General features: G+C 62.6%; 52 protein-coding genes, 1 tRNA gene and 2 pseudogenes (2 of these 55 only partly in view). 18 read left to right on the top strand and 37 right to left on the bottom strand.

Annotated elements, in window-relative coordinates; genetic code table 11:
- From MST27_RS17375 to MST27_RS17355, 5 genes and pseudogenes are all read right to left on the bottom strand, one after another.
- A pseudogene (locus MST27_RS17375) lies at window positions 1-525 on the bottom strand (IS30 family transposase); it reaches 490 nt to the left of the window's first position.
- A 99-nt stretch (window positions 526-624) separates the two neighbouring features.
- Window positions 625-1,671, bottom strand: a complete 1,047-nt coding sequence (recA, locus tag MST27_RS17370) for a recombinase RecA (RefSeq protein ID WP_243607189.1) — start codon at window positions 1,669-1,671, stop codon at window positions 625-627.
- 113 nt (window positions 1,672-1,784) lie between these two features.
- A pseudogene (locus tag MST27_RS17365) lies at window positions 1,785-1,976 on the bottom strand (recombinase RecA); the annotation flags it as partial.
- 84 nt (window positions 1,977-2,060) lie between these two features.
- A complete protein-coding gene (locus MST27_RS17360; RefSeq protein WP_243607188.1) occupies window positions 2,061-2,561 on the bottom strand; it encodes a CinA family protein in 501 nt (166 codons plus the stop codon).
- A gap of 76 nt (window positions 2,562-2,637) precedes the next feature.
- Window positions 2,638-3,063 carry a potassium channel family protein gene (locus tag MST27_RS17355; protein ID WP_243607202.1) on the bottom strand — a complete coding sequence of 142 codons (426 nt, stop codon included), beginning with the start codon at window positions 3,061-3,063 and terminating at the stop codon, window positions 2,638-2,640.
- A 240-nt stretch (window positions 3,064-3,303) separates the two neighbouring features.
- Between MST27_RS17355 and mutS the strand changes: the two genes are divergently transcribed.
- Both mutS and fdxA read left to right on the top strand, forming a co-directional pair.
- Complete coding sequence (gene mutS, locus MST27_RS17350) at window positions 3,304-5,874, top strand: DNA mismatch repair protein MutS (RefSeq protein ID WP_243607187.1); 2,571 nt, start codon at window positions 3,304-3,306, stop codon at window positions 5,872-5,874.
- 131 nt (window positions 5,875-6,005) lie between these two features.
- A complete protein-coding gene (gene fdxA / locus MST27_RS17345) occupies window positions 6,006-6,329 on the top strand; it encodes a ferredoxin FdxA (protein ID WP_243607186.1) in 324 nt (107 codons plus the stop codon).
- 57 nt (window positions 6,330-6,386) lie between these two features.
- Here fdxA and MST27_RS17340 read toward each other — a convergent pair whose 3' ends face one another.
- The 5 genes from MST27_RS17340 to MST27_RS17320 all read right to left on the bottom strand — a co-directional run bounded on the left by MST27_RS17340 (window position 6,387) and on the right by MST27_RS17320 (window position 10,565).
- Complete coding sequence (locus tag MST27_RS17340; protein ID WP_243607185.1) at window positions 6,387-6,578, bottom strand: CsbD family protein; 192 nt, start codon at window positions 6,576-6,578, stop codon at window positions 6,387-6,389.
- Between the two features lie 88 nt (window positions 6,579-6,666).
- Complete coding sequence (locus MST27_RS17335; protein ID WP_243607184.1) at window positions 6,667-7,659, bottom strand: glucosaminyl phosphatidylglycerol flippase; 993 nt, start codon at window positions 7,657-7,659, stop codon at window positions 6,667-6,669.
- Window positions 7,656-8,420 (bottom strand): N-acetylglucosaminyl phosphatidylglycerol deacetylase, encoded by a 765-nt coding sequence (locus MST27_RS17330; protein WP_243607183.1) that lies wholly within the window; start codon window positions 8,418-8,420, stop codon window positions 7,656-7,658. Before MST27_RS17330 ends, MST27_RS17335 begins: the two co-directional genes overlap by 4 nt.
- Window positions 8,413-9,528, bottom strand: a complete 1,116-nt coding sequence (locus tag MST27_RS17325; RefSeq protein ID WP_243607182.1) for an N-acetylglucosaminyl phosphatidylglycerol synthase — start codon at window positions 9,526-9,528, stop codon at window positions 8,413-8,415. The genes MST27_RS17330 and MST27_RS17325 overlap by 8 nt, the downstream gene beginning before the upstream one ends.
- 161 nt (window positions 9,529-9,689) lie before the next feature.
- Entirely contained in the window at window positions 9,690-10,565 is an 876-nt protein-coding gene (locus MST27_RS17320) for a YihY/virulence factor BrkB family protein (RefSeq protein ID WP_243607181.1), read from the bottom strand.
- Window positions 10,566-10,880: 315 nt separating this feature from the next.
- On the opposite strand from MST27_RS17320, the gene MST27_RS17315 reads away from it, so the two are divergent.
- The 3 genes from MST27_RS17315 to MST27_RS17305 all read left to right on the top strand — a co-directional run bounded on the left by MST27_RS17315 (window position 10,881) and on the right by MST27_RS17305 (window position 13,987).
- Window positions 10,881-12,152 carry a lipopolysaccharide biosynthesis protein gene (locus MST27_RS17315; RefSeq protein ID WP_243607180.1) on the top strand — a complete coding sequence of 424 codons (1,272 nt, stop codon included), beginning with the start codon at window positions 10,881-10,883 and terminating at the stop codon, window positions 12,150-12,152.
- Complete coding sequence (locus MST27_RS17310) at window positions 12,149-13,390, top strand: polysaccharide pyruvyl transferase family protein (protein ID WP_243607179.1); 1,242 nt, start codon at window positions 12,149-12,151, stop codon at window positions 13,388-13,390. Before MST27_RS17315 ends, MST27_RS17310 begins: the two co-directional genes overlap by 4 nt.
- Window positions 13,391-13,666: 276 nt before the next feature.
- On the top strand, window positions 13,667-13,987 hold the full coding sequence (locus tag MST27_RS17305; protein WP_243607178.1) for a hypothetical protein: 321 nt from the start codon (window positions 13,667-13,669) through the stop codon (window positions 13,985-13,987).
- Window positions 13,988-14,064: 77 nt separating this feature from the next.
- Here MST27_RS17305 and MST27_RS17300 read toward each other — a convergent pair whose 3' ends face one another.
- A complete protein-coding gene (locus MST27_RS17300; RefSeq protein ID WP_243607177.1) occupies window positions 14,065-16,029 on the bottom strand; it encodes a methyl-accepting chemotaxis protein in 1,965 nt (654 codons plus the stop codon).
- A 279-nt stretch (window positions 16,030-16,308) separates the two neighbouring features.
- Window positions 16,309-17,142, bottom strand: coding sequence for an AraC family transcriptional regulator (locus MST27_RS17295; protein ID WP_243607176.1), 834 nt, complete (start codon window positions 17,140-17,142; stop codon window positions 16,309-16,311).
- Between the two features lie 117 nt (window positions 17,143-17,259).
- Here MST27_RS17295 and MST27_RS17290 point away from each other — a divergent pair, with 117 nt between their 5' ends.
- A complete protein-coding gene (locus MST27_RS17290; RefSeq protein WP_243607175.1) occupies window positions 17,260-18,213 on the top strand; it encodes an alpha/beta fold hydrolase in 954 nt (317 codons plus the stop codon).
- 138 nt (window positions 18,214-18,351) lie between these two features.
- Here the strand turns inward: MST27_RS17290 and MST27_RS17285 are convergent.
- The 5 genes from MST27_RS17285 to MST27_RS17265 all read right to left on the bottom strand — a co-directional run bounded on the left by MST27_RS17285 (window position 18,352) and on the right by MST27_RS17265 (window position 22,652).
- Window positions 18,352-18,427, bottom strand: a tRNA-Thr gene (locus tag MST27_RS17285).
- Between the two features lie 82 nt (window positions 18,428-18,509).
- Window positions 18,510-19,322: a DUF3618 domain-containing protein gene (locus tag MST27_RS17280; protein ID WP_243607174.1), complete on the bottom strand. Its 813-nt coding sequence runs from the start codon at window positions 19,320-19,322 to the stop codon at window positions 18,510-18,512.
- Window positions 19,319-19,759: a phage holin family protein gene (locus tag MST27_RS17275; protein WP_243607173.1), complete on the bottom strand. Its 441-nt coding sequence runs from the start codon at window positions 19,757-19,759 to the stop codon at window positions 19,319-19,321. Before MST27_RS17275 ends, MST27_RS17280 begins: the two co-directional genes overlap by 4 nt.
- Window positions 19,756-20,583: a hypothetical protein gene (locus MST27_RS17270; protein WP_243607172.1), complete on the bottom strand. Its 828-nt coding sequence runs from the start codon at window positions 20,581-20,583 to the stop codon at window positions 19,756-19,758. Before MST27_RS17270 ends, MST27_RS17275 begins: the two co-directional genes overlap by 4 nt.
- A 446-nt stretch (window positions 20,584-21,029) precedes the next feature.
- Window positions 21,030-22,652 (bottom strand): glycoside hydrolase family 5 protein, encoded by a 1,623-nt coding sequence (locus MST27_RS17265; protein WP_243607171.1) that lies wholly within the window; start codon window positions 22,650-22,652, stop codon window positions 21,030-21,032.
- A 22-nt stretch (window positions 22,653-22,674) separates the two neighbouring features.
- Between MST27_RS17265 and MST27_RS22525 the strand changes: the two genes are divergently transcribed.
- From MST27_RS22525 to MST27_RS17245, 4 genes are all read left to right on the top strand, one after another.
- Window positions 22,675-23,052: a hypothetical protein gene (locus tag MST27_RS22525; RefSeq protein WP_243607170.1), complete on the top strand. Its 378-nt coding sequence runs from the start codon at window positions 22,675-22,677 to the stop codon at window positions 23,050-23,052.
- Window positions 23,053-23,334: 282 nt separating this feature from the next.
- Window positions 23,335-23,550: a hypervirulence associated TUDOR domain-containing protein gene (locus tag MST27_RS17255; RefSeq protein ID WP_243607169.1), complete on the top strand. Its 216-nt coding sequence runs from the start codon at window positions 23,335-23,337 to the stop codon at window positions 23,548-23,550.
- Window positions 23,547-24,110: a DUF488 domain-containing protein gene (locus tag MST27_RS17250; protein ID WP_243607168.1), complete on the top strand. Its 564-nt coding sequence runs from the start codon at window positions 23,547-23,549 to the stop codon at window positions 24,108-24,110. The genes MST27_RS17255 and MST27_RS17250 overlap by 4 nt, the downstream gene beginning before the upstream one ends.
- 185 nt (window positions 24,111-24,295) lie before the next feature.
- Window positions 24,296-25,612, top strand: coding sequence for a lipopolysaccharide biosynthesis protein (locus MST27_RS17245; protein ID WP_243607167.1), 1,317 nt, complete (start codon window positions 24,296-24,298; stop codon window positions 25,610-25,612).
- A 58-nt stretch (window positions 25,613-25,670) separates the two neighbouring features.
- Here the strand turns inward: MST27_RS17245 and MST27_RS17240 are convergent, their stop codons facing one another.
- Window positions 25,671-26,465: a WecB/TagA/CpsF family glycosyltransferase gene (locus MST27_RS17240; protein ID WP_243607166.1), complete on the bottom strand. Its 795-nt coding sequence runs from the start codon at window positions 26,463-26,465 to the stop codon at window positions 25,671-25,673.
- Window positions 26,466-26,640: 175 nt separating this feature from the next.
- Here MST27_RS17240 and MST27_RS17235 point away from each other — a divergent pair, with 175 nt between their 5' ends.
- On the top strand, window positions 26,641-27,696 hold the full coding sequence (locus MST27_RS17235) for a glycoside hydrolase family 5 protein (RefSeq protein WP_243607165.1): 1,056 nt from the start codon (window positions 26,641-26,643) through the stop codon (window positions 27,694-27,696).
- Window positions 27,697-27,731: 35 nt separating this feature from the next.
- Here MST27_RS17235 and MST27_RS17230 read toward each other — a convergent pair whose 3' ends face one another.
- The 14 genes from MST27_RS17230 to MST27_RS17165 form a co-directional block, all read right to left on the bottom strand.
- Window positions 27,732-28,712: a phosphoribosyltransferase family protein gene (locus MST27_RS17230; RefSeq protein WP_243607164.1), complete on the bottom strand. Its 981-nt coding sequence runs from the start codon at window positions 28,710-28,712 to the stop codon at window positions 27,732-27,734.
- Window positions 28,713-28,773: 61 nt separating this feature from the next.
- Complete coding sequence (locus MST27_RS17225; RefSeq protein WP_243607163.1) at window positions 28,774-29,538, bottom strand: glycosyltransferase; 765 nt, start codon at window positions 29,536-29,538, stop codon at window positions 28,774-28,776.
- Entirely contained in the window at window positions 29,501-30,784 is a 1,284-nt protein-coding gene (locus tag MST27_RS17220) for a hypothetical protein (RefSeq protein WP_243607162.1), read from the bottom strand. The genes MST27_RS17225 and MST27_RS17220 overlap by 38 nt, the downstream gene beginning before the upstream one ends.
- 251 nt (window positions 30,785-31,035) lie before the next feature.
- The gene (gene fcl, locus MST27_RS17215) at window positions 31,036-32,004 is read right to left on the bottom strand and encodes a GDP-L-fucose synthase (protein WP_243607161.1); all 969 of its coding nucleotides are present in this window, start codon (window positions 32,002-32,004) and stop codon (window positions 31,036-31,038) included.
- A gap of 1 nt (window position 32,005) precedes the next feature.
- Window positions 32,006-33,130, bottom strand: a complete 1,125-nt coding sequence (gene gmd, locus MST27_RS17210; RefSeq protein ID WP_243607160.1) for a GDP-mannose 4,6-dehydratase — start codon at window positions 33,128-33,130, stop codon at window positions 32,006-32,008.
- A gap of 49 nt (window positions 33,131-33,179) precedes the next feature.
- The gene (locus MST27_RS17205; RefSeq protein ID WP_243607159.1) at window positions 33,180-34,340 is read right to left on the bottom strand and encodes a glycosyltransferase; all 1,161 of its coding nucleotides are present in this window, start codon (window positions 34,338-34,340) and stop codon (window positions 33,180-33,182) included.
- Window positions 34,341-34,362: 22 nt separating this feature from the next.
- Window positions 34,363-35,748 (bottom strand): lipopolysaccharide biosynthesis protein, encoded by a 1,386-nt coding sequence (locus tag MST27_RS17200; protein WP_243607158.1) that lies wholly within the window; start codon window positions 35,746-35,748, stop codon window positions 34,363-34,365.
- Window positions 35,749-35,765: 17 nt separating this feature from the next.
- On the bottom strand, window positions 35,766-37,112 hold the full coding sequence (locus tag MST27_RS17195) for a UDP-glucose dehydrogenase family protein (RefSeq protein WP_243607157.1): 1,347 nt from the start codon (window positions 37,110-37,112) through the stop codon (window positions 35,766-35,768).
- Window positions 37,113-37,260: 148 nt separating this feature from the next.
- On the bottom strand, window positions 37,261-39,459 hold the full coding sequence (locus tag MST27_RS17190) for a GumC family protein (RefSeq protein WP_243607156.1): 2,199 nt from the start codon (window positions 39,457-39,459) through the stop codon (window positions 37,261-37,263).
- The gene (locus MST27_RS17185) at window positions 39,459-39,992 is read right to left on the bottom strand and encodes a polysaccharide biosynthesis/export family protein (protein ID WP_243607155.1); all 534 of its coding nucleotides are present in this window, start codon (window positions 39,990-39,992) and stop codon (window positions 39,459-39,461) included. Before MST27_RS17185 ends, MST27_RS17190 begins: the two co-directional genes overlap by 1 nt.
- A gap of 40 nt (window positions 39,993-40,032) precedes the next feature.
- Window positions 40,033-41,190 carry an outer membrane beta-barrel protein gene (locus tag MST27_RS17180; RefSeq protein ID WP_243607154.1) on the bottom strand — a complete coding sequence of 386 codons (1,158 nt, stop codon included), beginning with the start codon at window positions 41,188-41,190 and terminating at the stop codon, window positions 40,033-40,035.
- A 314-nt stretch (window positions 41,191-41,504) separates the two neighbouring features.
- On the bottom strand, window positions 41,505-42,041 hold the full coding sequence (gene rfaH / locus MST27_RS17175) for a transcription/translation regulatory transformer protein RfaH (protein WP_243607153.1): 537 nt from the start codon (window positions 42,039-42,041) through the stop codon (window positions 41,505-41,507).
- Window positions 42,042-42,290: 249 nt separating this feature from the next.
- Window positions 42,291-43,127, bottom strand: a complete 837-nt coding sequence (locus MST27_RS17170; RefSeq protein WP_243607152.1) for a CvfB family protein — start codon at window positions 43,125-43,127, stop codon at window positions 42,291-42,293.
- A gap of 79 nt (window positions 43,128-43,206) precedes the next feature.
- Complete coding sequence (locus tag MST27_RS17165; protein WP_243607151.1) at window positions 43,207-45,537, bottom strand: membrane-bound PQQ-dependent dehydrogenase, glucose/quinate/shikimate family; 2,331 nt, start codon at window positions 45,535-45,537, stop codon at window positions 43,207-43,209.
- A 290-nt stretch (window positions 45,538-45,827) separates the two neighbouring features.
- On the opposite strand from MST27_RS17165, the gene MST27_RS17160 reads away from it, so the two are divergent.
- The 4 genes from MST27_RS17160 (at window position 45,828) to MST27_RS17145 (ending at window position 48,311) form a co-directional block, all read left to right on the top strand.
- Window positions 45,828-46,007, top strand: a complete 180-nt coding sequence (locus tag MST27_RS17160; protein ID WP_243607150.1) for a hypothetical protein — start codon at window positions 45,828-45,830, stop codon at window positions 46,005-46,007.
- Window positions 46,008-46,083: 76 nt separating this feature from the next.
- The gene (locus tag MST27_RS17155) at window positions 46,084-46,803 is read left to right on the top strand and encodes an RNA pseudouridine synthase (RefSeq protein WP_243607149.1); all 720 of its coding nucleotides are present in this window, start codon (window positions 46,084-46,086) and stop codon (window positions 46,801-46,803) included.
- A 127-nt stretch (window positions 46,804-46,930) separates the two neighbouring features.
- Window positions 46,931-47,692, top strand: coding sequence for a substrate-binding periplasmic protein (locus MST27_RS17150; RefSeq protein WP_243607148.1), 762 nt, complete (start codon window positions 46,931-46,933; stop codon window positions 47,690-47,692).
- A gap of 79 nt (window positions 47,693-47,771) precedes the next feature.
- Complete coding sequence (locus MST27_RS17145) at window positions 47,772-48,311, top strand: hypothetical protein (RefSeq protein WP_243607147.1); 540 nt, start codon at window positions 47,772-47,774, stop codon at window positions 48,309-48,311.
- 25 nt (window positions 48,312-48,336) lie between these two features.
- Here the strand turns inward: MST27_RS17145 and MST27_RS17140 are convergent, their stop codons facing one another.
- Window positions 48,337-48,528 carry a hypothetical protein gene (locus MST27_RS17140; protein WP_243607146.1) on the bottom strand — a complete coding sequence of 64 codons (192 nt, stop codon included), beginning with the start codon at window positions 48,526-48,528 and terminating at the stop codon, window positions 48,337-48,339.
- A gap of 199 nt (window positions 48,529-48,727) precedes the next feature.
- On the opposite strand from MST27_RS17140, the gene MST27_RS17135 reads away from it, so the two are divergent.
- A complete protein-coding gene (locus MST27_RS17135; protein WP_243607145.1) occupies window positions 48,728-49,597 on the top strand; it encodes a DUF6279 family lipoprotein in 870 nt (289 codons plus the stop codon).
- Window positions 49,598-49,604: 7 nt separating this feature from the next.
- Here the strand turns inward: MST27_RS17135 and MST27_RS17130 are convergent, their stop codons facing one another.
- The 3 genes from MST27_RS17130 to MST27_RS17120 all read right to left on the bottom strand — a co-directional run bounded on the left by MST27_RS17130 (window position 49,605) and on the right by MST27_RS17120 (window position 51,942).
- Window positions 49,605-50,576: an SDR family oxidoreductase gene (locus MST27_RS17130; protein ID WP_243607144.1), complete on the bottom strand. Its 972-nt coding sequence runs from the start codon at window positions 50,574-50,576 to the stop codon at window positions 49,605-49,607.
- Window positions 50,577-50,653: 77 nt separating this feature from the next.
- Window positions 50,654-51,478 carry an aldo/keto reductase gene (locus MST27_RS17125; RefSeq protein WP_243607143.1) on the bottom strand — a complete coding sequence of 275 codons (825 nt, stop codon included), beginning with the start codon at window positions 51,476-51,478 and terminating at the stop codon, window positions 50,654-50,656.
- A complete protein-coding gene (locus MST27_RS17120) occupies window positions 51,478-51,942 on the bottom strand; it encodes a VOC family protein (protein WP_243607142.1) in 465 nt (154 codons plus the stop codon). Before MST27_RS17120 ends, MST27_RS17125 begins: the two co-directional genes overlap by 1 nt.
- A 301-nt stretch (window positions 51,943-52,243) precedes the next feature.
- Here MST27_RS17120 and MST27_RS17115 point away from each other — a divergent pair, with 301 nt between their 5' ends.
- Complete coding sequence (locus tag MST27_RS17115) at window positions 52,244-55,417, top strand: hypothetical protein (RefSeq protein ID WP_243607141.1); 3,174 nt, start codon at window positions 52,244-52,246, stop codon at window positions 55,415-55,417.
- Between the two features lie 379 nt (window positions 55,418-55,796).
- Window positions 55,797-57,392 carry an ATP-binding protein gene (locus MST27_RS17110; RefSeq protein ID WP_243607140.1) on the top strand — a complete coding sequence of 532 codons (1,596 nt, stop codon included), beginning with the start codon at window positions 55,797-55,799 and terminating at the stop codon, window positions 57,390-57,392.
- Window positions 57,393-57,503: 111 nt separating this feature from the next.
- Here MST27_RS17110 and MST27_RS17105 read toward each other — a convergent pair whose 3' ends face one another.
- Window positions 57,504-57,671, bottom strand: partial view of an EscU/YscU/HrcU family type III secretion system export apparatus switch protein gene (locus MST27_RS17105; RefSeq protein WP_243607139.1) — the final stretch only. The gene runs 882 nt beyond the window's last position; 168 of the gene's 1,050 nt are visible here — the last part of the coding sequence; its start codon lies off the right edge, out of view; it ends in the stop codon at window positions 57,504-57,506.

Raw genomic sequence — 57,671 nt, 5'->3', positions numbered from 1 at the left:
GCGGTCTTTGATCTCCGTCGGGCGCACGTGGATGCTGACTATCTTGGGAATCAGGCCGCGCCGATCTACACCACCAGAACGCGGCCTGCATGTCGTCTCACCTTGACGCAGACAGATGATCAGCTCCTTGCGCCGCTCACCGACGGGCAGGGGATAGATCGCGTTGTAGATCGTCTCGCGACAGACGTAGGCATTTCTTAGGTTGGGTATGTTCATGCTGCGCAGCTTGCCGGCAATCTGCTCGGGAGACAAACGTTCACGCAGCATATGAGCGAACCGTTCGGAGCGCTCACAGCCTGGCAGCAATTTGCGTCTGGGGCGGTAGGCTTTGCGCCAGCGCTGCATCTGCTGCTGGGCTCCGAGGACCGATCAGGTGCCGCAAACCTCGCGTTTACGACGCAGCTCCCGGCAGATGGTCGAAGGGGAGCGGTTGATCAGGCAGGCAATCCTTCACTGACTGAAGCCTTGGGCAGGACCGATTTGGATAGTGGCGCGCTCTGCAACGCTGAGTTCGGAATAGGACATAGGGGCAGCACCGTACCGGAATGGTCAGGTGTTGCACTCAGCTTTTGCGGCCGCCCATACTATCTAGGCAGCACCAGATGGTGCTGCCTTAAACGTCGATCAATATTCGACTTCTGGAACTTCAGAAATAGGGCTGCCAGTTGGTTTGGCTGCTGGAGTGACACTAAGCAGCCTGTCCCGGATCTGCTTCTCAAGCTCTTGTGCGGCCTGCTCGTTATCTTTCAACCATTGCGCAGCGTTTGCCTTACCTTGGCCGATCTTGTTGCCTTGGTAGCTGTACCAAGCACCTGACTTTTCAATCAGTTTTTCTTGCACACCTAGATCGATAAGTTCGCCCATCTTGTAGATTCCAGCACCGTACATGATCTGGAACTCTGCCTGCCTAAACGGTGGGGCCACCTTGTTTTTTACGACCTTAACGCGGGTTTCGCTGCCAATCACGGTCTCGCCATCCTTAACGGCACCGGTGCGGCGAATATCAAGTCGCACAGAGGAATAAAACTTAAGTGCATTTCCCCCAGTTGTAGTTTCGGGGTTGCCGAACATCACACCGATCTTCATGCGAATCTGGTTAATAAATACCAGGATGGTATTGGTCTGTTTTACACTTGCAGTCAGTTTGCGCAGCGCTTGAGACATCAAGCGGGCTTGCAGGCCCACGTGCGAGTCACCCATTTCGCCTTCGATTTCAGCCTTCGGCACCAATGCAGCTACCGAGTCGACGATAATGACTCCGATAGAACCGGATCGCACGAGCATATCGGTAATTTCCAATGCCTGCTCGCCCGTATCCGGTTGCGATACCAACAAGCTATCAAGATCAACTCCAAGCTTTTCAGCATACAGTGGATCAAGCGCATGTTCGGCATCTATAAATGCACAGGCCTTTCCAAGTTTTTGTGCTTGTGCGACAATTTGCAAACACAAAGTGGACTTACCGGAACTTTCTGGACCGTAAATCTCAATTATACGCCCCTCGGGTACTCCACCAATACCAAGTGCAATATCAAGTCCGAGAGAGCCAGTTGAAACAGCCGGAATAGGTTCTTTTGGCTCCTCGCCCATACGCATCACTGCGCCTTTACCGAACTGCTTCTCGATTTGCGACAAAGCTGCATCCAGCGCCTTCTTCTTGTTGGCTTCCATCGTCTTGCCCTCGCTTAAGCTGATATATGAACTGGTTTTGGTTTTGCTACCGGCCTGGAGGCCAGTTAAAATCAGTCACTCACTCACATGAACCGTTTTTATGGGCGTGAATAGTAAATCTCGACGATCCGACCCTTGGGCAGACCGCCGATGCCCAGCGCGATGTCCAGCCCCAGCGAACCGGTGGAAATAGCGGGAATCGCCTGGCGATCATGATCGCCCATGCGCATGACTGCGCCTTTGCCGAACTGCTTTTCGATCTGGCCCAAGGCGGCAGCCAAGGCGCGCTTCTTGTTCTCGTCCATTACAATCCTCACTTGATCAAGAGGGCCAGAGGCCACAACAACTGTATAAGTAGACAGTATTAGAGCATAGGCAAAATCGAGCGCCTAGCCCTCGGCAGGATTTTCTCCATTCACCAGGCGGATCAATCCGACGAGCGCCGCTTCTACACTCTGCTCACGGACGACCTGGCGATCACCCGCGAAGTGGAAACACCGCGCGAATCGCGCCTCGTCCCGTCCCCAGGCCAACCAGACGGTTCCGACCGGTTTGCCGGGCGTGCCTCCGCCTGGTCCCGCCACGCCACTGACGGCTACGGCATACCGTGCTCCGCTGGCCTGCTGCGCCCCGCGAACCATCGCTTCGACGACCTCACGACTGACCGCGCCGACCGTCGCGAAGAGAGCGGCCGGCACCTGCAGCTGGCGGGTCTTCTGTTCATTGGAATAGGTGACGAAACCCGCCTCGAACCAGGCGGAACTGCCGGCGATACGGGTGATGGCCTCGGCAATCCCACCACCGGTACAGGACTCGGCGGTGGTCACCTGCGCCGCCTGTTGCTCAAGCGCGCGCCCCAGTTGGGCGGCAAGATCGGTCGAGCGGGACATGAAAGCTCCGCGTGTCGGGTCGAAGCCCTACCTTAACAGTCGGCCCGGGCTCGGTCAGCCTGGCGCCCGTCCGAGGTCATCGAACGGTCCAGTGGCGCTGCATCTCAAGAAACAGGAAAGAAGCAGTCCAGGTGATCAGGACCAGCCCCGTGAGCGCTTCCACTCCAGTCAAGAAGCGGATTGGCCCTACTGGGTGAATATCGCCGAAGCCCAGCGTCGTGAACGTGGTGAAGGAGAAATAGGCGCAGTCGAGCAGGCTGCCGGCAAACTCTCCGGACAGCTCACCCCAACCCGGTGCGCGGTGCATCAGGTAATAGGCGAAGGCGAACACCCAGACCTCGACCGCATGCGCTGTAAGGGCGCCACACACGCCGATCACGATGCCGAGGCGAGGATTCAGGCGCGGCCCCGATTTGCGCGACGACAGCCGCGAGAGAAACTCGTAGTGAACAGCGACCACGGCCGCGACGATAACGATGTTCACGACCGCCACCACCAACACGTTGGCCGATGCACTCCAGGAATCGTCAGGGCTGATCATTGGGTAACTCCTCTACCTACGCGAGGTGCACGGACCTGATCGATCCATGCGACACGACCGCAGCCTTCCCGCAATGGCCCATGGTAACCTTGCCGGTTTCGCTCACCCGGCCAGTGAACAGCCCGCCAAGGCGTCGTGGCGCTGGCCAGATGGCGCTGCCTTGCGTTCTTCCAGCACACCGTTTTCCAAGTATCGAGCCCTATGTCACAAGACCTGTCTCATCACACACCCATGATGCAGCAATACTGGAAACTCAAGCGCGAGCATCCGGACCAGCTGATGTTCTACCGCATGGGCGACTTCTATGAACTGTTCTATGACGACGCCAAAAAGGCGGCCAAGCTTCTGGACATTACCCTGACGGCACGGGGTCAGTCCGGCGGCAGCGCGATTCCGATGGCGGGCATTCCGTTTCATTCGGCCGAAGGCTACCTCAGTCGGTTGGTCAAGCTCGGGGAATCGGTAGTCATCTGCGAGCAGATCGGCGACCCGGCGACCAGCAAGGGCCCGGTGGAGCGTCAGGTGGTACGCATCATCACGCCGGGCACCGTCAGCGACGAGGCATTGCTCGACGAGCACCGTGACAACCTGCTGGCTGCCGTGGTGGGCGACGAGCGGCTGTTCGGGCTGTCAGTGCTGGATATCACCAGCGGGCGGTTCAGCGTGCAGGAATTCGGCGGCTGGGAAACCTTGCTGGCCGAAGTCGAGCGACTGAATCCCGCCGAGCTGATGATTCCCGACGACTGGCCCGCGGGCCTGCCGCTGGAAAAGCGGCGCGGTGTTCGCCGCCGTGCGCCCTGGGACTTCGACCGCGACAGCGCCTTCAAAGGCCTCTGTCAGCAGTTCGGCACCCAGGATCTCAAAGGCTTCGGCTGCGAAAAACTGACCCTGGCAATCGGCGCGGCGGGTTGCCTGCTCGCCTACGCCAAGGAAACCCAGCGCACAGCCCTGCACCATCTGCGCAGCCTGCGCCATGAGCGCCTCGACGAGACCGTGATTCTCGATGGCGCGACGCGGCGCAACCTCGAGCTGGACATCAACCTCGGCGGTGGGCGGGATAACACGTTGCAATCGGTGGTGGACCGCTGCCAGACCGCCATGGGTAGCCGCCTGCTCAGCCGCTGGCTGAACCGCCCGCTGCGTGATCGCACCTTGCTCGAGGCACGCCAGGATTCGATCACCTGCCTGCTCGAGCACTACCGCTTCGAGCAGATCCAGCCTCAGCTCAAGGAAATCGGCGATCTCGAACGGATCCTCGCGCGCATCGGCCTGCGCAACGCTCGCCCGCGTGATCTGGCCCGGCTGCGTGATGCCCTCGCTGCGCTGCCGCTGCTGCAAGACGGCATGCGCGAACTCGTCGCACCGCACCTGATCGAGCTGGCTGCGACCATCCGCACTTATCCTGAGCTGGCCGAACTGCTGGCTCGCGCGATCATCGACAACCCACCGGCGGTGATCCGCGATGGCGGCGTCCTGAAAACCGGTTACGACGCCGAGCTGGACGAACTGCAGTCGTTGTCGGAGAACGCCGGCCAGTACCTGATGGACCTGGAAAGCCGGGAGAAGGCCCGCACCGGCCTGGCCAACCTCAAGGTCGGCTACAACCGGGTGCATGGCTATTTCATCGAATTGCCGAGCAAGCAGGCCGAGTCGGCGCCGGCCGACTATATTCGCCGGCAGACCCTAAAAGGCGCCGAACGCTTCATCACGCCGGAACTCAAGGCGTTCGAGGACAAGGCCATCTCGGCGAAAAGCCGCGCGCTGGCCCGCGAAAAGCAGCTCTACGAAGAGCTTCTGGAGCGGCTGATCGAGCACCTCGCGCCCTTGCAGGAAAGCGCCGCCGCCCTGGCCGAGCTGGACGTGCTGAGCAATCTGGCCGAGCGTGCCCTGAACCTGGACCTCAACCGCCCGCGCCTCGTCGACCACCCCTGCCTGCAGATCGAACAGGGCCGCCACCCCGTCGTCGAGCAGGTGCTGCAAACGCCCTTCGTCGCCAATGACCTCGCCCTGGACGACGACACCCGCATGTTGGTCATCACCGGCCCGAACATGGGCGGTAAATCGACCTACATGCGCCAGACCGCGCTGATCGTCCTGCTCGCGCAGATCGGCAGCTTCGTACCGGCCAAGGCGTGCCAGCTGTCACTGGTCGACCGCATCTTCACCCGCATCGGCTCGTCCGATGACCTGGCGGGCGGGCGTTCGACCTTCATGGTCGAGATGAGCGAAACCGCCAACATCCTGCATAACGCCAGTGACCGCAGCCTGGTGCTGATGGATGAAGTGGGTCGCGGCACCAGCACCTTCGACGGGCTGTCGCTGGCGTGGGCGGCAGCCGAACACCTGGCCGAGCTGCGCGCCTTCACCCTCTTCGCCACGCATTATTTCGAGCTGACCGTACTCCCGGAAAGCAAGCCGGTCGTGGCCAACGTCCACCTCTCGGCCACCGAGCACAACGAGCGCATCGTCTTTCTGCATCACGTCCTGCCCGGCCCGGCGAGCCAGAGCTACGGCCTGGCCGTGGCGCAACTGGCCGGCGTCCCCGCTCCGGTGATCCAGCGCGCGCGCGACCATCTGTCGCGGCTGGAAACCACCAGCCTGCCGCACGAAGCGCCGAAAATAGCCGCCGGACAGCCCGCGCCACCGATGCAGAACGACCTGTTCGCCAGCCTTCCGCACCCGGTCATCGAAGAACTCGGACGGGTCAACCCCGATGACCTGACACCGCGCCAGGCACTGGAGCTGTTATACAACCTGAAAACGCGCGTCTGACGGTCAAAAAAAGCTGCTAGAATCGCGCGCATTTTTTGGATATGAGCGGTATTTGCCTGGTACCGACATAGCCCTTGCCGAACAGGGGCGTCACCGTAACGCCACCTGACACGCCTGAGGAGATAGCTAGAATGACCTTCGTCGTCACCGACAACTGCATCAAATGCAAATACACCGACTGCGTGGAAGTCTGTCCGGTGGACTGCTTCTACGAAGGCCCGAACTTTCTGGTCATTCATCCGGATGAGTGCATCGACTGCGCACTCTGCGAGCCGGAGTGCCCTGCCCAGGCGATTTTCTCGGAAGACGAGGTGCCGGATGAACAGCAAGAGTTCATCCAGCTGAACGCCGATCTGGCGGATATCTGGCCGAACATCACCGAGAAGAAGGATTCGCTTCCCGATGCCGAGGATTGGGATGGCGTGAAAGACAAGCTTCAGTACCTCGAGCGGTAATAAACCCCCGCCCACAAAAATGCCCGCTGAAGCGGGCATTTTTGTTTTGCTCGATCGTCAGGTGCGATCGACACCTTTCTTGACGGTGTCCTTGGCTTCACCCTTGACCTGTTGGGCGTCGCCCTTGATTTCCTGGCGCTGGCCTTCGCCCTTCATGCGCTCGTTGTCGGTCGCTTCGCCGACGCCCTGCTTCACCTTGCCGGCGGCTTCGTTGAGGTTGCCTTTCATCTTGTCTTCAGTACTGCTCATGGCGTGTCCCTCTTTGCTATGGGTTGCATTCGGTTGACTGCAGCAGCACGGCGATAGTTTCGCTTGACCGAGGAACGGTACCGCCCCGTCAGCTGCTACGTGCCCGTACCAGTCGGTTCAGCAAGGGTCGTCCAGCCAGGTGCAGGAACAGCGGTGCGCCGGCGATGAGGTAGAAGTAGTAGGTCACGAAGCGCCAGATCAGGATCGCCGCGGCGGCGGTCGGTTTGCCCACCAGCGGGGCGAGCAGCGCGGCCGAAGCCAGTTCGGCACTGCCGGCGCCGCCAGGCAAGAGGCTCAGCTGACCCGCCGTCAATGAAAGCAGCTGGACGATGAAGGTCCACGCCCAGGCAAGCTGGCTGCCGAGCCCCTGGAGGGTGAAATACAACACGCTGTAGCGCAGCAGCCAGTGCAGCGTCGTCAGCACGAAAACACCGAGCAGAACCGCCCATGGCAAACGGAAGCATTCAAGCAGGGCGTTACGAAAGCTCAACATCTTGCGCGCCCAGCTGAGCCGGCGATGCGCCCTGACACCCACACGGTCGATCAGCCAGCCGTTGAAGAGAAACACCTGGCGGTGAAAGCGTCCAAGCAAGGCCAGCAGCACGATCAACCCCGCCAGCAGCGCCGCACTGAAACCCAGCAGGCTGGCGATATAGCTGTTCAGCGAATGGGTAACCGCGTAGATCAGCACGCCGATCAGCGCGCAGGCGAAGAACAGCAGGTCGGAGAGCTGCTCGACCGCATAGGTCGCCGTGCCTTGCGCAGCGGCGATACCGCGCCGGCGCAGCAACGCCATCATGGTCAGCGGGCCACCAGCGCCACCGGGCGTGGCGCATATGGCGAACTCCGTTGCAATGACGATCCCGAGGGCGCGCGGTTGCGTCAGCCGGCGCCAGCCGACCAGCAGGCGCAACCGCAGCGCATTGAGGAACCAGCCGAGCGTGATCATCCCGAGCATGACCAACAATAGGTCGATCGGAAATCGCTGCAACCGCTCGAACAATCCACTGCCGCCCAGCAGCAGCGGCACCAGCGCCGCGGTCAGCAGCGCACCGCCCAGCAGCCACCAACGACGGCTCATGCCGCCTCGCGCGCCGCGCGCCGATGCTGGTTCAGCCAGTCGATCTTGGTCATCGGCCGGCGCCCGTCGCGTAGCAGGCGAATCAGCAGATCGAGCCAGTATTCACGAGAGAGCCGGTGCCGCATGTCCACCGGGTGAAGCCCCAGCCGGAGCAGCGGCGCCTGGTGATGACGTCTGAGCATCTGTTCGCTGACCACGCGTGACATGCCGCGACGCCAGGCGCTACGGGCGCTCCAGACCAATCCAGGCGCCTCGATGCGGTGATAGTCGGGCAGCAAGTAGAAATGACCCGGATCGCTGGTGTAGGTCAGCCCGCTGCGCGCCAACGCCCGCCGCGCGCCGGGCCCGAGCAGCCACGCCGGCGGCACGAAGCCGTGCAAAGGCCATCCCAATCGGCTGAACAGCGCCATGCCGGCCTCAAGCCGGTGCATCGCCTCGTCTTCGTCGAGCGGATAGAACTCACCCTCATGGGTGAAGACCCTGCGCATGAACCAATCCCGCGGAGAGCGCGGCGGTGGCGCTTCGTCGGCGTGGTAGCAGCCATGCAGAATCAACTCGTCGCCACGCGCCAGTCGCGTATCCAGCAGCCGGCAGAAGTCCGGGCTGGCGTCGAGCGGATTGCGGCGATGGAAATCCGGAACCACCAGCCAGGACATCGGAATCTGCCCCAGCCGATCGACCGCTGCGACGAACTCGCGGTAATCCGGCCAGGTTTCCGGCGCCACGTCGTGCAACACCAAGAGTACGGACGAATCAGCCATGGACGGCGACCGGCAGCTCGGCCGTGCCGAGCACGGCGTGGTAGTGCGCGAGCAACCCGGCCACCACCGCATCCCAGGCATGGTGCGCCTCAACATGCTGCCGCGCCTGCGCACCGATCAACCGCGGGTCATCCTCGAACAGCTCGCGCACCGCCTGTGCCATGGCGACGGCATCCAGCGGCCGACAAAGGCGACCGGTGTGAAACGGGACCAACTCGGGTAGTGCGCCCGCTCGCGCGGCAACCACCGGAATTCCGCTCGCCATCGCCTCGAGCGCGACCAGGCCGAAGGTTTCCTGATTGCCGGCATGTAACAGCACGTCGGCGCTGGCCATGTAGCGTGCGACCTCCGCGGCAGGGCAGAAATGGTCGATGACGGTGACGTTGTCCGGAACACGGCGCGGCATGCGCGACCCGACCAGCAGCAGGTGGTAGGGCTTGCCCAGCTGACGCGCGGTATCCAAGAGCACATGGATGTTCTTTTCCCGCGACCCCCGGCCCGCGAAGATCATCAGCCGGGTTTCCTCATCCAGCCCGAGCCTGTCGCGGATTTCCGCATCGCGGCGGTCCGGGCGGAAGGTTTCCAGATCCACGCCGAGCGGTTGCACGTAGACATCGGGAACGCCGAGTTGCTGAAGCTTCTCGGCCATGACGCGACTGGGCGCGAGCACACGGTCGAAACTGCGATACAGCCGTGACACGTAGCCATTCATGTTGGTGCCCAGCCAGTCGCCGATGCGATTACTGACCAGCAGGGGCAGGTCCGAGTGATAGAAGCCGATCACCGGGACGTCCAGGCGTCGCCCGGCATCCAGTGCGGCCCAGGCGGTCATGTAGGGATCGCCCACCTCGATGACATCAGGATGAAGGATGCGCAGCTGGTTGCGCCACGGGGCGCGTCGCACCGGGAAGCGGTAGCCCTTGCCGAATGGCAGGGCCGGCGCCGGAATCTGATAGATGCCCGCACTGTGCTGATGGCGGTCACCCGGCACCAGGATGCTATGACGGACCCCGGCGTAAAGTTGCAGGCGGCGATGCTTGGCCTCGAGGTAGGTGCGCACCCCGCCGCTCGCCGGGGCGTAGAACATGGTCATGTCTGCGATATGCAAGATGGAGCGTCTCCGTGATCTCAGCGCAGTACTTTCGGAAAGACGCAAAGCGCAAACGCAGGATCAGACCCGACGTCGCCTGCCGGTCCATCCCGAAAGGTTTTGCAATGATTCAATGGACCGCCGGCATCTCCGGTCGTTCGCCGCCCCGCCGACGGCCGTCAACTGTCGATACGCTTGTCTCCGTCGTCCTTGCCCTGAGTCGAAGCGTGCTCGATCACCGCGTTCATCTCGGCACCGAACAGCAGCACTGCTGCGGAGATATAGAAGTACAGCAACAGGACGATGACCGCGCCGATGCTCCCGTAGGTCGCATCGTAGTTGCCGAAGTTCTGTACGTAGATGCCGAAAGCGATCGAGGCCGCGATCCAGACGATCACCGCCACGACCGAGCCAGGCGTGATGAAGCGAAACCGCTGCTCCACGTCGGGCGTGACGTAATAGAGCACTGCCACCACGAGCATCATCAGGAACACGATCACCGGCCAGCGCAACCAGGTCCAGAGCGTCACCACGATGTCCTTCAGACCGACCTGATCGGCGAGCCACTCCATCACTTGCGGGCCGATGATCATCAGCGCTGCCGCACACAGCAGAATGACCGCCAAGCCGATGGTATAGCCGACCGAGAGCAGCATCAGCTTCCAGGTCGGCCGACCTTCTTCGACGTCGTAGGCTCGGTTCATCGCGTTCATCAGGGAGCGAATGCCGATCGAGGCCGACCAGAGCGCGACGAGGATCCCGACCGACAACACGCCGCTTTTCTGGTTCTGCAACTGATCGATCACTGGATTGACCAGATTCAGCGCATCGGGGGGCAGGACCAGCGAGACCTGTTCACGCAGCCAGGTGAAAAAATCCTGCAGATCGAGCATGCCCAGCATGGCGATGAAAAACAGCAGAAAGGGAAACAGCGAAAAGATGCCACGGTAGGCCAGCGCCGAGGCGTAGGTCGTCATGTCGTCCTTGCTGAAATCCTTGAGGGTGCGCTTGAGCAACTCGAATACGCCTATCCCGCCCATGTCCAGCAACGCCATCGTCAATCCCCTACCCGTCAAGAAACCAAGCTGTTGAATTGGGACGGCCCACCTTGACGAGAGTTCGCTGCAGATCCCGACATCGAGCCGATGCCGCTTCACGGTCGCACGCCACGCGACCGTACAACCGTTGCCCTTGACGCCCGGCGTTTCCACGGCCCGGCGGAACTTTCCTTGCTCTGGAGGCTCTGGATGGAGTCCCACAATCGGCCGATGCAACAGGATGATTGCGGACCACTCGTCGTTCGCCGCCTCGCTGGCAACGGGATAGAGGCCAGAGATGGCTACATCGCTGACGCGACCGCAGGAGCACGAATGAAATCGGCCTACGCAACGGATGCCCCACGCCCCACGATGAAATCCGACCTGTTCAAGTACGCCCGCCTGATCCTCACCAAGGGCAGCGGCGCCGCCTCCACGCTCGGCCTCAACATTCTCCTGGCACGCCTGCTGGTCCCGGACCTGGCCGGTACGGTTTTCTTCTGCATCGCGCTGGGCATCTTCCTGTCGCTGCTCGCCCGCCTCGGGCTGGACATCGCCTGCCTGAAGAACATCTCATCGCTGCCCGAGGGGCAGCAACGCAGCTATTTCAACCGTGCCCTGCTAATGGCGGCGGCGATGAACATCCCGACCTTTCTGGTCGGACTGGGGGTGGTGTATTTCTCGGAAACCACCCAGGCCAACGTCGCTCATGCGGCGGTGCTCTTTGCCGTCACGGCGCTGGGCCTGTCGCTGCTGAGCATTTCCAGCGAAACCCTCAAGGCCAAACACCGTACCAGCGAGGGATTGTTCTGGCAGACCGCCTTTCAACCTGCGCTGACGCTCGTGCTCGTCGCGGCCACGGGCAGCGAGCTGACCAGTGTGGTCGGCTGCTTCGCCGTCGCCTTCGCCCTGGCGATCGCCGGCTCCATCTGGCGCGCCCACGCACACCTGCCCTCGGCAGGCTCGGACGCCCCCATGGGCTGGCGGGACATGCTGGTGCTGTGCGTTCCCCTGATGCTCATCGCCGTGATGAACAGCGTCATCGAACTGTCCGATACACTGCTGCTCGGTGTACTACGCTCGGCCAGCGACGTCAGCATCTATTACATCGCCGCCAAGATCGCCGCCCTGTCGACCACCCTGCTGTTCATCATCAACGGCACCATCGGGCCTGACATCTCCCGCCGCTGGGCCCAGGGCGACCGCAGGGGCGCCTTCGCAATCGTGCGCAAGTACTCGCGCTTCATGCTGGCCCTCGCCCTGCTGATCCTGCTCGCCATCGGTCTGCTGCGCGAATACATCCTCGCGGTGTTCGGCCCTGAGTATCGCGAGCAGGGCGTCTACCCGCTGCTCGTTCTGGCGCTGGGTTATTTCTTCGTCCTGGCCGCCGGCCCGCTGGGCATCTTCATGACCATGACCGGCAACCACCGGCGCTACATGCACAACAACATCGTGGCCTGCGTGGTCAACCTCGCGCTCAACCTCATCCTCATCCCGCGCTACGGCGTGAACGGTGCGTGCTTCGCCACGGCCGTCGCGCTGGCGCTGAAAAACGCTCTGCTCTACGTGCAGTTCAAGACCATCGAAAGGAGTCCGACGCCATGACTGACCGGGTTAACGTAATCGCTTACGGAGCCTATGACCGGCACAACTATGGCGACCTGCTCTTCGCAATCGTCCTCAAGCGTTACCTGGAGGCCGATGGCCGCTTCGAAGTGCTGATCGCGGCCACCAAGGCGTCGAACCTGTCCAGCTACGGTGCCTTGCCGACCATGCCTCTGAAAAAGGCGCTGGATGCCACGCGCCACCAGCCCAAGACCATGCTCATCGTCGCGGGCGGTGAATGCCTGACCGCTCAATGGGAGAGCATCATCGGCTACCTTGCGCCCCAGGCCATCTACTATCCGATCAAGGCCAGTCCCTACCTGATCGGGCACAAGGCGTTTATTCGCCTGAGCCGCCTGTTTACCTCCATCCCGTCGGACATCCCCCTGGTGCTCGGTGAGCGCGACCTGCCCGGCTACAAGGTCATGTACAACAGCGTCGGGGGCAACGAGATCAGCCGCAAGAAGCCGCTGATCCATGCGGCGATCAAGCGCAACCTGCAGGACTGCACCTATGTCTCGGTGCGTGACCGGGAAACCTCGGCCGAACTGGACAAGCTGGGCATCGAGCACAACCTCGTACCCGACAGCGCCATCCTCATCTCCGACATCTTCACCCCCAAGGTGGACCCCGCCGAGGCCGGCCACATCGTGTTCCACATCTCCGATCACCACGCCAAGCGCCGCATCGAAGCCATCGCTCAGCAGTTGACCGAGTTGAACGTGAACACGGGCCTGAAGATCGCGCTGCTGACCATCGGCAAGGCACCCGGGCATTCCGACGACGAACCGCTCGACAAGCTGTACAGCCTGCTGGGCGCCGAGCGCGCCTACCGGGTCGACAGCGGCAAGATCGAGGACATCATCGGTTGCATCGCGACCAGCAAACTGTACTGCGGCACCAGCCTGCACGGCGCCATCACCGCGCTGGCCTATGCCGTTCCGCAGATCGCCCTGCTGCCGCAGCGCGTGATCAAGTTGTCGAGCTTCCTGGAGACCTGGGTACCGAAGCAGTCGTGCGGCTTCGCCGAAGTACCGCAGATCAGCCAGATCGGCACCAACCTGATCAACAGTTTCGGAGAAAGCCAGCGAGCCGAACTGGACACCGTGATCGAGGCGATGAAGGCCCGTGTCCGGGCAAATCTCGACCACATGGTCGCGCTCTACGACCAGGCCCCGGCACGAGGGGAAAGCGCCAGGTCGCAACAGCCGAAGCCGGAGACGGTCACGGCAGGCTGAGGTCGGTCATCGCTCCCTCGAGCCATTAGTGCAGGCCAGCATGGTCGGTGTCAGGGGTTACAACACCTCGGGCACCAAACAAGAGGGCGTACTGTTGCGACCGGCTGCAGGCGGGCGACCTGGCCGGGGGCCCGACTGCCCGTGAGGCAGGTCATCCACGACCTGCAGAGCGGCAACTGACAGCGCACAAGCGATTGTTTCAGCAGGAAAAAACTGGCCGACACGCACCGAACGACTGTGTAGAATCCGCGCCCCGAAAAAGCAGGAGACAATACATTGGTCATTCACTACCTCGCCTCTCAGGACACTGTCGCATGTGGGCGCACCGGGTCGAGCTTGAATCGCTCCCCGGAAATCGCTCAGGTTTCCTGCAAGCTCTGTCTTCGCTCGGTCGAGAAGTCGGCGAGTGAGCCTGTACGCAAGACGCCAAGCCTCGCCGAGCTACGCGCGGCGGCCAAGGCTGAAAAAACCGCCGCTGCACAAGCAGCCAAGGCGGTCGTGACCCTCTCACCCCGCGCCGAATGGCAGCAACGCCTGGCGCAACTGCCCGGCCGTAACCGACTGCCGCGGGGCAGCCGCAGGCAGGTGTTCATCTGAACAACGCAGACGCCCGCTTTCAAAGCGGGCGTCTACGGCTAGACCACGCAGCCGGCGCATAGCGTCGGTGGCCGCCTTCAGGCCACTCTGAACCGCCCCACCAGTTGCTGTTGCTGCTCAGCCAGGCGCGCGAGTTCAAGGCTGGTCATGGCCGTCTGCTCCGCACCCGCACTGACCTGAATCGCCACGTCGTTGATCTCGACGATGTTCCGATTGATGTCCTCGGCCACCGCGCTCTGCTCTTCGGCAGCCGTGGCGATCTGGACGTTGCGGTCGCTGATCGCCGCGACGCCTTCGGCGATCTCGGCCAGTAGCTCCCCTGCCCGCCCGATATTGCTCGAACCGGCCTGCGCCTTGGACAGGGTCTCCTGCATGGAGCGCGCGGCTCGGTCAGCGCCGCCCTGCAAGTTGGCGATCATGTCCTGGATGCTGCCCGTCGACTCTTGCGTCTTCTGCGCCAGGGTACGGACCTCCGAGGCCACCACGGCGAAACCGCGCCCGTGCTCGCCCGCTCTGGCCGCTTCGATGGCGGCGTTGAGCGCCAGCAGGTTGGTCTGGTCGGCAATACCACGGATCACATCCAGCACCGACGAGATCGAATCGCTCTCGCGCTTGAGCTCCGCGATGATGTCGGCCGTCTCGTCGGCCTGGCCGGAGAGCTGACGGATGAGGCTGATGGTGTTCTCGATCTCGTTCCGGCCCTGCGCGGTGTTCGTGTTCAGCCGCTGGGACAGCTCGGCGGCGTCGCTGGTGCTCCTGGCCACGTCCCGAACGGTCGCGCTCATTTCGTTGATCGCGGTCACCACCAACTCGGTCCCCTGGCGCTGCCGGTCGATGCTCTCGCTCGTCTGCACGGTAACCGCCGAGGATTCTTCCGCGGCCGTCGCCACCTGGGCGGTTGCGTTGCTGATCTCGCCGACCACCTGCTGAAGCTCCATCGCCATGGCGTTCAGGTTGCGGGAGATCTCGCCGAACTCGTCCTTGCCCTCGTAGCGCGCCTTGGCCGTCAGGTCACGCCCGGACAACGCGACCAGCGCCTGATTGACGTCACGCACCGCCAGTTTGATGTTGCGAATGATCAGGTACGACAGCCCGGCGACGGCCGAGAGTGCCAGGACCACCGCAGCGATTGTCACCCACAATGCACGGCGCGCCTCGTCCCTCGCCTGCGCGGCAAGTTCGCCGACATCCTGCGCCAACGCCTGCTCCAGCTCGCCCATCAGGTCGATGCGCTGGGTGGCTGTTTCGAACCAGCTTTCGCTGTTGATGCCAAGGCTCTGCCCGATCGGCACTTCGAAGCTCAGACGTTGGAGCCGGGCGACTTCCAGTGCGCCCGGCTGCCGCAGCTTTTCGTCGAGAAGCGCGATGAAGCGAGGCTCAGCCGCACGGCGAAAGCCATCCATGTACGCCGAGAACTCGCCCAGGTTGCGGCTGAATGACGCCAGCAGGGGTGCGTCGAAGCGATCCTGATTGAAGACCACGCCAAGCATTGCGCGCTCGCGCCCCGCCCGCTCCTTCATCTCGATGAACTGGTTCAACCCACCCAGCGCGCGCGCCAGTCCGGCATCCTCGACACTGCGTTCCACGGCATGGGTAAAGCCGATGAGCGCCTTGATGTAGCCGGTGTACCGGGCACCGGACTCGACGTTATTGATGGCAAAGGTGTCGATCTGCGAGCGCGTGGCCTGAAGCGCATCGAGGGCTGTCAGTGCAGCGCCGACCTGCACGGCCTGAGCACCAGCAAGTGTCGTTTTCACAGCCCTGAGTGCCTCGTCGGTCGCCTGCCGCATCCCCGGCAACCGCTGCGCCATGGTGCGGCCCTGACTCCCGAGAAACACGCCACTGGCACCACGCTCTCGCTGCAGGGTGGTGATCAATTGGCTGACCTTCTGCGCCGCCTCACTTGCACCAACGGTGTTTTCCATTTGCTTCAGCGTGTCGTAGCTGTCGGCGATGTACAGGTTCGCCAGCCACAGGAACCCCAACAGCGGGCACAGCAGGATCAGAATGAGCTTCGAGCTCAGCGACAGATTTTTCAACATGGTGGACCTCGGTGCTCCGGGTACATGACCGGAAGCCAAAATGACGAAGGCATGGCTGCAGAAGCGGCCGCGTCAGGCTCGGCCTGCGCACGGACGCGGTCAGCATCGTTCTATGGGGTTCTGCAGGTGCGATGCCTGCGGGCCCTGCCGCTCCGTGACACCTATGGGCGCCGGATCGGTACCGTCCTGGGTGCGCGCATTGTCCGTGCTGCGGCAGACGCCCCGCTGACCCAGGTCAATAAAACAGCGCCAACTATTTGCCGTTCATCGGCTCCAGCTTCAGGCTTCAGCTGCCTGGAATACCGCTCTCCATTGCCGGGGCGATTGCCCCGATTGCACCTTGAACGCGCGCGACAGCGCGGCTTCACTGCCGTAGCCGACCTCGGAAGCGATCACCTTCAAGGGCCGTCCGCGGCGCAGGGCTTTCTGGGCCAACCGTACGCGCCAGCTCTGCAAATACTGCCCCGGCGTAATCCCGATCACACTGTGGAAGGTTGTCGCGAACATGCTGCGCGACATACCGGCGACCTGGGCCAGGTCATGCAGGGTCCAGTCCTGCGCCGGACGCTCGTGCATCGCCACCAGCGCGTGGCGTAGACGCGGATGCGCCAACCCGGACAGCATCCCGCTCTGCACCTCGCCACTTTCCATCACTTGCCGCAGCAGCTGGATCATCACCACCTCGAGCAGACGCTCGATCAGCGGGACGCGACCGCATCGTTGCGCGAAGGCCTCCTCGAACAGCAACGACAGCACCGGCTCGGCACCTGCAATAGAGTCCAGCGGCAGGCAGACGACATCCGGCAGCGCCGATGCGATCGGATTGCCTGCGCCCCCCTCGAATGACAGGTTCGCGCAAACCATGTCCGCGCCACGCTGCGGATCGGTGACGAAACGATGCGTCAGGGGCCGTGGGAACAACAACAGGCTGGGTCGCTCGATCTGTATCGACTTTCGCTCGTAGCGCACCTCGACTGCACCGCTTCGCACCAGGTGCAGCTGCCCATGCGCGCCGTCACTCTCAAGTGTGTTGAGGCCGCATAGCGGACCGGTATTGAAGACTTGCGCCCCTACGGGGAAATGCGTCATCAGCGAGGCGAGCCGGTCTACCATTTCGAACTCCTGATCAAGTTTTCAAGACTTACTATCACCAAAGGTTCCACCCGCACGCGCAAACTTTCTCTCACCGGGCAATACCGACCGGCCACCCAACCGAGAGGAACCACCGTCATGAACACCACCCTTCGCACCGTCGCCGCCAGCATGCTCGCGATCACCCTTCAAGCCGGCGCCACCGCCGAAGCAGCACCCTCTGCCACGCCCGCGCAGATCGCAGCCGGCGCCACCGTGGACGGCAACTACATCGTCACAGCCGATGGCGTACGCCTGTATTACAAAGACTGGGGCCCGAAGAACGGCCCGGTCGTGACCTTCAGCCACGGCTGGCCGCTGAGTTCGGATAGCTGGGAATCGCAGATGATCTTCCTCGCCGACCAGGGCTACAGAGTAATCGCTCACGACCGTCGCGGACATGGGCGCTCCAGCCAGCCGTGGGAAGGCAACGACATGGACCATTACGCCGACGATCTGGCCTCCGTGATCGAGGCGCTCGACCTCGACGACATCACTACGGTCGGCTTCTCCACTGGCGGCGGCGAAGTAGCACGCTACATCGGTCGCCACGGTACCGAGCGGGTCAAGAAGGCCGTACTGGTCAGTGCCGTACCACCGCTGATGCTGCAGACCGAAGACAATCCCAACGGCGTGCCGCTGGAAGTCTTCGATGGCCTCCGCAAGGCGTCGCTGGAGAATCGCTCTCAGCTCTACCTGGATATTGCGTCCGGCCCGTTCTTTGGGTTCAACCGCCCGGGTGCCAAGGTTTCGCAAGGGCTGATCGACAACTGGTGGTCACAAGGCATGCAGGCCGGCCACAAGAACACCTACGATTCCATCGCGGCATTCTCGGCCACGGATTTCCGGAACGACTTGAAGAAATTCGACGTGCCTACGCTGGTGATCCACGGTGATGACGACCAGATCGTGCCGCTCGACATCTCAGGCAAGGCATCCGCCGCCCAGATCGAGGGAGCCAAGCTGATCGTCTACCCCGGCGCCCCGCACGGTCTGACCGACACACACAAGGATCGCTTCAACAAGGATCTGCTGAACTTCCTCAAAGACTGAGCCGCCCGCTTCACCAAGCCGACCATGGATTCCACGGTCGGCTTTTTTTGCGGCTTCGTAGCGGAACGAAAAAGCCCGCACGGGGCGGGCTTATTGGGCGATTCACGCGACTGCTTGGCGCTGCATGAATCCACTTGATGGTGCCGGAGACAGGAGTCGAACCTGCGACCTTCGCATTACGAATGCGCTGCTCTACCTACTGAGCTACACCGGCATGGCGCGGCGCATTATCGGATTTCGGCTTCGCGGACTCAAGCCCGCGAAGCCGAATTCTCGGTCGCTTCGCTCGGCTCGGGTCAGAGCCCGGCGCGGGTCGAGTCGGCACCGGTGGCAGCCGAGCCAGACATGGAGCGGTTGCCGGTGTCGCTGTGCATGTCCTGCTTGACCTGCTCGGCGACTTCTTCGCCTTTGGCCGACACGCGCTGGTAACCTTCCTCCGCCTTGCTGCGCAGCTGGTCGGTGACTCGATCGCTGGTCTCACCCAGCATCTCGTCTTCGCGACGGGTCGGAGGCACGGCAGCGGCCATCAATGCACCCAGCGCAATCCCGATGGCACCTAGGGCCAGCGGTTGCTCCTGCAGCAATTGATTGAAGCCTCCTCGGGCCCGGTCGGCGCCGCCACGCAGCTTTTGCGAAGCCTGCCGCGTGGAGTCGCTGGCACGGGTACGTGCTTGGCCGAGCGACTCCGAAACGCTGCTCGACATCTGCGAAGCCTTTTCCTTCATACCCGCGCCCTGCTGCTTGATGCCCTGGGTCTTCGCGGACAGCTTCTCGCCCATCGAAGGACCATGGGACGTGCCGGTGTAGCCAGTGGTGGTCACGTTGGAATGCGGCTGACGATTCTGCCCAGCCATCATCCAGATCAACCCGATGGAAGTCAGCACCGTCGGTACGGGGTTGGCTTTGACGGTATTGCTCAGGTTGGAAAAGAACTCACCGTCGCCACCCTTGACGTACCCCAGGGCCGTATCGATCAGTTCACCCGGAGACAACTTGTTTTCAAGCGCATGAACGATGTTGCCGATGTCGGCACGCTTCTGGTCGATCTCGCGCTCGAGCTGTTCCGGATCCTTTTGTGCTTCGGCATCTATCTGGTTACGTGTGCTCATGATGTATGCCCCCTTACCGCCTCTTTATCCTTGTTGACCGAGTGGATGGTCCGCTCGGGCTTGAATGACGATGCCTCGAATTTCTTCTTGCCGGCCGACACCATGATCAGGCCGATCACCACCACGACACCGCCCACAATCAGCGCCGCCAACCAGGGCTCCATGACCTTGCTCAGGCCATAGACGGCGGACATCAGCAGGACGATGAAACCACCCAGCAACACCGCGCCTCCGGTGGCGACACTTGCCGCACCGGCCTTGGTGGCGCGCACGGATTCGCTGACTTCGGCCTTCGCCAGGGCCAGCTCCTTGGTGATGAGTGCCGGTACCTCCTGGGTCAGCTGCCGCAGCAGCCCGCCCACCGACGTATCGTTTTCACTACGCATGCCCGGTTCCGGCGTGCTCGTCACGTGAGGTGTCTTGCGTGCTTCGCTCATGGATAAAGCCCTCCGTCAGTGCCCTTGCCATTACGGTTCGAACTGGACAGTCCGGATGCCGGGTTGGAGCCAACACCCAAACCATTGCTGAGGTCGGTCGAGCTGCTGGACGTACCGACGCCCGTGGCTGCTCCGGTGCCTACGCCCTGGCGAGAGGTGCTGGTCGCCGAGGACACGCCGGCGTTGCTGACGCTACCGATGGTGCCCGGCTCGCCCGTGTTCAGGCGGTCGTTCAGGTCCTGCTGGCTCGAGGAATGCTGGCTGTCGTCCCGGTGCGAATGCATGCTCGGCCGGTGGCTCGAATAGTCGCCTTCGGCGGCACGCTTGCTGGACGCCCGGGCGAAGCGGGTCAGGCCGAAGCCGAGCGCGATACTGCCGGTAATGAACAGCGCCGGATTGTTGCGGGCCAGCCGGTTGACGTCCTGGACCAGCTCATCGACGCTCTTGCCGCGCAGATCGTCCGACAGGCGAACCATGCTCTGCGCCATGTCGGACACATAGCCGGAGAGCCCGAAGCGGTCGTCACCCTCGAGCTGCTCGGCGGCTGCCTTGGCGCCCTGTGCGACCCGCTCGAGTTCGTCGGCAGCGGTCTCCCGATAACCGTCGAGCTGGCTTCTGCCTTGGGCTTTCGCCTGATCCGCGACCTGCCGGGCCTTGGCCTTGGCGTCCTCGGTCGCGCCGGCACCGCCTGAAGATGTCGATGCCGAAGAAGACGCGCCATGGCCCGCCGTGGAGGTCGAGCTGGTGGTCGCCGAGGAGGTATTGTCGGGGCCGGTCTTTGGCAGGCCACCGTAACCGGTAATTTCTTCGTCGGGTGTAGTCATTTGATTCACCTTTTAATATGGCTTGGCCGGAAGACCACGGTCCGTAGAACACAGCAAACTGCGATTACCGCGAACTGTGTAGTTTCGGTGCGCACATATAAGGTGACCGGGGGGGCTTTTTTGAGTTCCGTTCTTTTGCACGCACGAAAAAATGCGTGGAATCAAACGGTTCGCGGGCCAAACAGATGCGTGAGCAACTCCCGCTTACTGGCAGTTCGCCCTCGATCAGGCGCAATCCCGCGTATTGGCTCGCATTAAGCGAAGCGGTCTCAAAACAAGCGAAACGCTATTTGGCATGACATATATAAGGAAGCAACCTGACGATAACGGGGCTGGCAATAAAACCAAGCGAACCGCGGCCGACGAACAGCACGCCAGGCTCTCGATAATGCGCCGCGCATAAAAAAACGGGCCAGTGGCCCGTTTCTTTAGTTTCGGTCCTGTTATTACAGCGGACCGATGGTGGAGCAGGTCTTCTTCGCAGCGGCATGCTTCTGCAGCGGTGCCAGCTGGGGGCGGTGCTTACCGCTCAGTACGTCCAAGGACATGATGTTCTCGCCCCACCGCGGACCGGCAGCCCAGTAGGTGCTCGGGATGCAGTTTTCAGCGAGGTAAGCCAGCAGGTTATCGGTCGCCACCACCGCGGACGGGGAGAAGTCCGGAATACCGTGCTCACCGATGTAGCCACGCAGCTTGTTCTTCTTCAACCACTCGACCCACGGCTTGACCCGCTCTACACCCAGCATCGGGGCAAAGGTTTCGGCGCGCTTGGTGTAAGTGCCCGAGTAGTCGAAGTCCAGGTACTGGTGCGCTTCATAGACAAGGTTGTTCTTCGGATCACGCATCCAGGGATCGTTGATCAGCGAAGTGTTGTACTTCTGCCAATGGAACGCGCTGGAGTAACGGTCGCCGGCAATCATGATCCAGGTGGTCGGGTCGATCTTGCGGATCGCTTGACCAGCGGCCTGAGCCGTCTGCGGCCACATGCCGTTGCCAGTGTTGTACGGCTCGTTCATCAGGCCGTAGCCATACAGGGCCGGGTGCTTGGCCAGCGCAACCGCAATCTTGCGCCAGGTTTCGGCGAACTGCGCGCGGGGCACTTCCGGCGAGTTGATGACCTTGCCGTAGTAACGGTAGTAGTTGTGCATATCAAGGATGACCTTGATGCCGTACTTCTGCGCATAGTCGAGCGACTGCTTGATGCGACCGAGTTCAGCCGCGTCCAGCTCAGTGCCGAGCTTGGGCTGGATACGCTCCCAGAGGAAGCCCAGGCGAACCAGCTTGAAGCCAAGGCCTGCATGGCGCTTGTAGTAGGACTCGTCGGCGTAGGTGTAGCCCTTGTTGTAGATACCAGGCACGTTCGCCGGATCGAATACGCCAGAGCCGAAGTTCACGCCGACCAGGTCGATGCCACTGCCATCGCTGACGACAGGTTTGGTCACGACGGGAGCCGGTGCGGGTGTCGGAGCCGGGGTCGGCGCTGGGGCCGGCGTGGTAGCGACCGGCGTGCTGCCCGTGCTGCTCGACACGACGCTGATGGTCTTCGGATAACCGACGCTGGCGGCCGACAGGGCGGCGCCGCTGAGCATGACCGACAGATGCGCGCCGACATCATAGACCGCGGCCACCTTGCGAACCTGACCATCGGCCAGCTTCACCGAAGCACCAACGACGAAGGCAGACTTGTTGGACGTGGTGTCAGGGATCGAGAACCCAGCGGACTTGCGATAGATACCGTTTTCCCAATCCGCATTGGTGAAGCTGTTCATCGACGCGGTGTAGCTCGTGCTCGGCGCCGAGGGGGCCGGAGCGGTAACAGCGGGTTTACTGGTCACCGGTGTCGAGGGCGCTGCGGTGGCCGATACGGTGCTGAGGGTGCGCGGGGCGCCCACAGCAGCCCCATCGAGCAGTGCGCCGTCCACATAAATGCTCAGGTTGGAGCCGACCTTGTAAACACTCTTGATCTTGCGTACCTGGCCATCGGCGAACTTGATCTGCACGCCAGGCTTGAACGCAGCGATGGAGGCGGACGTCGCCGGTACGGAGACGGCAGCTACGCGACGCCACACGCCGTTAAGGAAATCGGAGCTGGTGAACTTGTTGATGCTGGACGTGAAAGCGGCCGAAGAAGAAGCTGTGGCCGTTTCGGCTGCGGCTACTTCGCCAGTTACGACGATACCGCTGAAGATTGTTGCAAGAGCGATGGAGCGAACGAGTGCCCGCGGGGCACCAAATACTTTGATAGACATCGAGTCTCTCCGGAACTTAATACTTCAAAAGGCCGGAGCCTTTAAAAAAGTAGCGGGAGGTTTGTTTAAGTCGTTCAGGCGCTTACTGGGCGAAATCTCACTATGCGCAGCCGGACGAACCGCTTGGCAAAAGACGCCGGATTGCCTTGGTGGGGAACCCGGCAATCCGTTGCGTGGCGCCTTTATAATAGGTTTAAAAAAGAACTCAAAATTTTTTTGACGGGTTTTGATCGCCAACTCTACGTCACGAATTTGACCAGCTATTAATTCGCTATTAATCCATGGCAATTTGATATTACACATCATAGCCGTCGAGCCCCTTGAAACCGTTTCGATAGTTTCTGGGCGGCGTCATTTTTTTGAATTGCACGCGTTCTCGAATCCTATCTCCCTATGATTCGAGCCGACGAACGGTCACAACCTGACCGACCTATTTCCGGTCGGGTGAAGGAAGCGGAAGCGGCATTTCCGCACCTCGAGTCGCTTGAAGGGAGACCGCGTAATGGCGAAACCGAAATTCAAGGTGGGCGATCACGTCCGCTGGAACTCCGAGGCCGGACACGTCACCGGCCACATCACCAAGGTGCATACGCAGGACACGGAATTCATGGGGCGAACCCGGCATGCGAGCCCCGACCAACCTCAATACGAGATCAAGAGTGACAAGACGGACCATGTGGCTATGCACAAGGAGAGCGCACTGGGACGAGTGAGTTGAACCCACCGCTCATCTGGACGATTGGTCACTCGACACGCAGCCTGGGCACGTTCATCTCACTGCTGCGGCACTACCGGATCGAGGCCATAGCCGACGTACGCCGCTTTCCGGGGTCACGAAGACTGCCCCAGTTCGCTGCTGCTCAGCTGGAAACGGCGCTGGCGCACGAAGGAATCGGCTATCAGTGGTTCGAGGGCCTGGGTGGCCGGCGCCGCGCCACCGAGGCCTCGGCCGATAGCGCCTGGCGCAACGCGTCCTTCCGCGGCTATGCCGAACACCTGCAGAGCGAGGAATTCGCCCATGCGCTCGGTGACCTGCTGACGCTGGCCGAAGCGCGGGCGACAGCCATGATGTGTGCAGAAGTGCTCTGGTGGCGCTGTCATCGCTCGATGATTTCGGACGTGCTCAAGCTCAAGGGGATCGAGGTGCTGCACATCCAGGACGAGCAGCACCTCACGCGCCATCCATATACCTCGCCAGCGAGGCTGCACGGTGACGTATTGAGCTACGGGGATAAGGGAATGTTGTTGAAAGGCGGGACCGCTGATCAGCGACGATGAAGTGACATCGACTGCAGGCAGCGGCGTATGGGAGGCGTCCGAAGGCGGAACTTTGCTAAACGAGGGTTTTCCTATCCAGCTGATTGATCAACCAGGCGGTGCAGCTAGTCGGCAGGGATGACGGCACGGATCCAACTGCAGGGAAACCACGGGGATTGCGTGCCGGCTCAACGGGAGGAGCGCTCATGTTCAGCATCGACCTTGGCAGCAAAGTGAATGGCGCCGTGCAACGCCTGACGAGTGGATCGTCTGGCAGGGTGTTCAAGGGGATGGCCACCCTGGCCCTCGGCAGCGGTCTGGCCAAGATCGTCGCCCTGCTCTCCATCCAGGTGCTGACTCGAATCTACAGCCCGGAGCACTTCGGCATCCTGTCGGTCTTTACGGCATTGCTGCTGATTCTCACGCCCCTGGTCACACTTCGCTACGAACTCGCCGTTCCCTTGCCGAGCAAGGACGGAACGGCCGTTACGCTGATGGCCGTGTCGATGGGCCTGTTGCTGTCAATGACAGCCCTGATCGGCCTTGTGCTCTGGCTGGCCGGTCCGCCGCTGCTGGCCCTGGCCTCGATGGAGGTGCTGACGCCTTATAGAGGGCTGCTGATCACCGCCCTGTTCCTTGCGGGTCTTTACGAAGTGCTGCTGATCTGGGCTGTGCGCCGACGTGCCTATCCCTGTATCGCACGCACCCAACTGCAGCAGAGCATCGCCGGCGCGGTCGCCAAGATCGCGTTGGGCTTGGCGGGCCTGATGCCCATTGGCCTGTTGCTGGGCCAGGTGTTGGGGGCTGGGGCAGGCTTGACGACACTGATCCGCACGTTTCGCGCCGACATGCAGCGCAACTGGCGTCACGTCACCTTCCGCCGCGCGCGCTGCTTGTTGCACCACTACCGCAGCTTTCCGCTTTACCGACTCCCTTCGCAATTGCTTCAGACGTTCTCCAGCCAATCCCCGCTATTGCTGACCGCAGCGCTCTATGACGCCAGCACCACGGGGCAGCTCGGACTGGCGTTGATGACGCTGGCCCTACCCATGCAATTGCTGGGGTATACGACGAGCAAAGCCTACTACGCGGAAATAGCCTCGCTCGGACGCAAGCGCCCCGCGGATATCCGTGCCGTGACCCGCTCAGTCATCAAACGGCTGTTCGCCCTGTCGTTGGCGCCGACCCTGGTCCTTCTGCTATTCGGCGAACCGCTGTTTGCTCTTGCCTTCGGCGAACAGTGGGCGCTGGCCGGCGAACTGGCCGCTACGCTCGCGATTTATCTGCTGTTCCAGTTCATTCACGCGCCGGCCACGCACCTGCTGTCATTGTTCGAGCGCCAGCGCCTGTTGTTGATGCTGAACGTGCAGCGTTCGATCCTGACGGTCGCCTGCTTTACCGTCGCGCACCTGATCGAGCTGCCGATCACCTCGGTCGTCCTGATCTACTCGGTCACGCTGTCGGCCCACTACTTGTTCAGCCTGGTGACGGCGCTGCGCGTGATTCCCCGCGACGCACGGTAGCGTTCAGGTCGCGGGCTGATGTTGCGCCCGCGACGACGGGCACGCTGGCCGAAGCCGATCAGGGTTCGCGCTTGAGCGCATTCCAGTTGGACATGCGGCGGTCGCCCGACAGGGCATTGCGCACCAGGTAATAGAAGAAGACCGGAATACCCACTGCGTAGCGCTTGAAGAGGCGCCGCGGCTCGATGAGCATGCGAAACGCCCATTCCAGCCCGAACTTGCGGAAGAACAGAGGCGCCCGGGGGAAACGCTGCGCGGAGAAATCCAGGATCGCCCCGCCGCAGATCAGCAGCGCACGGCAATCCATCGCCTGTTGCAGATAGAGCGCGACCTGCTCCTGCTTGGGCATCCCCATCGCCATGACGATGATCGGGAAACGCCCCGGGACATGGTGGGCCTGGTAGAACTTCAGGTAGTCCTCGGCATGCCTGAAGCCATCGATCGCGTGAAATGCCCTTCCGCCGAACAATCGGCGAGCGCCTTCACTCAGCCATGGCTCACGCGTACCCATGGCGAACAGCTCATATTCCCCTTCCGAGCGTCCCACCAGCTCATCGATGAGATCGGGAATGAAGTCCGAACCGTTGAGGTTGGCCTTGGGATCCACGCCGTTGAACTGGCAGGCCATCTTGATTCCGATTCCGTCGCGCAGCAGATAGTTGACCTGCATGAAGCTCTTGAGAACCGAGAAATTGCGCTGGGCGATGTTGTAACCGTGCTGGTTGAGGAATCCAAGGATGGTAGGCGCCTCGCGCTCCTTGAGCTCGGCCATGAACGCAGCGATATCCGCCTCGTCCAGCAGCTCCAGCTTCCCTATGAGAGGGTCGATTCCTCTGGCAAGCGGTTTTTTCATAAAGGGTTCTCTGTCTGCATTTCGATATCGATGGCTGGGCCGCCAAACGAGCGACCCAGCGCCAAAACGTTACGGGGATTTGCCCGGGCACTGCGGAACAATGCGTGCCGCGTCGGGACAAACGAAGCAGTGCATGAATGGCACCCCTTCCCCACCGGGTTAAAAAGGACGTGAAATGACACGGTTACACGGCAATATGAAGAAGCGATCAACAGCGACTCTCCTCGGACTCTTGCTTGCCCTCGGAGGTGCCGCAAGCGAAGCAAAAAATATCGACCTTATCGGACTGAATGTCGGAGGAGCGGCCTTCTCGAGCGGACACTTGCCGGGAAAATACAATACAAATTATTTCTTCCCCTCCCAGAACTACCTTGAAAAGTGGAAGAACCAGGGCATTGAAACCATTCGTTTCCCCATTCTCTGGGAACGATTGCAAAGCGAACTGGACGGCGAACTGGAAGAACCCTATGCCAAGTTGATCGATGCCTTTCTTGACCAAGCGGCCAACCATGACATGCGGGTTATCCTGGACATCCATAATTACGCTCGTTATCGCAAGCAACTTATTGGAACCCCTGCGGTGCCCATATCCGCCTATGGCAACTTCCTGGAGCGAGTGGCCGAGCGCTGGAGCGGTCACGACGGCTTGTATGCCTACGACATCATGAACGAACCACACGGCGCGGATAAGTACTGGCCAGCCGCCGCACAGGCCGGGATCGACGCGATCCGCAAACACGACAAACATCGCCCGCTGCTGATCGAAGGCAACTTCTGGTCCAGCGCCTACAAGTGGCCCAAGTTCAACGATCCGCTGCTGCAACTGAAAGACCCCTCCGACAACTTGATCTTTTCTGCCCATCTTTACCTGGATAAACATGGCAATGGCCAATACCGGGAGCCGCTCGAAGACGACTTCGACACCATGTTGGGCGTCAAGCGCGTCACGCCCTTCATCGAATGGCTGAAAAAGAATGGCAAAAAGGGCCATATCGGTGAATTCGGCATCCCGGCCGACGAACCTCGTCTGCTGGAAGCGATGGATAACCTGCTCGCACATCTGCAGGAAAACTGCATCCCGCTGACCTATTGGGCGGCGGGATCGGCCTGGGGCAACTACAAACTCTCCATCGAACCCAGGAAAGACGGCACTAAACCACCACAGTGGGATGTGCTCAGCAAGTACGTCGGCCAGGGCAATTGTTCGGATATAGGCCCAGGTGCAAATTAACGCCTCGGGAATCGGCCAAGGCCGGTTCCCTCCTTCTATGGCTTGGTGACCGACGACAGCGGCAGCCATTTGCCCAGCATCGCCTTCACCTTGCTGCCCAGCCTGGACTTCAACCGATAACCTTTACGAACCGCACCTGACTTGAAATTGTGCAACTGCCCCGGCAGGTACATCTCGTTCGTTTCCAGGCAATAGACCGGTTTGCCACTGAGCTTCATGATTTCGATCGCCTGTTTTTCTTCACTTTCGACGAACAGGCGCGTCAATGGATGCTTCGCATAGACCTCTGCCTTGAACCTGGCGTGAATACCGAGCCGGCGCCGCTCTTCGGCCGAGGCGAGATCGAGCATATGCAAGGTCCCGTATTCGACGCCGTTGCGTCCGAGCCACTCTTCCGTCTCGGCGCGGTACTTTTCCAGGCGACTGGTTACCAGATGCGCCACCTTTACAGACGGAATGAATAACGGTCGGGTGCTGGCCAGAAAATCTCTGTATCGCTGGCCGTCGTCGTTTTCGTCAAGACTGGGATCCACACACAACACGCCATCGATATCCAGACAAGCCTGCTTCAGGAACTCGTGATGCATGATGTTCCATTCGAATACCCGGGGCTGCTCGACGAGCTCCAGATGCACGTCCACCAGATGACGGTTGTGGCGCTCGGCGAATACCGCCATGGTCACCACCTCCTTGTCGAAGATGGCTTTGACCTGCGCCAGCGCGGCATGCATCGACTTGGCGGAGGAAATGCTGTCGTCGACCAGCAGGATCTTCTGTGCGTCCTGCGGTTTCACAAGCCCCTCGTGTTTGTAACTGCGGGTCGTGCCCCGTTTGAGATCGTCGTTGCGCAGAAACGAGTAGAGGTCAGTCAGTGGCAGGTTCTGTTTCAACGCAATGATGCTGGCCACCAGCATCCCGCTCCGCGGAATGCCGACGACCAAATCGACATCACATGGAATTCGTCCGGCATAAGCGTTGGTCAACTGGGAAAGATGATTAAGGCTTCGGTAATTCACGAACACGCTCCTGTGTCCTGTTCTTGTAAGAATCCCACCAGGCAGAAAACCGACTTGCCCATCAGCGCCCGAGCGCTGCGCGTACCAACTTGGTGTGCGTATGCACATAGTGCAGCACATAAAGCGCGAACGCGTTCAATGCGGAATAGTTGAGAAACCGCCGGCGGATTTCCATATCCTCGCGAATGGCTTCAAAACGGCGTTTATGGGAAACACCCGTCGTATCGAATATGCACAGCGGAAAAGACAGCTGCATGACATCGCGCTGCGGATCCAGGCCCTGGAGAAACTCCAGCAACAGGCAATAATCGGCTGACAACTTGTAATCGAGCCTGAACGGGTAATCACGCAGGCGCTCGTTCTCGAAATACATCGTTTGATGACTGGCGGGCAAGCCCAGTGCCGCACGTTTAATTGGATGAGCCGACACCGGCACCAGCGTACCGTTTGCGTTCTTGCGGTAGAAATCGCCATAGATGAACTTAGGCGGCACCTCGGCGCTCCGCAGATGCTCATTGATCTTTTCCAGCACATCCGGACCACCCAGGCAATCACCGCTATTGAGGAACAGCGTATAACCGGGCGTTTCGACGGCGCGCAGGCGGCCCTTGTTCATCGCATCGTAAATACCCTTGTCGGGCTCGATGGTAACTTCTGCCTGCGGTTCATTCAGCTCACGAAGCCACTCGGCGCTTCCATCTTTCGAGGCACCGTCGATCACGATCCAGCGAAAGTTGCGATACGTCTGTGCGGCTACGCTCTTGTACGTGTCCTTGAGCCCCTCCAGGTTATTCCAGTTTATAGTGACGATACTGAAACTGACCATAATCCACTTGCCCCGGGTTTAACGTAATAGAAGAATCCGCATATTGCATTTTGGCGTAATAAACGAAGAACGCCGCCGCCATACCATACAGATCGCCCGCAAAAGTCAGGCCGTTGGAGAGCATGAAATTCATCATGCCGAACACGAAGGCGATCTGAATCGAAGACAGCAATGCACCCTTGTTTGGCACCTGCCGCATGATCCAGAGGTAACCGCCGTAGTAGATGAGCAACACGGCCAGCGCCATGAAACCATAGCGGTAATAGACACCGAAGATGCCAACATCTGAAAGATAGAAGTGCGAGTTGTAGATTCTCGAGAAGCCACCCTGCCATTGCAGCGACAAGGCACCCATGCCGATGAAATTGTTCTCGCGGATGGCATCGATGATGGTCGCGACGGTCAGGTCTCGCACACCCGGGCCGGACGTGGCTTCGAACAGCAAGGCGTGGAAGCGCTCGTACTGCGCGACGTAGAATTCGGGAACCAGGAAGTAGGAAATGCCCAGCATCACCAGGCCGAGGATGCTCATCTTCATCAGCGAGTCGATGCGCTTGCGGAAGATCCACAGGCCGGCGAGCCCCCAGACGAGCATGGTCTGGCGAGTCTGCATCACGAGCCAGAGGTAGGCGACCAGGTACAGCAGTATCACCACCTTCGTCGTGTTCACGCGCTCTCGCAGGTTGTACATGAGCATGAACGCGGAAATGGTGACGAACGCCGAGCCTATGCGATAGCGGTCGGGCCGCAGCAGGTCCTCGTACTGGGTCCAGTCGTCGACGGTGAACGAGGCCACGGTGTTCTGCGGGATGATGCCCAGGTAGTAACAGAAGCCGAACGTGGCACAGGTCAGCGCCACGTAGAGGAAATACTTGCCCAGCTCTTCCTCGGTGGGCCTGGCCATGATCAGCAGGAAGAGCATGGGGAAGAAGACCAGGTATTCGAAGAATCTTCGTTCTTCGAGCAAGCCGTAGACAAGGGGCTGGCCGAAATTCAGGTACGCCAGACTGGCGGACAGCAACGGCAGGCAAACGCCCATCCAGACGATCCACAGGCTGGTCCGGGACTGGTAGACCCACTTCCAGACGACGAACAGACAAGCCGTCGCGCTGATCACCATCAGCAGGAAGAGTTCACGCAGGTAGGGGACGCCGGCTCGCTTGTCATCCGTCAGAAAGAAACAGGCGGAATTCAGCAAGAGCAGGATGAACAGCAGATTCTTGTACGCCAGCACTTTCCTTAACAAGCGGCTTCCCCAATATCCAAGTTGACGTAGCGAACAGCGAACCGACCACGAGGCCTGACGCCCCGAGCGCCGCTTTCCGGCACCCGGGTCCGCGTGCCAAGGATGGACAACAGCTGGCCCGAAAAGGTCCGTCGCGACGTCGCGTCCTTTTCTTTCCTGTGCCTTGATCCGGCCTGCGGTGGCTTTATAAACGGCGAGTCAGGCGTATACCCAGCGATGCACGGCAGCCTGACGGCCGCCTTGCCCCCGCGTCAGTGCCTTGCCTTGTCCTGATTCTCGACGAACCAGCGATACGCATCGCGCAGCCCGTCTTCCAGGCTGATGCTGGATTGCCAGCCCAGCGCCTTGAGGCGTGATACATCCATCAGCTTGCGTGGCGTGCCGTCGGGCTTGCTGCTGTCGAAGACCAGCTTGCCCTGGTATTCGGTGACGCGCGCGATGGTTTCGGCCAGCTCGCGAATGCTGCAATCGACGCCGGTGCCGACGTTGATATGGGACAGCATCGGCTGGGTGTGTGCTTGGTAGGTCGCGTCATCCAGCTCCATGACATGCACGCAGGCCGCCGCCATGTCGTCCACGTGGAGGAATTCGCGCTGCGGCTTGCCGCTGCCCCAGATCACCACTTCGTCGTCGCCGCGCTGGGTCGCTTCGTGGAAGCGCTTGAGCAACGCCGGGACCACGTGACTGTTTTCCGGGTGGAAGTTGTCGTTCGGCCCGTAGAGATTGGTGGGCATCACGCTACGGTAGTCGCGGCCATACTGGCGGTTGTAGCTCTCGCACAGCTTGATGCCGGCGATCTTGGCCACCGCGTAAGGCTCATTGGTCGGCTCGAGCACGCCGGTCACCAGGGCCTCTTCCTTCATCGGCTGCTCGGCGAATTTCGGATAGATGCACGAGGAACCGAGAAACAACAGCTTCTGGACGTCGTTGCAGTGCGCCGCGTGAATGATGTTCGCCTCAACCATCAGGTTCTGGTAGATGAATTCGGCTGGATAGGTGTTGTTCGCATAGATGCCGCCGACCTTGGCCGAGGCCATGTAGACCTGGTCGATCGGTGTCTCGGCGAAGAAGGCGTTCACCGCGGCCTGGTCGACCAGGTCGAGCTCTTCTCGACCGCGCGTGATGATGTTGGTGTAGCCCTGGGCCTGGAGGCGTCGGACGATTGCCGAGCCCACCATGCCGCGATGGCCCGCGACGAAAATACGTGCGTCACGATTCATGTCAGTTCTCCAATGTCACTGGAATTTCGAAACCGTGCTCCTTGAGCAGGGCGTGTCGCCGGGCCACCTTCAGGTCCTCGCGAACCATCTCGGCGCACATTTCCTGCACGCTGATTTCCGGTGTCCAGCCCAGTTTTTCCTTGGCGCGCGTGGGATCGCCCAGCAGCGTCTCGACCTCGGCGGGGCGGAAGTAGCGCGGATCGATACTGACCACCACGTCGCCCGGGCGGAGCGCCGGCGCCATGTCGCCCTCGATGCTGTCGACGATGCCCCGCTCGTCCACCCCACTGCCTTCGAAGCGCAGCTGAATGCCCAGCTCGGCAGCCGACCACTTGATGAACTCGCGAACCGAGTACTGCACGCCGGTGGCGATCACGAAATCCTCGGCCTGCTCCTGTTGCAGCATCATCCATTGCATGCGCACGTAATCCTTGGCATGGCCCCAGTCACGCAGCGCGTCCAGATTGCCCATGTACAGGCACTTTTCGAGCCCCTGGGCGATATTCGCCAAGCCGCGGGTGATCTTGCGGGTCACGAAGGTTTCACCGCGGCGTGGCGATTCGTGGTTGAACAGAATCCCGTTGCAGGCGTACATGCCATAGGCTTCACGGTAGTTCACGGTGATCCAGTAGGCGTACAGCTTGGCGACCGCATAGGGCGAGCGCGGATAGAACGGCGTCGTTTCCTTCTGCGGAATCTCCTGCACCAGGCCATACAGCTCGGAGGTGGAGGCCTGGTAGAAGCGGGTCTTCTTCTCCAGCCCCAACAGGCGAATGGCCTCGAGGATGCGCAGCGTGCCCATGCCATCGACGTCGGCGGTGTACTCGGGCGACTCGAAGCTCACCGCGACATGCGACTGCGCGCCCAGGTTGTAGACCTCGTCAGGCTGCACTTCCTGGATGATGCGCGTCAGGTTCGACGAGTCGGTCAGGTCGCCATAGTGCAGGACGAAGTCCTGTTGCTGGTCGTGGCGATCCTGATAGATGTGGTCGACCCGCTGGGTGTTGAACAGCGAAGCGCGGCGCTTGATGCCGTGCACCTCGTAGCCCTTTTCCAGCAGAAACTCGGCGAGGTAGGAACCGTCCTGCCCCGTGATCCCGGTGATCAGCGCTTTTTTTCGTTCCATGTGCAGTTACCTTTGCTAGTCGTCAAGAGGGGGTAATCAGATCCAGCGGTCAGCTCGAGCGAGCGCTGCGGATCGCCATCTGGAGGCGTTCGATGAAGCCGACACAAATCACCGGCACCGAGGGAAATTTGTAGAAGAAGCGGTAGGTGTCGTACTGCGTGCGCGGCGCATTCAAGGTCGCAGGATCGACCTCGGCGGTATCGATCAGCGCAATCCCCTCGCCTTCCACGTCATGCAGCACGCTCAACTCCATCGGCTTCATCGACAGGCTGAAGCCGTACAGCCCGGGCTTGCTCGTGCGGGTCAGTTGCAGGCCGCTGCGACAAGGCTTGCAGCCGAACAGATTGACCGTGAAGTCGTGCTGGGCGAGTTTCGGGTTCAGCCGTTTCAGGGTGTTCGGCGAGAGTTCGCAGAAGGCGTCGTACACGGCCAGCGAATCGTCGAATCGCGGGAAGTGATAGTCGATGCGCTGCTGCTGGATCGGTACCTGGAAGCGCGACGAGGCGATATAGAAGTGCTCACCCGGATCGCCGAAATTGGTCGTCAGCGAGCGGTAGGGGTACACGAAATACAGGTCGCGGCTGATGATGTAAGCGTTGTAGAGCTTCAGCCAGGACGACTCCGGCCAGCTGCGGATGTCACCGGGAATGCCCTCGATGCGGCTGATATCGGTGCCGTTGCCTTCGAGCCATTGGCGAAATCCTCGCCAGTGCGCGCGCGACCAGGCCTGCCCCCAGGAGGCAGCCAACTGCATGAAATGCACGTGCGCGTTGCCGTCGTCGATGGGGGTGAATGGCAGATTGGCCGTCTGGTTGAACTGCTGGCTGTACAGGCTGATGCCGGCCACGCGTGGCTCATCAGCGTAGAAGGTCAGCGCTCTGGACGTGTACTCGTAGAAATGCGGCGAGACGAACAGGTCGTCCTCCAGTACCAGGACATCCCCGTATTCTTCGGTGAGGTCGCCGCACGCCAGCACGTGGTTGCGCAGCCCCATCCGCTTTTCCCGATGGATGACGCGCTTCTCGCCATGCGGCCATTCGTAGGCCTCGGCAACACGCAGCGGCTCGAGCGTGCCCGAGTTGTCCAGGCTGATCACCAGCCGGATGTCACCGGCGGGGTAATGCGCCTTGCTCAGCGAGGCCAGCAGCCGGGAAAGGCTTTTCGGCCGGTTGTAGCCGATAACGACAATGGTGGGCAGGTTTGCTGTCATTGAGAAATCCATACCGCGTGAACTAAACGGGTTGCGAGTCGGCGGAAGCCGACTCTCCAAGGCGCCGATACCAGCGTCGCGCCGCAATCGTGACAATCACCACCAGCGAGGAGTAAATCACCATGCTCGCGGCGGCGAAGGCCTGAACGGTGGCCAGCGCTTCGCCGACCACCACCGCGCCGCCGAACAGCGCGACGAGGCGCAGGCTGGTGCTGAAGACTTCGAACAAGAGGAAGCGCCCCTGAAGCGAGAGCGCCGGCACCGCAACGACACAGGGTCGCGAGATGAACACGACGTATTCGGCCAGGGCCATCCAACGCGCGAACTCACCAGCCACGTGCCACTGCTCGCCGAACACGAACGAGAACAGCCAGGGGCCGAAAATCACCACCACCGAGAACGGCACCAGGCCGACCAGGCCCAGCGCCGCGGTGGCTTTGAGCAGCATGGCCGCCACCGGCTCGCGATCATGGATGGCACGGCTGATACGGGGGTAATACACGTCGGCCACCGACTTGCCGATCATGTTGGTCGGCATCGTCAACGCCTGCTTGCACAGGGCGAAGAAGCCGGCCGCGGCAGGGCCGAAGTAGGCCGCGAGCACCAGTGTCGGCAAGTGCTGCGACGTGGCGTTGATCAGCATGACCGGCGCACGGTAAAGCGGAAAATCGCGATGCCGGCGCGCCAGCTCGCCCAGCCGTGCCGGCTCGTTGCCCGTCTCCTGCGGCTGACTGTCCGAGTGGCGCCCGGCGCGCCGCAGCGCCAGACCGAGCATGGCCGCGTGCAAGGTCTGTTGCAGCGCGGTGGTGCAAACCAGCACCAATGCCGACGACTGCACCAGCCCGCCGATCGTGCGCAGGGTGTTGAACAGCATCGAATGACCGACCGCCACGCTGGCGGTGATGCGGAACCGCTGGGTGCGAAACAGCCATTGCTGGCAGATCTCCAGCGCCGCCGCGCTGAACATCACCAACGGGATCAGCATCAGGTACGGCTCAATGATGCCGATCTCCAGCCGCGTCGCGATCCGTTCGCCGAACAGGCTCAGCACCGCGGCCACCAGCAGCGTGAGCAAAGTGGCGACCAGCAGCGACAGCCGCACCAGGCCGCGTGCGTCGTCATCGCGCTTGGGCAGAACGATGGCGATCGGATAGGTCAGCGCCGCGACCGGGATCAGCATCATGGTCACGCTGAGAAACGTCCCCAGCACGCCGTAGGCTTCCGGCCCGTAGAGGCGCGTGATCACCGGCATGAACGCCAGGGTGATCGCCTGCGCACCCGCGGTCCCGCTGACCACCGTGACGATGTTGCGCAGCAGCCGGCTACGCAAGCTGCCGTGCCTCAAGGCGGTCAACCGCTGGGACAGGGGCACGCCTTGCCGGCCGCTGGTCTGGTCGAGGCTGCTCACCGAATTCGGCGCTCCGTTCAGGCCTGCACCGGCTGGCGGCCGACGCCGTAATAGCTGAAGCCCTCACGCTTAACCTGGTCGCGGTCGTACTGATTACGGCCATCGATGATCAGCGGCGTGTTGAGCAGGCGCTTGAGGGCACGGAAGTCCGGTCGGCGGAAAGGCTTCCACTCGGTCACCAGCACCAGCGCGTCAGCGTCGATGGCCGCTTCGTACTGACCCTCGACGATCTGCAGCTTGCCCTCGGCGAGCCAGCTCTCCGGGAACTCACGTCGCGCGGTTTCACGGGCGACCGGATCGAAAGCCCGGACCTTGGCACCGGCATTGATCAAGCTGTTGATCAGCACCACGCTGGGCGCCTCGCGCATATCGTCGGTGCCCGGCTTGAAGGCCAGCCCCCAGACCGCGAACGTGCGGCCGGCCAGGTCGCCGTTGAAGTGGGTGGACAGCTTGTTGAACAGCGAGTGCTTCTGCTGGTCGTTGCGCGCTTCCACGGCCTGTAGCAGCTTGGGCTCGAAATCGTTCTGGTGCGCGATGTTGATCAGCGCCTTGACGTCCTTCGGGAAGCACGAGCCGCCATAGCCGCAGCCGGCGTAGATGAAGTGGTAACCGATGCGTTCGTCCGAACCGATGCCCAGGCGTACGTTCTCCACGTCCACGTCCAGGCGTTCGCAAAGGCTGGCGATCTCGTTCATGAAGGAGATCTTGGTCGCCAGCATGGCGTTCGCGGCGTACTTGGTCATCTCGGCATCACGCACGCCCATGAACATGGTCCGCGGGCGGTTGCGGATGAAGGGCGCATACAGCGCGCTCATGACTTGCCGGGCATGATCGTTGTCGGCGCCGATGACGATGCGATCGGGGTGCATGAAGTCGTCGACCGCCGCGCCTTCTTTAAGGAACTCAGGGTTGGAAACCACCGAGAACTCGATATCCAGGCCGCGTGCCGCGAGCCGCTCCGCCACAGCTTCGCGGACCAGGTCGGCCGTGCCGACGGGCACGGTGGATTTGTTTACCACGATGGCGGGTGAGGTCAGGGTGTCGCCGATCTGCCGCGCCACTTCCAGTACATAGCGCAGGTCCGCCGAGCCATCCTCACCGGGCGGTGTACCGACGGCGATGAAGAAAACCTCGGACTGCTCGACCGCGTCGGACAGCGAGGTGGTGAAATGCAAGCGACCGGAGCTGTGGTTCTCCACCACGATGTCTTCGAGGCCCGGCTCGTAGATCGGCAGGATGCCCTGCTTGAGGTTCTCGATCTTGGTCTTGTCAACGTCGACGCAGTAGACCGTGTTGCCCATTTCGGCGATACAGGCCCCGGTCACCAGACCCACGTAGCCGGTTCCAACGACGGTAATGTTCATAGCAGCTTCCTCGAGTCAGACGTGATACGGGCGCGCCGCGGCTCGACCCGCTGGGGTGGCCGCTGGCGAAAATACTTGGAGGCAGAAATCAGGCCGGGCCGAGACCGCATGGGAGCGGTGCAAGGCCCGGCAAACAAGGCGAGCCGGGTTACACCGTCTGCTCGCTATAGCCGTAGTGGTCGTAGTAGCCACGGAACTGGCCGTTCTTGCGGGCCTTTTCGACGTCCACGTGGTTCAGCACCACACCCGTGATCGGGGCGCTGCTGTTCTGCAACTGGCTGACGCCCTTCTGCACGTGCGGGATGAGCGTGCTGTCGGACTTGACCACGTAGATCACCGCATCGGCCAGCTTGGACAGGACGGCGGCGTCGCTCACCGCCTGGCTTGGCGGCGAATCGATGATGATGCGGTCGTAACGCGCCTTGAGCGCCTCGATGAGCTTGGCGAAGCGCGGCGAGGACAGTAGCTCGAGCGGATTGGACGGCACGGCACCGGCAGCGATCATGTCGACGTTGCCGACGGTCTGGATGCAATCTTCGAGCTTGGCGTTGCCGCCGATGAGGTTGACCAGGCCCGGTGTGCCGGGCTTGAAGTCGAAGGACTTGTCCAGCGTGGCACGGCGCAGGTCCGCATCGATCAGCAGCACGCGGTGCAGCTGCCCCATGGCGAAGGCCAGGTTGGCCGATACCGAGCTCTTGCCCTCGCCCGGCGCGGTGGAGGTGATCACCAACACCTGACGTGGCTGGCCGGTTTCGCTCAGCAGCAGGTTGGTGCGGATGGTCCGCACAGCCTCGCAGAAGCGCTTGTCGCCGCTGCGCTCGAACAGGTGACTCACTTCCTTGCGCAGCTTGCGCGGTACCTGCGGCACGATGCCCATCACCGGCAGGTTGAGCTTGGCCTCGACTTCCTCGGAACTCTTGAAGGTGTTGTCCAGGATTTCGCGGATGATCGCCTGGGCAATGCCGAGCACCAGCGCCAGGAAGATGGCCACGGCCATGATCAGGGTGCCGTTTGGTGCCGACGGCTCGGCCGGCGGAATGGCTTCGTCGACGATGCGGGCGTTGGTGGTGCTGAGATCGGAGGTCGCCGTGGTTTCCTGCAGACGGGTCATGAAGGTGTCGTACAGCGCACGGTCACTCTCGACCTGACGCTGAAGGTCACGCACCTTGAATTCCTTGCGGGAGATGTCCTGGATACGACCCTTGTTCTCGTTGAAGGACGCCTTCAGAGAATTCTCGTTGGCGACGGCGAGCTGATAGTTGCGCTCGATGCTCGCCACGACCTGCTCGACCTGCTGGCGCAGGCTGGCGGTGGCGGCGTTCAGGTCGGAGCGAGCCGATACCATGGCCGGATGACGATCGCCGTAACGACGCGACAAATCCTCTACACGTGACCGGGCGTGTGCCTGGTCCGCCTTGAACTGCTGGATCAGCGGATGACCGAGCACCGCCGGCACACTGGCCAGGCGCTCCCAGCCCTGGCTGCGCATGGATTCGACCTGGCGATACTGGCTCTCGGCCTCGGCGCGCTGACGGCGGGCGTCGATCATGCGGTCACCGGTCAAGGACAACTCGTTGGCGCTGATGGTATTGACACCCTCCAGATCGACCAGCCCTTCGGCATCCAGGTACTCCTGCAGGCGATCCTCGGAAGCCTGCAGATTCTCACGCAGCGACGCCAGGCGATCGTTCATCCAGCTCGCGGCCGTCATCGACATGTCGACCTTGGCTTCGAGCTGGGCTTCGATGTACGCCTGCGCCAGTTGATTGGTGGCCTGGGCCGCGGTCAGGCGATCGGCCATGGAGATCGACAGGTAGACCAGCTGGCTCTTGCCTTCGACCCAGACGGCAGTGCGATCCATGAGTACGCGCGTGGCGTAGTCCATGATCTCCGCTTCGGTGTAGGGCTCCGTTTCTTCGCCGGTCAGGCTACGGACGATCGCGCCGATGTCCACGAGCGGCTTGGACTGCTGGCGCAGATCGAACTCGGGGTGCTCGGTGAGATTGAGGTCACGCACGACCTTCGCCGCGACGCCCCGGCTCTGCATCAGGCTGAGCTGGGTCTGCAGGTACTCGCTGAGTTCGGTACGGGCATCGGGGGTTGGCTGAAACGACAGTACCGGCGTGCCCTCGTGCTCGATCAGCACGGTGGCGATGGACTTGTAGATTGGCGTCATGCGGGCGACCAGGATCGCCGCAATCACGGTCACAGCGGCCACCAGCAGGACGATGCCCCACTTGCGCGACCAGATCGCATGCCAGATCTTTTTCAGATCGATGAAATCGCTGTCGGCGGCGGCCCCGGCTGGGCGCTGCCACGGCCGGTCCGGGCGGATTGGGCTGTTCATCAGAAGAATCCTTCGTCGATGTTGATCGTGTCGCCAGGGCGAACCGGGGTATCCATGGTTGCTTTCTCAGCCGTACGCCCACCTTCGGATGCGCGAACGATGGTCATGCGGCGGGTAGAGGCGCGCTCGGTCAGGCCGCCAGCCAGGGCGATGGCACGGTCAAGCGTCAGGCCGGGCTGATAGGGGTAACCGCCGGGGCTCTTCACCTCACCGGAAATGTAGAACTCGCGGTAGTTGACGACCGAGACCGAAACCCGCGGGTCGATGAGATAACCGTCCTTGAGCTTCTGTACCAGCAGGTCACGTATCTGGCCGGGTGTCTTGCCGTTGGCGTCGACCTCGCCGATGAAGGGAAAGGTGAAGGTACCGGCGTCGGTCAGACGAATCTCTTCGAACGACAAATCCGGCTCGCCGTGAACGCTGACGCGAATGATGTCGCCGGAGCCCAGCTGGTACTGGGCCGCGCTCGCGCCAGCGGTGAATGCCAGCAAGAGCAGGAACGACAGGTATTTGAATATGTTGCGGTTGGACATGTTCGGCTTCTCCATGATCCTGATTGACGTCCAGCCTGATTCAGAGACTCAGGTCGAAACTCAGCAGATAGATGTTGCGGTCGTAGGTTTCGCTGTCGAAATTCGAGTCGTTCTCGGTCCTTATGTAAGCAAGGGTCACGTCGATCCAGCGGTCCGGCGACCAGATCAAGCCGGCGCGGTAGCGATTGCGGTCATCGTCCCGGCCGATTCCCTTGTACTCGCGATCCTGATAGCGGTATTCCAGCTCGCTGGCGATACGCGAGGTCCACTCGTGGTTCCAGATCGCTTCGGTGGTCCAGTCGTTGATGGTGCTGGCTCCGTTATCCCCCTCGTCGAAGGCGCGGCGGGTGTTCAGCCGGAACGTGGAGTAGGTGCGCGGGTTGTAGGTGAGGCCCACTTCCCACATGGGACTGGTGAAGTCCTCGCGCTCACTGCTGTCGAAATTCTTGCGCTCGGCACCCAGCTTGACGCTACCGGACGTCTTGGAGGTGGCCTCCCAGGTCATGCCCCCGAGCAGCGCGACGTTGGTGCTGTCGCGCTGGGCGCGGGAGAGCTTGTAGTCATGGTCGGTATGGCGGACTTCGAGCAACGAACGCGTCGTACCGCCCAGGCGATGGAACCAGATGGAGTTGAGCATCAGACTGTCGCGGTCTTCGGTGGCGTTGATATCGCCACTGTTGTGGTATCGCCACTGATCGTAGTGCGCACCGAATTCCAGCTGGTTACGCGCGGTGCGGGCGCCGAACCGGTAGGCCGCCTGGGCAATCTTGCGGCTGTACTTGTCGTTCTCGGTGTCGATCTCGGTATCCGCCGTTTCTTCCACACGGTGGTAGGAGAGCCCCCAGCTGAGTCGATGGCGGGAGGTGAACTCCAGGGCGCTTCTCAAGCGCAGGTGGTGGTCGGTGTTGCTGGCGTCCGAATCGGAATGAAAGATGTCGCTGTTAAAGGAATATTCCAGCTCGTATTCGCTGTTCCGGTTGCCGGTCCCGAGCAGGAAGGTCGGGTTGATGCCCGTCACCCAGGACGCCTGTTCGTTGTCGGAAAGGCCGCGGTAGTTGTCGTCGTAGCTCTCGCGCACGACCAGCGTAGGCGTGAATTCGAAACCACCAATGCGAATGTCCTGGGGCTCGCTGGCCGCCCAGCTGTTACCAGCGGCTAGGCAAAGTAGCGATACACCTGGAAGCGTGATGTTCCTCATTATGGAATCCCTTCTCGGAGATAAATTGTTGTTCATGCCTGCGACCCTGGCCACGACGGCTGGCCGATGTGAGGTGGCATAGACACGCAACAGACCGCAAATATCCCTGACAGTTGCAGATTCTTTGCAGCACGCTTGGGCATTGGGATTAATCGCTCCGATGGTAACGCTCTGCTGTGCCCGTTTCAGGCACGCTACCGCCCCAGGATTATGCCCCTGTGGCGTAATGCTCCCCTTCTGCGCAAACGACATACGCGCTCCCGCATGGCCCGGGAAGGACGGCAGGCGAAACAGCGAGCGTCGAATCGTTTTTATTAGAAGAGCGAGGCAGCAGCCTGCTTCCGAAGAACCGGCTGCACGTTTGCGAGACTGACCTGTACCTGTTGTTCACGGTTGAGAATGTTCAACAGCAACATGACGCGCTCCTCCCCATCCATGGAAAGAAAGATGGCATCGAGATCGGCATACGCACCGACCCGGACCTGCACCTGATCGCCAGGACTCAGCAGCGGAGGTTGCTCGGCCGCCGCGCAGCGCGCTTTCAGTTGCTCGACGATGCGTTCCTGCACCCGGCACGGCTGACCGCAAAAGGCCACCACGCGGTTGACACCACGCGTCGAGCGCAGCGGCAGCCAGTTGTCCACCTCGCCCATGCGGATGAACAGATAGCCCGGGAACAGGGATTGTTCGACCTCCCGCAGCCGGCCGGCACGAAGGCTCTGCGCCCTGAAGGTCGGCGCGAAGCAGTCGAACCCTTGGCGCCGCAGGTGCTCCAACGCACGCGAATCCTGGCGCGGCTTGCATTGCAACAGGTACCAGGACCCGTCCGGTCGTTCGGTATGTCTATCCACAGCGTTCCGCATAGCCTCCAAACAACCGGCGCAGGATGCGCGACCCGTTTCGAACGCGCCCCGGGCAGGGTCGGGCGCCCTTTCTGGACACGGATCAAAACCGAGAGTTCCGCAGGGGAAACGCGCACGTGCCGAAAGGCAGGCACCGACGACCGCCGGGCCCGCGACAGACGGGGACCCGGCAGGTGTAACAAATGTTGTCGTCTGGCTGAGGCGGCACCGCAGAGCGGAGGCGGTGCGCCGACGGGCTTAGCAGCGCTCGATGCGATCCGGGTGGATCAGGATGCGGCCCTGCTTGTACAGCCCGCCGATGGCCTTCTTGAAGTTGCCCTTGCTGACGCCGAAATGGCGGGCGATCTCATCGGCCGGGGATTTGTCGCTGAACGGTAAGGTCCCGTCCTGTTCCTCGAGCTTCTGCAGAATGAGCGCCTGCAGCGCATCGCTGGCTTCGGTGCCGACCGGCTGCAGGCTCAGGCTGATCTTGCCGTCGGGCCGAACCTCACGGATGTAGCCGCGCTCGTGCATGCCGCTGCGCAGAAACTTGAAGGCCTCGTTCTTGTGGATCAGGCCCCAGTGCCGCCCGTTAATGATGGCTTTGTGGCCCAGCTCGGTCGCCTCGACGACTAGCAGGTCCACCGCTTCGCCGGCGCTGTAGCGTGCCGGTGTCTTGTCGAGGTAGCGATCCAGGCGGGCCGTGGCGGTGATGCGCCGGGTGTGCTTGTCGAGGTAGACGTGCACCACGCAATAGTCGCCTTCGCGCAGTTGGCGCTTTTCCTCCGAATGCGGCATCAGCAGGTCTTTCGGCAACCCCCAGTCCAGAAACAGCCCGACACGGTTGATCTGCTTGACCTTGAGGCTGGCGAACTCGCCGACCTGCGCCTTGGGCCGTTCGGTGGTCGCGATCACCCGGTCGTCGCTGTCGAGGTAGACGAACACGTTGAGCCAGTCGTCGATCTCGGTCGGCACATCCTTCGGCACGTAGCGATTGGGCAGCAGGATCTCGCCGTCCGGGCCGCCATCGAGGTAGAGCCCAAAGCCGGTGTGCTTGACGATTTGCAAGCTGTTGTAGCGCCCGATGGCTGCCATGAAAAAAGGTCCTCTGATCGAAGCCGGCGATTCTAGCAGGCCAACCACTGATCGGCGCCGGGCCGATGGCCCCGGCGCCTCATCGAGGCAAGGCGTAGGCGATGATCGCGTCGCCAGCCTTGGTTCCGAGCGAGCCATGGCCACCGGCGACGACCACAACCATCTGCCGCCCCGTGCGGCTGAGGTAGGTCATGGGCGTGGCCTGGCCGCCAGCCGGCAGGCGCCACTTGGCGAGTTCCTTGCCGGTGGTGACGTCGTAGGCCCGCAGGTAGTAGTCCAGCGTGCCGCTGAGAAAGGCCACGCCGCCGGCCGTCAGCATCGGTCCGCCAAGGCTCGGCACGCCCATCTTGAATGGCAAGGGAACCGGTGCACGGTCACGCACGGTGCCGTTCTTGCGCATCCAGTGCGTGCGACCGGTGCGCAGGTCGGCGCCGGCGACATAGCCCCACGGCGGCGCAATGCACGGCAGACCGATCGGCGACACGAACGGCTGCAGCTCCACGGCGAACGGCGCCCCGAAATTCTCGTTGAGATGGGGCTCGCTGTCGGATACGTAGGTGGCCTCATCGTTTTCCCGCGGGATGAGCGTGGAGGTGAACGGCAAGTATGCAGGCGTACTGAAGACCATCTGCCGCACCGGATCCACCGCCACGCCGCCCCAGTTGAACACCCCGAAGTTGCCCGGATGCACCAGCGTGCCCTGGGTCGAGGGCGGTGTGTAGCGGCCTTCGTAACGCAGCCCGTTGAATGCGATGTGGCACATCATCTGGTCGATTAAGGTGGCCCCCCACAGGTCCTTGTCTTCAAGCTCCGGTGGCTCGTAGGTGAGCGCGGAAACCGGTTGGGTCGGGGCGGCCTCGTCGCCCTCGGCCGCGCCTTGCGGTGCAGGCACCTCGCGAACCGGCAGCACCGGTTCGCCAGTGCGCCGGTCGAGCACATAGATATCGCCCTGCTTGGTTGGCGCCACCAACGCCGGGACAAGGCCACCTTCCGTGTCGATATCGACCAGGCTTGGCTGGGCCGGCACGTCCATGTCCCAAAGGTCGTGATGCACGGTCTGGAACACCCAGCGCAGCTGGCCGGTGTCGATATCCAATGCCACGATCGATGACGAAAAACGCTCGGTGTTCTCGCTGCGATTGCCGCCCCACTGGTCCGGCACCTGGTTGCCCAGCGGCACGTACACCAGCCCCAGGGCCTCATCGGCACTGGAGATGCTCCAGTTGTTCGGCGTGCTTTCGCTGTAGGTCTCGTCTTCGGCAATCGGCTCGGTCTGGTCTGGATTGCCTGGATCCCAGTTCCACAAAAGCTCGCCCGAGACGGCATCGTAAGCACGGATCACCCCGGACGGGGCGTTGACCGACACGTTGTCGTTGACCGCACCGCCGATGATCACCCGGCCACGCGCCACGACCGGCGGCGAGGTGGAGTAGTAGAAGCCCTCCTTTTGGTGGGGCATGTTCGCCCAGAGGTTGACTGCCCCCTCATCGCCAAAACCCTCGCACACCTCGCCGGTGTCAGCGTCCAGCGCGATCAGGCGGGCGTCGGCGGTGGGCATGAACAGGCGTTGCCGGCAGGCCTGAGCGTCGGGCGCAGCCTCGTCCAGATGGTAGGACAAGCCGCGACAGGTCTGATGCTGGCGATTGATCGACTGCGGGACCTGCGGATCGAAGCGCCAGCGCTCCTGGCCGGTTTCGGCATCGAGCGCAACGACCAGGTTATGCGGGGTGCAAAGGTAAAGGGTCTCGTCGATCTTCAGCGGCGTGACTTCGTAGGTGGTCTCCTCCGGGTCGCCCGGGCGGCGCTGGTCGCCCGTATTGAACTGCCACACCTTCTCGAGCCGGGCGACATTGCCGGGGTTCAGCTGATCTAGCGGCGAATAGCGCGTGCCGTGCTGGGTGCGACCGTAAGCGTGCCATTCGCCATCGGGCACGCTGTCCTCGGCCCCCGGCGCCTGCGCCAGGGGTGGTGGAAGCATGCCCTTGAAGTCGTGGCTGTCGGTCACGATCGCCTGCACCGCGGCGGCACCCCAGAGGGCAACGGCGAACATCAGCGGAATCGCGCTACCGCCCCAGGCGCGAGCCCCGAAGTGCTGCCAGCCCAGGCGCTGAGCCACCCAAGGCATCAGCAACCAGAGCCCGAACGGCGCGATGATGCTGCCGCGTGGCGCGAGCTGCCACCAGTCGAAACCCACTTCGTAGAGTGCCCAACCCAGCGCGCCAAGCATGACCAGCGAATAGACCCAGAGCGCCGCTCGGCGCCGAGCCAGCAGCAGCCCGCCGGTCAACAGGAAACCCACCGCCAGGATGGCGAAATACCAGGTCCCGCCGAGGGCAATGACCTTCCAGCCACCCACGGCGAGCGCGAGACCAAGAACGATGCACAGGACAGCGCTGATGACGACCGCCACGACTCCTCCCTTCTTTTTTGTTTTTGGGCTACGCCGACGGCCAATGGCACCTGCCGGACAGGTCAGGTTGCGGCCGCCGGACGACCATGTCTTCTGTTGACCGGCTGTCGCCCGGAATGCTCCCCACCGGCGAAAAAGATTGGCGTGCTGGCAACAGGACGCGGTGGGGTTGGCCTGGAGCGGTGCGACCGAGCGCAAGCTACACGCGAACGCGACGGCACAAGAATCGAACAATAATTGACCAAATCTGTATAATGGCCGGTTCGACCGACCACAGGAAACCACCGACGATGGCCACCAAGACCACTTCCGCCAAGCGCAAACCCGAACCCGCCAGCGAAACCAGCGAATCGCTCGCCGCGCAGATGGCAGCCTTCCTGAAGGCTGGCGGTGAAGTCCAGAAGATCCCGACCGGCGTCAGCGGCCAGACCCAGGGGCCGTCCCGCCAGATCACCATCAGCCGCAAGTAATCCCCGCCCCGACCGACAGGCGAGCCCCCGTTCCGGGCACGGCTCGCCCGGTACCTCTCCGCACACCGAGACCTCTATGGCCGACCCGATTCGCCTTTCCAAACGCCTGGCCGACCAGCTCGGCTGCTCACGGCGCGAGGCCGAGCTCTATATCGAAGGCGGCTGGGTCCGTGTCGATGGCGAAATCGTCGAGGCGCCCTACTTCAAGGTGCTCGATCAGCGCATCGAGCTGCTCCCAGGCGCCAGCCCGGTCGAAGTGCTGCCCGTGACCCTGCTCTGGCACAAGCCGGCCGGCGTTCCCTGCCCCACCGAGCCGGGCCCGGTTCATGACCTGCTGGCCAAAGCGCCGCGCTGGGACGCTGACGATGCCCGCCAGACCCCGCGCGGTCGCCATTTCGCTCGGCAGCAGTTGCTGTTGCCTCTGGCAACGGAAGCAAGCGGCCTGCTGGTATTCAGCCAGCAGCGCGAAGTGATTCGTGCACTCACCCAGACCCGCACGCCGCATGAGCAGGAATACGTCATCGAGGTTCGCGGCGAGCCGAAGGCCGGCGGCCTCGATCGGCTCGCCAAGGGGCTCGCTCACCGCGGCCGCGAACTGAAGGCCAAGGCCAGCTGGCAGAGCGAAAGCCGCCTGCGTGTCGTCGCCAAGGCGCCACGGGCCGATGACCTGCGACTGATATGCGAAGCCGTCGGCCTGGAGATGCTCGCCTGCAAACGCATCCGGATCGGGCGCCTGTCGATGGCCAAGCTGCCGGTCGGCGAATGGCGCTACCTCGGCGATCACGAGCGCTTCTGAGCGACGCCGCCATCGTTTTCCCCGCCGTTTCGTTCGCGTCAGGCCCGATACCGCCCTATGCTTGTCTTGCCGCCCGGCACGTACCGCGTGCGGTGACCGCTGTATCGTCCATGCCTGAGGTATGCCCATGCACAGAGTCGTTCTGGTGCTCGCGCTCGGCCTGCTACCGCTGTTCGGCGCCGCGGAGCAACGCATCGAGGTCTGGACCTATCACCTCTCAGCCCCCTTCATTCTCGAAGACGAACAAGGGCTCTCCCACGCCTTCGTCGATCTGCTGAACAAGGACCCGGCCAACGCCGGGCGTTTTCGCTTCGAACTGGTCGAACTCCCCCGCAAGCGCGTCGACGCCCGACTGGTAAAGGGTCGACCGGGCATCCTGCTGTGGGCGACGCCGGGCTTCTTCACCGAAGCGCAGACCGCCCGGGCGAGCTGGTCGGAACCGCTACTGGCCGATCAGCAGGAGTTCGTCTCCCTGCCGGACACGGCCTTCGATTACGAAGGGGTCGAATCGCTGCAGGGCATGATTCTCGGCGGCGTGCTCGGGCATCGCTATGCCGGCATCGAGGATGCCGTGGCCCGTGGCTCGGTGATCCGGCAGGACGTCCGCTCCGACCTGCAGAACCTCAAAAAACTGCTCAGCGGGCGCATCCATACCCTGCTGATCGCACGCTCCTCATTGCTCTACTACCGCAAGCAGCATGAACTCGGCCGGTTACACGTCTCCGCCACGCCCTTGTACGAGTTCTCCAGGCACCTGTTAATGACTGAAACCCTGGACCGGGCCGTCAAGGACTACCTGCGCGGGTTCGTCTCCGCCCTGCCGAACAACCCGCAATGGCAGATCCTGGTATTCCACTATGGCCTGTCGCCCATGGCGGTCACCGAGTGAATCGGGCTGAACACACGCGAAGCTGGCGAGTCAGAACACGCGCTGACCAACGATAAACAACCAGAGAGACAAGGCAGCGATGAAGAAAGCACTGGCGATCGGACTGCTCATGATCCTTGGAGGTTGCGCCTCCCAACCACAGCCCTGCGACGAACCCGGCGGCGATTGCCGATCCGAGCGACTGCTCTACCAGAACGACCTCCTGCAAGCCAAGATTCTCATCGCCATCGGCGACGAGGATGGCTACGAACTGGCCGACGCCCTGCTCGAACGCAGCGCCGAGCTCGACGAGCGCGGCGAGACCGAGTTCTACCAGGCGTTGCTCCTGATCCGTCAGGGACCTCAGCCCACCGAGGTACTGCAACGGCTGGAAGCCGCCAGAGCCAAGGGCCACCCTCATGCCGTGGCGCTGCTCTACAAGATTTACAGCGAACCCTACCTGATCGACCAAGCGGATCCGGCCAAAGCCGAGCGATACCGCGAGGAATATGCCGAGCTGGACGTTGCGCAGAGTGGCTATCCGTCATTCGAGAAGGCGGTCGACCTGGTCAGCGAGCTGGTCGAACCGCCGCCACCACTGGCCGAGCGGATCATGCCCTGCCCGAACCAGTGTTTCTGAGCGGCTGCGGGCCCACCACCCGCGGCTAGCGGGGCGTAGGCGTCTGGCTCACCTTCGGCAGCTCGTCGCCGTCGAGGACCGCCTGCGCCTCTTCGCGGGTCGCGTAGGGGCCGGCGATCGCCCGGCCATCCATTTCCACCACCCAGCAGGTTGCCCAGGTCGGGCGCCAGCCCTGCGGGACTTCATCGCCAGTCAGTTGCCGAATACGGGTCTGCATGATCACCTCCTGCGTTCGTCAATCACGCCGCCATAGCGACGGCCCTATCCGTGGGACCGCAACAGCCGGCGATGTGCTCGCCGAAACAGTCGGTTGCCATTTGCACCGAACTGCCACGCAGCGGGCGGCTCTACTGAGTACCGTCCGCTTTACCGACGCGCACGAAGGTTGCGCCCCGAACGACAGCACGAGGATGCCCATGCCGTTCCCGACGCTCGCGAGCAAAACGCTGATCTGGCTCTTGGCCGCCACGCTGACGCTGACCGGCTGCAGCCGCATGAACCTGGCATACCGCAACCTGGATCTGCTGATCCCCTGGACGCTTAACGACTACCTGGACATGACCGGTGACCAGCAGAAGCGATTTCGCGCGCAGCTGCGCGACCACCTCGGCTGGCACTGCCGCACCCAGCTACCCGGCTATCTCGACACCCTGGCCCGCCTGCAGGGGCAGGTACGCGACGGCCAACTGAACGAAGCCGCGTTGCGTGAGCACTACGCCTACGCGACAGAGGCGGTAGCGGCCATCGCCAAGGAGATCACACCCACCACGGCGCAACTGCTCGCCGACCTGGATGACGACCAGGTGCGCGACCTCAGCGAGTCGCTGGAAGAGGACCGGCGTGAGCGCGAAGAAAAATACTTGGGGCCTTCGGATGCCGAACAGATTCGCGAACGCGCCGACCGCATGCGCGAGCGTGTCGAGCGCTGGACCGGTACCACCGATGCCGAGCAGCGCCAACGCATCCTGCAATGGGCCCATGCGGTCGCCCCGCAGACACGCCTGTGGCTGGAAAACCGCGCCGCGTGGCAACAGGCGCTGCGCGATGCGCTGGACCGGCGCCACGAACCCGGCTTCGATGAGCGTGTCGCTCGCCTGCTCCAGGACCGCGAGGCCTACTGGACGCCGGCCTATCGTGCCGCCTTCCCCGCAGCGGAAAAGGCGGCCATCGACCTGTTCAGCGATCTTTATCGCCTGACGGATGCCAATCAGCGACGCCACATCGACAAACAACTGCAGGACCTGCGCAACGACCTCGGATCGCTGGACTGCCTGCCGGCGAACTGATCCGCCTTCAGCGCCGCCGGCGTGCCAACAGCAGGCCAACCACGCCAGCGGCGATTCCGCCCGCGATCAGCAACGTGCGCTGACGATCCGCTTCATGGCGCCAGCCGCCGTCAATGCGCCGCTGTCCCAGCGCCGGATGAAAGAGATTGCCCGACGATGGCGCGACTCGATCGGCCCGACGCAACGCGGCGCCGGTCATCAGACCAGAGAGCAGGTCGAAGCCCGGCGTGAGGAAATGCGCGAAGCGCAACAGCGTCGCCGTCACGCCCACCGAAGTCGTATGGCGCGGATGCAGCGCGAGGCTGACCATTGCATCGGCCACCTGCCGTGGATCGCAAAGCGGTGGCGGCGGCTGCAACGAGCGCCCGGCATAGTTGCCGCCGTCGCGAAAACCGGGCGTATCGACCATCGACGGGTAGATGTCGCACACGTGGATATGCGGCCATTGCGCCAGCTCGCCACGCAGTGCATGCGAAAAACCACGCAGCCCGAACTTGCTCGCCGAATAGGCCACCGCGAAGGGCTGAGGCACCCAGCTACCCACCGACTGGGTATTGATCAACGTCCCCTCGCGCTGTTGTTTGAAGTAAGGCAGGACCACGTGCGCGCCACGCAGATAGCCGATCAGGTCGGTCTGTACCACCTGCTCATGGGCATCCAGCGGGGTTTCGTCGAAGGCGCCCACGGCCCCGACGCCGGCGTTGTTGACCCAGACGTCGATGCGCCCACCGCCAAACTCGGCCGCGGCGCTGGCAAGCCGCTCCACCGAGTCGCTCAGGGTCATGTCAGTCGGCACCGCCAGCGCCTCGGCGCCCAGCGCACGGCATTCTTCGGTAGCGTCCTGAAGCGCCTCCTCGTCCCTGGCCGCCAGCACGACCCGCGCTCGCTGACGGGCGAACGCCTGTGCCGCGGCGCGGCCGATGCCGCTGGACGCGCCGGTGATGACCACCACGGCGCCGTCGAGACTCGTTCGTTTCATGCCTGCTCTCCGGTTTGCTGTCGTTCTTAGCTGACCGTGCCGACCTGCCAACATTCCCTGCGAGGCGGAGGTCGTCGTCAGACCATCTGCAACGGTTGGGCGCGACGCGGTGGTGGAAATGCCTGGTCGAGTACGGCGAGGTCGTCATCGCCCAGGCGGAGCTCGGCGGCGCCCGCGTTGGCACGCAGGTGTTCGGCGCGCGCGGCCTTGGGAATCACGATGACGCCCGGTAGGCGCAGCGCCCAGGCGAGGACCACCTGGGCCGGCTCGGCTTCGAGCCGCCGCGCCACTTCGACCACAGCCGGGTGGCGCAACAGGTCGCCGCCCTGCCCCAATGGGCAGTACGCCATCACTGGTATCCGCTGTGCCTGGCACCAGGGCAGCAGGTCGAATTCGATGCCACGCTCTTCGGGGTTGTAGAGCACCTGATTCGTTGCGCAGGCGGGTTCAGCCAGCTCCTGCATGTCGTCCAGGTCGAAGTTCGACACGCCCCAGCGACGAATCTTGCCCTCGGCTTTCAGACGTTCGAACGCTTCCACCGTTTCGGCCAGTGGATACTGCCCGCGCCAATGCAGCAGGTACAGGTCCAGGCAGTCGGTGCCGAGTCGCCGAAGGCTGCGCTCGCACGCCTGGGCGACCCCCTGGCGACTGGCGTTGTGCGGGTAGACCTTGCTGACCAGGAACACCTCATCACGGCGCCCGGCGATGGCCTCGCCGACGACCTCCTCGGCGCCGCCTTCGGCGTACATTTCCGCCGTGTCGATCAGCGTCATACCCAGTTCGATGCCGAGCCGCAGTGCGGCGACTTCTCGGCTACGCGCGGTCGGGTCCTCGCCCATGTGCCAGGTGCCCTGGCCGATCACCGGCACTGTCGTGCCATCGGCCAACGTCAGGTTTCGCATCAGCGGTCTCCTTGCGTGGCGGGCTGGTCGGCGACCGGCGCAGCCCAGGGGTCATAGGTGCCGAAGGTCCACAGGTGCCCTTCCAGGTCGCGGCAACTGAACCCGCGCCCGCCGTAGTCTTCGTCCTTCAACTCGATGACGATCTCGGCGCCGGCGGCCTTGGCCTTGGTGTAGAGCGCATCGGCGCTGTTCACGATCACGTAGATGCTCTGGGTCGAGTAACCGCCCACTTCGTCGGGCTGGCGAACCTGGCGCCCGTAGGCCGAGTCGGTGACCGGACCGAGCATGAGCATACCGCTGCCAAAGCAGAGCTGCGCATGGATCACGCCCACCTCGGCATCTTCGACCACCTGCTGGCGCTCGAAGTCGAACACCCGACACAGCCATTCGAGCGCCGCTGGAACGTCGCGGTAGCGCAGGCACGGGATGAGGTTGCAGGTTGTGTTCTTGCTGTACAGGGACATGGCTTCTCCTCTGGCTTTGCCGCGGCAGCTCGTCGGCACGCGCCCTTCTCTTCTTAGGGGCGATCGCGGCGCACGCGTTCCGCCCGCACGCCGTTTTCCATGGCTCGAGCCCGCACCGACCCCGCACAGCGGCCTTGCCAACCGCAGCCAAGTGCCGGTCTAGAGCTGCCGTTGCAATACGCATGTCACGCGCTCCTCGCACAATACCCGGACCTGCAAAGGTGCTCCTGAGCTAGTGTCGGACTCACAGAGCGGCAGCGGTCTAGCTTGAATCCACTTCTCTGGAACTGGACACAAGGCCATGAAAACCCAAGGCGTACAGCGCACCCAGCCCCTCGCGGACGAACTGCCCTCCGGTTCGGTAACTACCTTCAGCCTCGCGATCAAGGCCGCATTGCAGCGGCAGCAGCCCTCCGGCGACGACCCGCATCGCCTAGCCAAGGCTGGCGACGAGCCCCCGGCCTTCAAGGACTACCAGGACATCGAAGCGCCCGACGCAACGGGCGCCGGCATCATCCGCTACGAAACCCGTGACGGCGAAAAGGTGACGGTCTCGCAGGCGATCAGCCCCGCCCTGTACGAGCAGCTCTGTCGTGACTACGAGAACCTGAAGGCAGTCAAGGACGCGGTAGCCGACGACTATCGCCGCGCCGGCGCCGACGACCAGGCACCGGCCAGCATCGACGACTACCTGGCCATCGAACAGCCGGCGCCCGAAGTGCTGCGCTTTCGCATGACGCAAGGTGGCGACTGGATCGTCGTGGCCAAGGGCGACAATCCGGAAATGTTCGACGACGTCCTTGCCCACAAGGGCATCCTCGACGGCATCCGGGAGAGCGAGCGGGACGGTTATCGGCGCGCCACTGACAACGAGGTGTGGCCGCCCGCGGGCGGAACCACCATCGGCCCGCTGGACGAAGTCGGACAGGACCTGATCCGCTTCGAGCATGACGGCGACAAGGTCGTCGTCTACAAGCATGACAACCCGAAGCTGTTCGACTATCTGTCGCGTCTTCGGGCGTTGATGGAAGACCCGCAGGCACGAAACGCCGTGGAGGGTTACCTCGGCGAAGGCTATGCCCTGGCCAGACGCGAGGGCGAACCGCCCGCCTTCTTCGATTTCGCCACCTTCGCCTACACGAACGAGTTCGGCAGCACCGGCGCCATCGCCTACACCACCCACGACGGCGATCGGGTCGTGGTGTCCAGGTTCATGACGCCCGAACTCTACGCACAGGTCGAAGAGATCGCCGAGGCTCACTTCAAGCTCAACGACCTCAACGCCGACGGCTGGGGCTCGGCCGGCGCCACGGCGGACTTCGACGCCGACCAGATCCACAACGTCGGCTTCCCCGACAACGGCGTGGTGACCTTCGAAGTCGAGGGCCAAGGCAAGTTCGCGGTCTCCGAGCTGAGCAACAAGGCGCTCTATGACAAGGTCATGGACGCCAAGAAGGCCACCAGCGAGACCTTCACCGGGATTGATATCGGCACGCTGGAAACCAGCGCGAAGGACAAGGACGGCAAGACCCTGACCGTCGACGAGCTCACCTGGCAGAACCTGCTCGACAGCTGGAAGGCCGATATCGACGCCGGCAAGATCAAGCACGACGATGACCGCGCCAAACTGGTCCGTGCGCTGCAGGCCAAAGGTGCGCTGGAAGGCGGCATCGACATGACCTCGCTGGACATCAGCTCCGGGCGCTCGCTGACCCATGTCGGCGAGACGGACCTGGAAGACATCATCGATCGCGACAAACTCGACGCAACGATCGAAGCGCTGCTGCAGACCGACGCGGTCAGCGAGGACTACGGCAAGGCGCGCAAGGCGGCGCTGGATGAGCTGCCAAACAAGGACGAAATCTTCGAGCGCATCGAGCGCGACGCGATGAGCGCCGATTACGCGCGCCACCTGGCCTTGCTCAAGGCCGACAACAAGGACGACGTCGCCCAGGCCAACATCGCCAAGACCTACGCCTCACTGCACGCCATCGACCCGGAAAAGGCCGATGCCTTCCTGCAGCAATTGCAGCTCGATACCGTCACGCTCGATCTGGCGAACATCCTCAGCGACCCCGGCTCCATCTCGCAGGAAAACCTCTCGGTCGCCGCCGCCGACACCCTCAAAACGCTGTTCGCGGCGTTGAAGAAAGCCGGCGTGGACATTCCGCGGCGTACCGTCGAGAGCATCGACAAGTTCATCAACGAGCTGCTCAAGGATTCGAAGACCGCCGACGCGCTGAACAAGCTGCTGGTCGAACTCGGCGACCGGGCGCGGCATGGCACCCTCACCGAGAACGACCTGCGCGAGCTGGTGAAGACGAACCCCACCTACACCGCCCTGGACAAGGCCACCGACGGCGGCCTGTTGAACACCCTGGCGCAACTGAACAAGGTCGGCATGCTGGGTTCGGCCGGCGGGATGATCTCGCTCTTCTCCGGTATCTACCAGCTGGCCGGCAAGGGCGGCACCCTGGCCGACACACCGGAGGAGCGCGTGTCCATCGCGCGGGACTTCATCTCCTTCGTCGGCGCGGGCCAGCACTTCACCACACTGTTTCACAACGTCAGCGGTCGCGATTCGGCCGCGGTCAAGAGCGCGCTGGATACCCTCGGCCTCGATCGCAGCTTCCAGGAAATCTGGACCGGCAGCAGCAAGCCGGCGCCGGAATGGGTCCCCGCCGAGGGCGAAAATGCCGATACGCCACGGACCAAGGTCCAAGAGCAACTGCGCGCCATCATTGACGCCAATCCCGCGGACGCCGAGGACCTGCGCACCCGTGCCAACCTCACCGAAGACCAGCTGAAGGAAGTGCTCAAGGGATACAAGGGCGGCGCCGGCGGCTACATTTCCGGTCTGCCCGAGGCAACCCGCAATTCACGCATCTTCACCTCCGCGCTGAAGGTGTTGAACCTGGTCGGTGACGGCTTCTCCGGCGTGGCGGACCTGGTGATCGGTGCGCTGAAACTGGACAAGGCCAAAGGCGACAAGGCACTGATCGCCGAAGCATCCATGACCATCGCTGCCGGCGGGCTGACCACAATCGGCGCGGGTGCGAGCCTGGGCAACGCCCTGGGCCTGACCCTGGCGCGTGCGCTGACCGCCCCGTTCTTCTGGGCCGGGGCAATCGTCTCGTTCATCACCCTGGGCTTCTCGATCTACCACGACATCAAGCTCAACAATGCCCTGAAGGACAACCAGAAGGCGCTGGCGGACCTGTTCAAGGACTTCGAGGCCGATGGCCTGCTCGTCGAAGACGGTGGCAAGCGCTACGAATTTCTCGACGAATACATCGAGCAATACGGCCAGCGCGATGCACCGGACGATCAGTCGATCTTCGATTACCGAAGCGACGAGTACGAGTATTTCAAGGAAAAGGGCCACACCTATTGGGACGGCCAGCACGAGGACTACAAGGGCGACGGTGACAACCTTGACACGCAGATGGACAGGGGCTCGACCGTCGGCTCCTGACGCCTGCACGGACACGGGGCGCTGCGCACGCCCCGTGCACCCCGTGGCGGCATGCTCGGGTTCGGATTTCCGAACGTATCCGGAGCCGGCGTTCGGCCAGGCGAATCCAGCAGCGTCAGCGAAGCGGTCGTGAGAATAAATACCTTGAAATTCAGCACATTACATAAGGGCTTTCAGAGAGGCAGCCTGGCACGCGTTCTGCTTTGATCCATGAACAAAACCAACAAGAGGACTCACCATGCATTGCTGTACTGCCCTTCGCAGGTCGTCGTAATCATTCGGCATGGCCGCGCTCCATCCCGGGCTAACGTTGACCGATACGGTCCGCAGTACGTGGCGCTCGAGCCCGATCTGAGTTCCTACCTGAAACGGTGTACGCATGACCCCGAGCAAGACCTTTGACCTCCCCCCGCTGTGCGGACAGGAAACCTTCTATCGCTTCGGCCCCTTCACACTGCTGCCCAACCAGCACCTGCTACTCAAGAACGGCAGCCGTATCGTCCTCGGCGGCCGCGCCCTGGACCTGCTCGTCGCGCTGACCGAGCGGGCCGGCGAACTGGTGGAAAAGACCGAACTGATGGCGCGGGCCTGGCCACGCGTGATCGTCGAGGAATGCAACCTGCGCGCGCAGATCGTGGCGTTGCGACGCGTCCTGGTTGACGACACCGGCTTCAACTACATCGTCACTGTCCCAGGCCGCGGCTATCGCTTCGTGATGCCGGAGGACGCCGCCACCAGCGAGCCGGTCCCGGCGACCGAGCGCACCGGCGTCCCCGCGCTGGTCAGCGAGCTGGTCGGCCGCCAAGCGCTGCTCGACACCCTGGCCAGCGACTTGCGCCAGCGCCGCCTGGTGACCCTCGCCGGTCCTGGCGGTATCGGCAAGAGCAGCGTCGCGCTGGCCTTGCTCAATGGTGAGATGGCGGCTCGCTTCGAGCACCTGCATTACCTGGACGCGTCGCGGCTGGGCGAGCAGGAGAAGCTGGCCGAACGCATCGCCGCGCTGTTGAACCTGGAGCAGTCCCTCACCCAGACAGCCTCCGCCGCCCGCCCGGCAAGCCAGCGCAGCCTCCTGCTGCTGGACAACTGCGACCATCACCTCGACGCCGTGGCGAGCGCCGTCCAGTGGCTGTTGCGCTGGGTACCCGGCTGCCACGTGCTGGTCACCAGCCGCGAGCCGCTCAACGTCGAGGGCGAGGTGGTGCGCCGTGTCGAACCACTCGATTATCCCGAACCGGGCCAACCCCTCACGCTCGAGCAGGCACTGGACTACACCGCGGTGCGCCTCTTGGTGGAGCGGATGACGGCCCATGACACCGGCTTCGTCCTGCAGGAAACCGACCTCGAACCCATGGTGCGCATCTGCCGCACGCTCGAAGGCAACCCGCTGGCCCTGGACATCGTCGCCGCCCGGGTACGCGCCTGCGGCCTTCGCGACCTGCCGCAACTGCTCGACCGCTCCGGCTATCTGCAGATGAAGGGGCGCCGCACCGCCGACCCTCGCCACGGCAGCCTGGCGGCATTGCTCGACTGGTCCTATGCGGCGCTGTCTGCGACCGAACAGGCCTTGCTGCGCCAGTTATCGGTGTTTCGCGCCTCCTTCACCCTGGGCGAAGTCCGGGCGGTGGTGGCGGGCGCCAACGAACAGGACGACCTGCTCTCGCTGATCGAGCAACTGGTGGACAAGTCCCTGCTGCAAATCCGCAAGCAGGCCAGCGCCCGGCGCTACTGCATGAGCGAAATCACGCGCGCCTACGCTCAGCAGAAGCTCGAAGCGGCCGGCGAAGCCAAGGCCGCCAGTGCCCGCTATGCCAACCATTACATGCGCCTGCTGAAAGACGCGGGCAGCCAGCTGGGGGGTGAAGCGCGGCTGGTCATGGAAACCGAACTGACCCGCCCCGCGGCGGTTACGCGCCAGGCGGGTGAGCGCTCGCGTGCGCAACCGCATCTGGACGTGTTGCGTCTGTCGGTGAGTTAGGCCCTTGGCGAGCGCCCTCTCCCGGGTGGGGAGAGGGCCGGGATGAGGGGCTGCCGGACGCTCTGATGGCAGCGCCGAGCACGACGGTTCAGCGCATGGACTGATGTCCGCTTAGATCAGTCTCGCGGCAACCAGAAGGTCCGCGACCTCCTGAAACGTCGTATCCGGCACCGGATCACCCAACATGGCCCGCTTGGCAATCCTTGCCCCCAGTTCCGGGTTGAAGGCCTGGGCGATGCCCAGCGCCGTCGCCTCACCCAGCAATGCCCCGGCCTGCGC

Origin of the sequence: Stutzerimonas marianensis (assembly GCF_022810315.1) — a bacterium.
GTDB lineage: Bacteria > Pseudomonadota > Gammaproteobacteria > Pseudomonadales > Pseudomonadaceae > Stutzerimonas > Stutzerimonas marianensis.
This window is presented reverse-complemented; position numbering and strand designations above follow the sequence as displayed.

Coding starts and splice junctions, on each gene's coding strand:
- recA (WP_243607189.1), bottom strand. CDS start 1,671: ATGGAAGCCAACAAGAAGAAGGCGCTGGATGCAGCTTTGTCGCAAATC.
- MST27_RS17360 (WP_243607188.1), bottom strand. CDS start 2,561: ATGTCCCGCTCGACCGATCTTGCCGCCCAACTGGGGCGCGCGCTTGAG.
- mutS (WP_243607187.1), top strand. CDS start 3,304: ATGTCACAAGACCTGTCTCATCACACACCCATGATGCAGCAATACTGG.
- fdxA (WP_243607186.1), top strand. CDS start 6,006: ATGACCTTCGTCGTCACCGACAACTGCATCAAATGCAAATACACCGAC.
- MST27_RS17340 (WP_243607185.1), bottom strand. CDS start 6,578: ATGAGCAGTACTGAAGACAAGATGAAAGGCAACCTCAACGAAGCCGCC.
- MST27_RS17335 (WP_243607184.1), bottom strand. CDS start 7,659: ATGAGCCGTCGTTGGTGGCTGCTGGGCGGTGCGCTGCTGACCGCGGCG.
- MST27_RS17330 (WP_243607183.1), bottom strand. CDS start 8,420: ATGGCTGATTCGTCCGTACTCTTGGTGTTGCACGACGTGGCGCCGGAA.
- MST27_RS17320 (WP_243607181.1), bottom strand. CDS start 10,565: ATGGCGTTGCTGGACATGGGCGGGATAGGCGTATTCGAGTTGCTCAAG.
- MST27_RS17315 (WP_243607180.1), top strand. CDS start 10,881: ATGAAATCGGCCTACGCAACGGATGCCCCACGCCCCACGATGAAATCC.
- MST27_RS17310 (WP_243607179.1), top strand. CDS start 12,149: ATGACTGACCGGGTTAACGTAATCGCTTACGGAGCCTATGACCGGCAC.
- MST27_RS17300 (WP_243607177.1), bottom strand. CDS start 16,029: ATGTTGAAAAATCTGTCGCTGAGCTCGAAGCTCATTCTGATCCTGCTG.
- MST27_RS17295 (WP_243607176.1), bottom strand. CDS start 17,142: ATGGTAGACCGGCTCGCCTCGCTGATGACGCATTTCCCCGTAGGGGCG.
- MST27_RS17290 (WP_243607175.1), top strand. CDS start 17,260: ATGAACACCACCCTTCGCACCGTCGCCGCCAGCATGCTCGCGATCACC.
- MST27_RS17280 (WP_243607174.1), bottom strand. CDS start 19,322: ATGAGCACACGTAACCAGATAGATGCCGAAGCACAAAAGGATCCGGAA.
- MST27_RS17275 (WP_243607173.1), bottom strand. CDS start 19,759: ATGAGCGAAGCACGCAAGACACCTCACGTGACGAGCACGCCGGAACCG.
- MST27_RS17270 (WP_243607172.1), bottom strand. CDS start 20,583: ATGACTACACCCGACGAAGAAATTACCGGTTACGGTGGCCTGCCAAAG.
- MST27_RS17255 (WP_243607169.1), top strand. CDS start 23,335: ATGGCGAAACCGAAATTCAAGGTGGGCGATCACGTCCGCTGGAACTCC.
- MST27_RS17245 (WP_243607167.1), top strand. CDS start 24,296: ATGTTCAGCATCGACCTTGGCAGCAAAGTGAATGGCGCCGTGCAACGC.
- MST27_RS17240 (WP_243607166.1), bottom strand. CDS start 26,465: ATGAAAAAACCGCTTGCCAGAGGAATCGACCCTCTCATAGGGAAGCTG.
- MST27_RS17235 (WP_243607165.1), top strand. CDS start 26,641: ATGACACGGTTACACGGCAATATGAAGAAGCGATCAACAGCGACTCTC.
- MST27_RS17225 (WP_243607163.1), bottom strand. CDS start 29,538: ATGGTCAGTTTCAGTATCGTCACTATAAACTGGAATAACCTGGAGGGG.
- fcl (WP_243607161.1), bottom strand. CDS start 32,004: ATGAATCGTGACGCACGTATTTTCGTCGCGGGCCATCGCGGCATGGTG.
- gmd (WP_243607160.1), bottom strand. CDS start 33,130: ATGGAACGAAAAAAAGCGCTGATCACCGGGATCACGGGGCAGGACGGT.
- MST27_RS17205 (WP_243607159.1), bottom strand. CDS start 34,340: ATGACAGCAAACCTGCCCACCATTGTCGTTATCGGCTACAACCGGCCG.
- MST27_RS17195 (WP_243607157.1), bottom strand. CDS start 37,112: ATGAACATTACCGTCGTTGGAACCGGCTACGTGGGTCTGGTGACCGGG.
- MST27_RS17190 (WP_243607156.1), bottom strand. CDS start 39,459: ATGAACAGCCCAATCCGCCCGGACCGGCCGTGGCAGCGCCCAGCCGGG.
- MST27_RS17185 (WP_243607155.1), bottom strand. CDS start 39,992: ATGTCCAACCGCAACATATTCAAATACCTGTCGTTCCTGCTCTTGCTG.
- MST27_RS17180 (WP_243607154.1), bottom strand. CDS start 41,190: ATGAGGAACATCACGCTTCCAGGTGTATCGCTACTTTGCCTAGCCGCT.
- MST27_RS17170 (WP_243607152.1), bottom strand. CDS start 43,127: ATGGCAGCCATCGGGCGCTACAACAGCTTGCAAATCGTCAAGCACACC.
- MST27_RS17160 (WP_243607150.1), top strand. CDS start 45,828: ATGGCCACCAAGACCACTTCCGCCAAGCGCAAACCCGAACCCGCCAGC.
- MST27_RS17155 (WP_243607149.1), top strand. CDS start 46,084: ATGGCCGACCCGATTCGCCTTTCCAAACGCCTGGCCGACCAGCTCGGC.
- MST27_RS17150 (WP_243607148.1), top strand. CDS start 46,931: ATGCACAGAGTCGTTCTGGTGCTCGCGCTCGGCCTGCTACCGCTGTTC.
- MST27_RS17145 (WP_243607147.1), top strand. CDS start 47,772: ATGAAGAAAGCACTGGCGATCGGACTGCTCATGATCCTTGGAGGTTGC.
- MST27_RS17140 (WP_243607146.1), bottom strand. CDS start 48,528: ATGCAGACCCGTATTCGGCAACTGACTGGCGATGAAGTCCCGCAGGGC.
- MST27_RS17135 (WP_243607145.1), top strand. CDS start 48,728: ATGCCGTTCCCGACGCTCGCGAGCAAAACGCTGATCTGGCTCTTGGCC.
- MST27_RS17130 (WP_243607144.1), bottom strand. CDS start 50,576: ATGAAACGAACGAGTCTCGACGGCGCCGTGGTGGTCATCACCGGCGCG.
- MST27_RS17125 (WP_243607143.1), bottom strand. CDS start 51,478: ATGCGAAACCTGACGTTGGCCGATGGCACGACAGTGCCGGTGATCGGC.
- MST27_RS17120 (WP_243607142.1), bottom strand. CDS start 51,942: ATGTCCCTGTACAGCAAGAACACAACCTGCAACCTCATCCCGTGCCTG.
- MST27_RS17115 (WP_243607141.1), top strand. CDS start 52,244: ATGAAAACCCAAGGCGTACAGCGCACCCAGCCCCTCGCGGACGAACTG.
- MST27_RS17110 (WP_243607140.1), top strand. CDS start 55,797: ATGACCCCGAGCAAGACCTTTGACCTCCCCCCGCTGTGCGGACAGGAA.